Here is a 56,821-nt window from a genome sequence, read left to right on the forward strand (position 1 = left end):
GAACCCGGCAAGAACCGGGCTCGGAGGGCCGAATCTGGTGGACTGGGGTCATGGACGACGCGATCGTGGTGGGTGCCGGGCCCAATGGGCTGGTGGCAGCGAACCGGCTGGCCGATGCCGGCTGGTCGGTGCTGGTGATCGAGCAGCAGCCCGAGATCGGGGGCGCGGTGCGCCACGACAGCGCGGTGCATCCGGGCTTCGTCCACGACACCTTCAGCTCCTTCTATCCGCTCGCGGCGGCCTCGCCGGTCATGCGCGCCCTCGAGCTCGAGCGCTGGGGTCTGCGCTGGAGACATGCGCCGGCGGTTCTCGGGCACTGTTTCGACGACGGACGCTGGGCGACGCAGGTACGCGATCGGGAGGCGACCGCGCAGCGCTTCGACGACGAGCACCGTGGCGACGGCGACGCCTGGCTCCGGCTGTGCGATCTCTGGGACCGGGTGGGTGATGACCTGATCGGCACGCTGTTCACCTCCTTCCCGCCGGTACGGAACGGACTCGGTCTCCTGCGCCGGCTGCCGCGAGCCGGGGGCGTGGAGTCGGTGCGACTGCTGGCGATGCCGGTGACGCAGCTCGCCCGGACCTGTTTCGGCGGACGCGGCCCGGCTGCCGTCCTGGCGGGCAACGCCGCGCACGCCGATATCCCGCTGGACGCCCCGGGCTCGGGTCTCATGGGTGTCCTGATGACGATGCTGGGTCAGACGGTGGGCTACCCCGTGCCGTCCGGCGGCGCCGGAGAGCTGACGCGGGCGCTGGCGCGCAGGTTCGAGGCGTCGGGCGGCCGTATCGTTCGTGGGACGGCCGTGGCCGCCGTCGAGCTGCAGGGGCGGCGGGTCGCGGGCGTGCGATTGGCCGATGGGAGCAGGATCGCCGCCCGCCGGGTGCTGGCCGATGTCAGCGCTCCCGCCCTCTACGACCGGCTGCTCCCGCCCTCCTCGCTGCCGCCGCGCGTGCGCCGGGCCATGGCCACCTTCCAGTGGGACCCGGGCACGGTCAAGGTGGACTGGGCCCTCGACCGGGGCGTGCCGTGGAGCACGATGCCGGCAGAGGCGCCGGGCACGGTGCACGTCGCCGACTCCGCCGGGGAGATGACCGCCTCGGTCGCCCAGGTCGCCGCGGGGGTGCTGCCGGCGTCCCCGTTCCTGCTTGCCGGTCAGATGTCGACCACCGACCCCGACCGCTCACCCCGGGGCACCGAGTCCATGTGGGCCTACACGCACGTGCCGCAGCGGGTGCACGAGGACGCGGCCGGCGAGCTGACCGGACGGTGGGACCACGACGAGCTCGAACGGTTCGCTGACCGGATGCAAGCGCGGATCGAGGCCCGGGCACCCGGCTTCGGCACACGGGTCCTGGCGCGGCGCGTCCTCGGCCCGCGCGAACTCGAGGCACGCGATGCCAATCTCGTCGGGGGAGCGATCGGCGGCGGCACCCAGCAGCTGCATCAACAGCTCGTCTTCCGGCCGATCCCCGGTCTGGCCAGGCCCGAGACCTTCGTGCGTGGGCTCTACCTGGCGTCGAGCTCGGCGCATCCGGGCGGGGGCGTCCACGGCGCACCGGGGGACAACGCGGCGAGGGCGGCGCTCTTTCACGCCCGTCTCGGGCGGTGAGCTGTCAACCATCCGGTGGCGCTGCACTCGGTAGCGGCGGGGTCGGTGGTTGAGCGTGCACCGTTTTCTCGTCACGCGCGGCATCGGTCGCCGCTGAACCACCAGCCGCTGTCGTGTGGTTGGTGGTCCACCGTCATCCGGTGCTGTGCTGGGGCGGTGATCTGTCGACCAGCGGTGGTTGACCACTCACCGCCCTGAGCGTCGCCCAGTTGTCCCGCGCGCCATGTCGCGTATCTCTCACCAGGGGTTGACCGATCGACCCTCCGGCGCGCTACCGTCGAGGGAGAAGCTTCGTCGAGGAGTCTGTATGACGAATCCGGTATCCGCCCGGCCCACCATCCCTGACTGGTATCCCGATCCGCGGTCCGAGGCGCCCTTGCGTTACTGGGACGGTGAGTCCTGGACGACGCATGTGGCACCGCTCGATCTCGGCCGTCAGCTGGCCGAGGCGAAGACCCACCGCCCTTGGTACAAGAAGAAGCGCATCCTCGGCCCCGTCGGTGTCGTGGCGGTCGTCGCCGTCTTTGCCGTGCTCGGCCAGATCCCGGCAGACTCGTCGACCTCCTCGGCGCCTCTGTCGGTCGTGCACTCCGGCTAGCGCATGTGCTGAGCCCCTAGGGCAGTACCGACATCGCGAGCCGGCCGAGGCTCTCGGCGTCGTAGCCGCCGTATCCGTGCAGCAGTCGCGACCATTCGCGGGGGACGGCGGAGGCGCCCCATCGGGCGCCCACGAGACCGCCCGTGATGGCGGCGACGGTATCGGTGTCGTGGCCGCTGCGCACGGCCGCCATCAGCGCGATCGTCAGCTGGACCGCGCCGTCCCCGGGAGCCGAGCTGATCGCCGCCCACGCCGTCTGGAGCGCCGTCACGGTGTAGCCGTTGGGGGCGAATCGACGCGGGTCAGCGCCTGTCGCCGCATCGAGGCGATCGCGCCAGATGTCCCGGTGGTCCTCGTCGATCAGATCGAGACCGGAGAGCACGTCGAGCCCACCACCGGTCAGGGCCCGGCGTACCGCCTCGGTCCACAGCACGCACGACTCGACGCAGTCCGGATGCGGGTGGGTCAATTCGGCGAACCGGCGTGCCAGCCGGGCCACGGCCCGGCGGTCGGAGGGGCGGGCGAGGGCGATGACCGCGGTCCGCATGAGCGCTCCGTTGCCGGCCGCCTCGGGCTCGGCCCGCCACGTCGCCTGCGCCGCCTCGTAGACGGCGGCGGCGGTGGGGGCCGATGCGCTGTCGAGGACGCGACGGGTCTGACGGCCCGCATCGGGCGCGGTCTTGACCCAGTCGACGAAGGAGCCGGCGGCGGCATCGAGAGCGCGGTCCTCGGCTCCGGGATGATCGCGCAGCGCCTCCGCGACGCACACGGACATCGCCGTGTCGTCGGAGTACTCACCCGGCTCCCGCTCGGCCGGTCCGCCGCCGACCATCTGCGGGACGACATTCTCCGGCAGGGGCGGACCGAACTCGTAGGGGACGCCGAGCGCGTCGCCGCACGCCTGGGCGATGAGGAGCCCCTGGGCACGATCGGCCAGCGAGGTCACTCGACCGTCATCTCACCCATGAGGTTCCAGTCGGTGGCCTCGATCTGCTCGCTGATGATCTGCGGGGTGCGCACGAGGGCCGGGGGGAGATCGCGCATGGCCTGGGCGAAGTGCTCGGACTGCACGTGCTCACTTCCGGCGTCGCCGTCGGCGAAGGCTTCGAGCAGGACGAAGACGTTCGGGTCCTCGACGCTGCGAGACCAGTCGAACCACAGGTTCCCGGGCTCGGCGCGGGTGGCCTCGGTGAAGGGGGTGACATGCTCGATCCAGCGCTCGGACCACTCGGGCTTCACGGTGAACTTGACGGCGATGAAGATCATCCCTCCAGTGTGCCGTCCGGCGCGGCTGCCCGCCGTTCTCGGGACCGGGTGGCGGGTGTGATGTGTCCGATCGCCGGAGGTCTTGCCCTGCATGGGGGGTCACGGTCTAGGCTAGGCAAGCCTTACCTGCTCATCCTGAAAGTCGAGTCTTCATGCGTTCTTCGCGTCTTCTGGCGATCACCGGCCTCTCGGCCGCCCTCGTCCTCGCCGCCTGCGGCGAGTCCTCACAGGACGACACCTCCGGAGGCGGGGGATCCGGTGACTTCCCCGTCACCATCGAGCACGCCTTCGGCGAGACGACCATCGAGTCCGAGCCCGAGCGGGTCGCCACTGTCGCCTGGTCGAACCACGAGGTGCCCTTGGCGCTCGGCATCGTCCCGGTGGGCATGTCCGAGGCCGTCTGGGGCGATGACGACGGCGACGGCGTGCTGCCCTGGGTCGAGGACCGGCTCGAGGAGCTGGACGCCGATACGCCAGAGCTGTTCGACGAGACCGAGGGCATCGACTTCGAGGCCGTCGCCGACACGCAGCCGGACGTCATCCTCGCCGCCTATTCGGGCATGTCCGAGGAGGACTACGAGACGCTCAGCAAGATCGCTCCCGTCGTCGCGTACCCCGACACGCCCTGGGCCACCGGCTGGCGCGAGACGATCGAGATGAACAGCAAGGCGCTGGGCCGCGAGGACGAGGGCAAGGAACTCGTCGCCGAGCTCGAGCAGCAGATCGCCGACGGCGTCGCCGAGCGCCCCCAGCTCGACGGCAAGACGGCCGTGTTCAGCTATCTCGAGCCCACCGACCTCAGCGAGATCGGCTACTACACGACGCACGACCCGCGCGCGCAGTTCTTCGCCGACCTCGGTCTCGACACCCCGTCGATCGTCGAAGAGGGTTCCGGTTCCAGTGAGGAGTTCTACCTCACGCAGAGCGCCGAGGAGGCCGATGCCTTCGACGACGCCGATATCTTCATCACCTACGGCGACGAGGCACTACGTCAGACGCTGCGCGATGATCCGCTGATCTCCCAGATCCCGGCGATCGCGAACGACGCCATCGTCATGTTCGAGGACAACACGCCGCTGGCGGCGGCGGGGAACCCCTCGGCGCTCTCTATCCCGTGGGGCCTCGACCAGTACCTCGATCTGCTGGCCGAAGCCGCCGACAAGGCGCAGTGAGCGCCACCCTCCTGACGCGCCCGGGACCGGACGACGCGATGATGCGTCGCCCGGTCCCGGTGCGTCTGCTCGTCCTGCTCGCCGGCGTGGCCGTGCTCGTCCTGGCCGCTGCGCTGTCGGTCGCCTTCGGCACCAGGATCGTCGCCTGGCAGGACATCGTCAGCGCCTTCACCACGAGCGCGGACGGCATCGCGGAAGCGGCGGTACGCCAACGCGTGCCCCGCACGGTGCTCGCGATGCTCGTGGGAGCCTCGCTCGGCGTGGCGGGAGCCGTGTTGCAGGGCCTGACACGCAATCCGCTCGCCGATCCGATGATCCTCGGCATCACGCCGGGTGCCTCGCTGGCCGTCGTCTCGGGCATCGCCTTCTTCGGCCTCAGCACAGCCACGGGCTATATCTGGGTCGCCATCGTGGGAGCCGCGTTAGCCTCGGCCTTCGTCTACACCATCGGTTCGCTCGGCCGCGGGGGACCGACGCCGCTGAAGCTCGCCCTGTCCGGCGCCGCGACCACCGCTGCGTTCACCTCGCTCATCAGCGCGATCCTGCTGCCCCGCATCGATGTCATGAACGTCTTCCGGTTCTGGCAGGTCGGCGGTGTCGGCGGCGCGTCCTACAGCAGGATCGGGCAGGTGCTGCCGTTCCTCGTCGTGGGTGCGCTGCTCTGCCTGGTGTGCGTCCGCGGCCTGAACACACTGGCGCTCGGCGACGATCTCGCACGTGGGCTCGGCGAGCGGGTCATGGTCACCCGGATCGTCGCCTTCCTCGGTGCTGTGACGCTGTGTGGCGCCGCGACGGCGGTGGCCGGGCCGATCGCCTTCGTCGGGCTCGTGGTGCCGCACGTCTGCCGGCTGCTCGTCGGCGTGGACCATCGCTGGCTGCTCGCCTCGGCTGGCCTGCTGGGCGCCATTCTGCTGACGGTCGCCGACGTGGTCGGCCGGATCGTCGCCCGCCCGTCGGAGATCGACGTCGGCATCGTGACGGCGATCATCGGCGCCCCGTTCTTCATCTATGTCGTCCGCCGGCAGAAGGTGCGCGCGCTGTGAGCGTCGGGGCCATCGCCGCGGGCAGGTCACGGCGCCTGGCGAAACGCCGGACCGTCATCGGGGCTCTCGTCGTGGCGGTCATCGGCATGTACGCGGTCACGTTGATGGTGGGCCAGACCTTCTACTCTCCCGGCGATGTCGCGCGGGTCATCGCCGGGCAGACCGTGCCCGGCGCCTCGTTCACCGTGGGCGAGCTACGGCTCCCGCGGGCGACCCTCGCGATCCTGACCGGCATCGCCTTCGCCCTCGGCGGTGCCACCTTCCAGACGATGTTGCGCAACCCGTTGGCCAGCCCCGACATCATCGGCATCTCGCACGGGGCGAGCGCGGCGGCGGTCTTCGCGATCACGGTGCTGACGGTCTCCGGCGCGGCCGTCTCCTTCGTGGCGATCGTGGCCTCGCTCGCGACGGCGATGGCGATCTACGTGCTGTCCTTCCGAGACGGTGTCGTCGGGACCCGGCTCATCCTCATCGGCATCGGTATCGCCGCGATGTTGCAGAGCGTCGTGTCCTATCTCCTCATCCGGGCGTCGACCTGGGACCTGCAGGTGGCGATGCGGTGGATCACCGGGAGCATCAACGGCGCCAGCTGGTCGTTAGCGCTGCCGCTGGTGTGCGCGGTGGTGGTGCTGGGCGGGATCCTGCTCGCGCACTCGCGTCAGCTCGAGCTGCTCCAACTGGGCGACGAGTCCGCCTCGGCCCTCGGCGTGCGGGTCGAGCGCACCCGCCTCGTGGTCATCGTGGCCGCGGTCGGCCTGATCGCCTTCGCCACCGCCGCCGCCGGCCCCATCGCCTTCGTGGCGTTCCTGTCAGGACCGATCGCCGCGCGGCTGGTCGGGCCGACGGGTTCGGTGCTGGTGCCCGCGGCGCTGGTCGGGGCCCTCCTGGTGCTGACCGCCGATCTCCTCGGTCAGTTCGCCTTCGGCACGCGCTACCCCGTCGGGGTCATCACCGGCGTCCTGGGCGCCCCCTATCTCGTCTATCTGCTGATCCGCACCAATCGCGCGGGAGGTTCGCTATGACCGACGCACATACCCTGCATACCGAGCAGCTGAGCCTGGGGTACGGGGATCGGGTGGTGGTCGACTCGCTCGATCTGACGATCCCCACGGGACGGATCACGACGATCGTCGGAGCGAACGCCTGCGGCAAATCGACCCTGCTGCGGGCGATGGCGAGGCTGCTCGCTCCCCGGAACGGGCGTGTCGTGCTGGACGGCAAGGACCTGCATCGGCTGCCGACCAAGGAGGTCGCGCGGACACTCGGGCTGTTGCCGCAGTCGCCCATCGCGCCTGAGGGCATCGCGGTGGCCGATCTCGTGGGCCGTGGGCGGCATCCCCATCAGAAGGTGTTCGCACGGTGGAGCCGCGAGGACGAGGCGGCGGTGCTGTCGGCGCTCGAGGCGACCGGGACCACCGAGCTCGCCGATCGCTCGGTCGACGAGCTGTCCGGAGGGCAGCGCCAGCGGGTGTGGATCGCGATGGCGCTCGCGCAGCAGACGGATCTGCTGCTCCTCGACGAGCCCACGACCTTCCTCGACGTGACCCATCAGATCGAGGTGCTGGATCTGCTGACCGATCTCAATCGGCAGCGCGGCACCACCATCGTCATGGTCCTGCACGATCTCAATCTGGCCGCTCGGTACGCCGATCACCTCATCGCGGTCGCCGGGGGTGCGCTGCACGCCGCGGGTTCGCCTGCCGATGTGTTGACGGCCGCGACGGTGCGGGAGGTCTTCGGGCTGGAGAGCGAGGTGGTGGCCGATCCGACCTCGGGCAAGCCGATGATGCTGCCGATCGGGCGGTACCACGCCAGGCAGGTCCAGCCCGCGACCGCGACCGCGACTGAGGCGAGCGGCTGACGAAGGGTGTGACTCCGTGGTTGTCCCGGCAGCCGCGGAAGCACATCCTCCGTGTGTGCCGAGCGTCTAGCTGATGGAGAGCATCGCGGTCAGATGCTCCCAACGGGCCGCGGCGACCGGCTCACGACGACCGGGCTGCGCGATCGCGAGCACGCAACGGCCGGTGCGGTCGTACAGCTCAAGCGTGGCCGAGCCGTGGCGTGGGCGCACCACCCACCCCTCATGCACGGTGGAGGTGTCGATACGGACTGTGCCGCCCTCGAGGTGGACGAAGAGGGTATCTGCCGCGCCGCGCAAGCCGGTGACGGCTCCGCCGACGGCCATCACGCAGCCGTCGGTGGGCACGGCGAGTGTCACGTGGAGGCGATCACGATGGAGGTGATCGAGGGCGTGCAGCGCGAGTGGCGCCGACAGCGCCGAGACCTCGTTCCGTCCCCCGAGCTGTTCCAGCGCACGTCGGCGCTGGACACCGGCGTCGTGCACGAGGGTGTCGAGATGCGCCTGGGTGTTGAGATCGAGCAAGGCCCCCGCGGCGCAGGGAGCGTCGCCGTGGGCTGACCAGGGGCTGGTGCCGAGAGTGGTTCCGCAGCGGGAGCGCCGGACGGCGGCAGGTCCACCGAGGGCGACTCGGTGCACCACGTCGCCGTGGTGGTTGACCACTCGAAGGGTGCGCTCCTGCTCGTCGAGGGCGAAGGCGTCGAGCACGCTGGGGCAGAGGCGCAGGACGACCTCGCCGGCGTGATGTTGGGGCCACGGTCCGCCCAGCGCGCCGATCCGCGCGTAGCGACCGGGGGCGCTGACTGCGGCGCCGGCGTTGGCGGTGGCGCACAGGGCGGTGTCGTCGAGAGCGCCGACCAGGGACCCGAAGACCGCGAGGTCGTCGTTCCACAGCTCGGCGGGGGAGACGGAGGCGGGCTCAGCGGTCATCGGCTCTCGATCGACGAAGGACGGTCAGGGCTACCCCGGGCCCCGCCGTGGCGTGGACGAGGCCCGGGGTCAGGCCACACGGCACTGTATGAGCCTGGACTGCCGCCGTCCGTGGGTCGACCGACGAGCGGCAGTACGACTAACTTAGGTCAGGCTTACCTGTCTCGTCAAGTGCTCGTCGTCAGGTGAATTGGAACAGCGCGATCGGCTCGCTCGTCGGAGCCGTCACCTCGGGATCGGATTCCACGGTGATGCCCGCCCCGACCGACTCCGTAGCGTCGCCGCGGAGCACCATCGAGGCATCGGACTCGTCATCGGGCATGACCCCGGCGGCATGCATCTCCCCGTCCGGGCTCTGGAGCCAGACCACATAGTGGTGGCCTTCGGGCGGCGGAGCCATGTCGCGTGTCTCGATCACGGCCCGCCCGATGCTGGCTGAGCGGACCACGGTGGCCTCGCTGCCATCGTCGAAGGACAGCGCGACACGATCGGCGTCCTGAGCCCGGTTGACCTGTTCGGCTACGGTCAGCTGCTCGGGGGAGGTGTCCCAGGGTTGGGTGACGCCCACCCCGATGACCGCGACGACGGCCGCGGCCGCGGCGATCACCCACCCCCACCGACGTGTGCGCCGCGATCGCTCGCTCACCAGCGGCGGATCGGGGCGGATCGTCCGGGCGAGGTCGAGCACGTCGCCGCGCAACGACGGCGGCGGTTCCTCGGCGGTCAACGCTCCCAGCTCGGCGGCTGCCGCTCGGAGGGAGGCGACCTCCTCACGGCATGCCGCGCAGTGCTCGAGATGGTTCTCGAACTGGGCGCGCTCGACCGCGTCGACCGCGTCGACCGCGTAGGCCCCGGAGAGGCTGTGGATGTCATCGGGCATCGTCATCGTTCTACTCCCAACGCGTCGCGCAGTCGAATCAGACCGTCGCGGATACGGGTCTTGGCCGTACCGAGGGGGATGTCCAGGAGGGCGGCGACCTCCGTGTGGGTGTAGCCGCCGAAGAAGGCCAGATCGACTGCCTCGCGCTGCGTGGTGGTGAGCTGATCGAGGGCCGATCGGACGCGGGTCGCCTCGAGACGGTCCACGACGAGCTCGCTGGTCGCATCGTGCTCGACCTCGTGGTGGCCATGTCCGTAGGCGATATCGCGGCGGTTGGCTGCGGAGGCCGAGCGGACGCGATCGACGGCGCGGCGGTGCGCGATGGTGAACATCCAGGAGATCGCGCTCGCACGTGAAGGATCGAAGTGGGCCGCGTGGCGCCAGAGCTCGAGGTAGACCTCCTGGGTCACCTCCTCCGCGTGGGAGGGATCGCGCACCACACGTCGGACGAGTCCGAAGACGCGAGAGGCGGTGAGGTCGTAGAGCTCTGCGAAGGCTCCCTCGTCACTGCGCGCGCAGCGGGCGAGGAGCCCCGGTAGCCGATCCGTGCCCTCCGGCTCGGGGCCGGAGGGCACGGGTGTCAGGTGAGTCACGGTACTGAGTCTTCCCGATGGTCAGGGCATCAGCACGCTGTCGACGACATACACCTTGGCGTTCGCTGTGGGCACATTGCCGCAGATCACGCTCGCGTCGCCGACCGTGAAGTCCTCGTCGGAGCCTTCGACGGTGATGGTGTCGCCCGCCAAGGTCTCGTGCTCGCCGGCGATCTCATCGGGACCGAGCTCCCCGGCCACCACGTGGTGGGTCAGCACGGTCGTCAACTGATCGGTGTCGGCGAGCAGCGCGTCGAGCTGATCCTGCGGGATCTTCTCGAAGGCGTCATCGGTCGGGGCGAAGACGGTCAGCGACTCCTCGGAGTTCAGGGTGTCGACGAGACCGGCCTCCGTGACCGCCGAGACGAGCGTCGTCAGCAGCGGGTTGCTGCTGGCTGCTGTGGCGACGGGCTCCTCGGCCATGCCTTCGAGCGATCCGGCGCCGTCGGATGGGATCGCGGAGCATCCGGGGCCGAAGGCGCCCATCATGTCCATGTCGCTATCGCCCATGTCGTCGGCGCCCGAGGACTCCTCGCTGGTGGTGGGCTCGGATGCCGCGGGCTCGTCGGAGTCGTCCGACCCGCTGCACGCGGCGAGTCCGAGCGTCAGGGTGAGGGCCGCAGAGGCGAGGCCGGCGCGGCGAACGATCGTGCTCTTCATGGTGGTGCCTTTCCTCGGTGACGTTCTGTGTGACGTTCATCGGTGATTCGGCGTGGGCGGCGATCCGGATGGGTCGTCTTCAGGATTTCCGCTGCCGGGGGCGGTGGATCATCCCGCACTGGGTCAGGCGCCCTCCTGCGGGATAGCTCACCGACGAAGGCCGGTGGCTCGCGCGGACGACGGAGGATGTGCTTCGGTGGTCGCGCTAGCAACCGCAGAAGCACATCCTTCGTCCGCAGCAGGATCGGTACAGGGCCTTGAGGTCGTCAGCCGACCCGGACCACGATGTCGTGGATACCGCTCGACCCGTTCGGGAACGGGCTCGCGCGGTCCGCCGTCTGCACCTCGCCGTCATCGGTGATGCAGCGCGCCTGCACCGTGTGGCGACCCGAGGTCGCCTTCCACGGCAGATACCACTGGCGCCAGTAGTCCACGCCGGCATCCGGCCCGAGCTCGGCGTCGGTCCAGTCGCCGTCGTCGACGCGCACCTGAACGCCCTCGACGCCTCGATGCTGCGCCCAGGCGACACCGGCGATCACCAGATCACCCGGATCGAGCTCCGTGAGACCCCGCGGCGTGTCGATGCGGGTCGAGATCTTGATCGGACCGTCGATATCCCAGTCGCGCTCGGTCCAGTACGCCCGATCCTCGGCATAGGTGGTCAGGGTCAGCCGCTCCACCCACTTCGTGGCGCCGACATAGCCGTAGAGTCCCGGGGTGATGAGCCGCGCCGGAAAGCCGTGCTCACGCGGCAGCGGCTCGCCGTCCATGGCGATCGCGACCATCGCATCACGGCCATCGGTCGCGACATCCAGCGGCGTGCTGATGGTGAAGCCGTCGACAGCGGTGCTCAGGATCTGGTCGGCTTCCGAACCGACGCGAGCACGCTCCAACAGATCCGCCAGCGGCACGCCCAGCCAGCGAGTCGCTCCCACATAGCCGCCGCCGACCTCGTTCGAGACGCAGGTCATCGTGATGTCCCGCTCGATCATGTCCATCGCGAGCAGCTCGTCCCACGTGATCGTGTAGGGATTCGCGACATCGCCGTCGATGGTCAAGGTCCAGTCATCGACATCGACCACCGGCACGCTCAGGTTGACATCGACGCGATAGAAGTCCCCCGTCGGAGTGCGGAACGGGCTGATCCCCTCGATATCGAGCCCGTCGGCGAGCGGGGGAAGGGGGTCGGCGGGCCGCGGCAGCACGATGTTCCCCAGACGTCTGCCGCCGCGGATGATCGCCTCCCCGGCAGCACCGGCGAGGGCCGCTGCGACGAGAGCAGCCCCACCGCCCACCAGAAGCCGGCGGCGGGTCGGACCGCCGGTCGCGGTCTCCGCAGCCGGGCGCGCCCGCAGGAGCCACCACAGCACCGCGAGTCCCGCGACACCGGTGGCGAGAGCGGGAAGCAGATCCGCGACCGTCGCGGCCGGACGTGTGAATGCCGCGACACCTGCCATGGCGACGAGAGCGATGAGAATCAGCGCACCGATGCTGAAGCGTCGTGCCGCGACGATGCCGCCGAGCGCCGCGAGCACGAGCGTGCCGAGCGCGACCGACCCGATGAGGATGATCTTGTCGGCGGTGCCGAAGGTGGCGACGGCCCATTCCTTCACCGGAGTGGGAGTCGCGTCGATCACCGTCGATCCGATGGCCAGGACCGGTGACGCGGCGGGAACCGTGAGGGCCGCGACCAGGTGGCCGATGCCGATACCGGCGGTCGCCGCGATGACGCCGACCGTCGCATCGCGCGGGAGATGATGTGCCGTCATACCCGGTACTTCGTTGCCGACGGCGAATCGGATGCGTCAGCGCCGCAGACGCACCAGCGCCGCCAGCTCGGCATCGCTCAGCTCGGTGAGCGCCGCCTCCCCGGAATCGACGACGGCATCGGCCAGGGCGCGCTTGGCTGAGATGAGCTCGGAGATCGACTGCTCGATGGTGCCCTCGGCGATGAGCCGGTGCACCTGGACGGTCTTGGTCTGACCGATGCGGTGGGCACGATCCGTGGCCTGATCCTCGACGGCGGGATTCCACCAACGGTCGTAGTGGATCACGTGGTCGGCGCGCGTCAGGTTCAGGCCGGTGCCGGCCGCCTTGAGCGAGAGGATGAAGACATCGAAATCGCCCTCCCCGAACCGACGGACCATCTCCTCGCGTGTGCGAACGGAGGTGCCGCCGTGCAGGTACGCGTGGTCGATGCCCTGCGCGGTCAGATGCCGTGACAACAGATGGCCCATCTGGGCGTACTGCGTGAAGACCAGTGACCGGCCGCCCTCGGCGAGGATCTCCTCGAGCAGGTCGTCGAAGACCTCCAGCTTGCCCGACCGACGCTCGAGCTCGCCCTCGGCCTGCCGCAGGAACTGGGCCGGATGGTTGCAGATCTGCTTGAGCTGCGTCAGCAGCTTGACCACCAGGCCGCGGCGCTGGATGCCACGGCTCTCCTCGATCTCCGCCATCGTGCGACGGACGACGGCCTCGTACAGGCCGATCTGCTCGCGGGTGAGCTGCACATGATGGTCGGTCTCGATCTTGGGCGGGAGCTCGGGCGCGATGCCCGGATCGCTCTTGCGACGCCGCAGCACGAAGGGGCGGATGAGGGTGGAGAGCCGGCCGGCCGTCGCATCGTCGCGGTCGCGCTCGATCGGACGCGACCAGTCGCGACGGAACTGCTCGCGATTGCCGAGGAGCCCGGGGGTCGTCCAGTCGAGGATCGCCCACAGCTCGGAGAGAGCGTTCTCGACCGGGGTGCCGGTGAGCGCCATCCGGGCATCGGCCTCGATGCGCCGCAAAGCCTGGGCGACACCCGAGCCGGCGTTCTTGACGTGCTGGGCCTCGTCGGCCACGACCATGCTCCAGTCGTGCTCGGCGAGCGCGTCCACGCTCTGCCGCATCGTCGCGTAGGTGGTCACCACGAAGCCGTCCTTGGCCTCGTGCAGGCTACGCCCTGGTCCGTGGAATCGGTGGACGTTCTCGCCTGGTGCGAACCGCGCGATCTCTCGCTCCCACGTCGCCAGGACCGAGGCGGGACAGACCACGAGGGTCGGTGCGGCCGCCGCGCGGTGCAGGTGCAGCGAGATGAGGGTGATGGTCTTGCCGAGGCCCATGTCGTCGGCGAGGATGCCGCCGAGCCCGAGATCGACCAGCTGGTTCATCCAGCGCAGGCCGTCCAGCTGGTAGCTGCGCAGCTCGCCATCGAGCTCCTCGGGCTGGGAGATGTCGCTCGAGCGTTCGCCGAGGCTCGCGAGACGGTCGCGCACGTCCTCGAGCCAGCCGATGGTGTCGACGCGGACATGTCGTCCGTCGATCTGGAGCTCACCGGTGAGCGCGGCCTGCAGAGCCTCGGAGGCGTCGAGCTCCTGGCCTTCGCCGCGCAGGAGCTCGTCGATGCGGCGCGGCTCGATGAAGACCCAGCGGTCGCGGAGCCGGACCAGCCCGCTGTGGCTCACGGCGAGCTCGTCGAGCTCGGCCTGAGTGAGCCGCTCGCCGCCGACGCTCACGCTCCAGTCGAAGCGGAAGAGCTGGTCGCGGCCGAAGGCGCGCGGCCGGTCGCCGAAACCGTCGACACGGCTGACGACCGGTGTGGCGGTGACATCGCGGACGAGCTCGCTCGGCCAGGTGACCTCGACCCGGTTGGCCATGAGCGAGGTCACCAGGGTCGCCGCGGCGAGAGCGCCGAGCTCGTCGGCAGTCAGCGCGATGCTGGCCGGAGCCGCGTCGCCACCGGGCAGCAGACGCGCGGCGGGCGGCCAGCTCGCACCCAACCGTTCGAGCATGGCACGCAGCGCGGTGCGGGACCCCTCGCCGAAGTGGTGGTCCTCGCGGGCGAACACCTCATGGGCGGAGGCCTCGCCCCAGGTGCGGTCGGTCGGGCGGACACGCAAGGAGGCGGTGGCGATCGTGTCCTCGCCGCGTTCGAAGGCGACGACCAGGCGGTACGCGAAGGTGCGTGGGGGCTCGATCCGCGGGCGCGGCTGCTCCGGCTCGTGCCCGTGTCGACGCTGCGGGGTGGTGGCCACCGCGGGGGCGTCGACCGCGAGTGCGGCGAGGAACGCGTCGATCAGCGCATGGGCTTCGCGCGCGGGCATGTCGAGCTGCTCGGCGGCGGCCCGCAACTGCTGCTGGTCGCCATCGGACGGCTGCGCGAGCGAGCCCGACGCCATGAGGCGCAGCGCGATGATCGCCGGTCCTGCCCAGGCGCGCACGGATGCATGAGCGTTCATCGCCCGAATTCCGCCTGACAGCGGGCCGATGGCCTCATTGGCCGTGGCCTCGATCGGGCCCTGCGGAGCGTCGAAGACGAAGCGCGAGAGGGCAGGGTCCTCGTGCGCCACGAAGCGCACGGGATGCCGCAGCACGATCATCAGCTGCGTGGGGGTCGGCATCCCTCCATTGTCGGGCATGGGCCCAAGACTCCCGCCGCGAGGTCGATGTGATCTCACATGTGGCCGGTCTCCACGAACCGCTGGTGCCAGCTGAGGGCCTCGTCCAGGAGATGCGGCGTGTGACGGGCCTGGGGTCGGGCCGCCTTGGCACGCCCGATGTAGTCGCGGAGCGCCTCGCGATACGACGGATGCGCGCAGCATTCGATGATGCGGTCGGCGCGATCGGCGGGGGAGAGGCCGCGCAGGTCGGCCAGTCCCTGCTCGGTCACGATGACGTGGACATCGTGTTCGGTGTGGTCGACGTGGCTGGCCATCGGGACGATGGTGGAGATGGCGCCGTCTTTGGCCGTCGAGGGCGAGAGGAAGAAGTTCAGGTAGGCGTTGCGGGTGAAGTCCCCGCTGCCGCCGATGCCGTTCATGATCGCCGAGCCCATCACATGGGTCGAGTTCACATGACCGTAGATGTCGGCCTCGATCATCCCGTTCATCGCGATGACGCCGAGGCGCCGGATGAGTTCGGGGTGATTGGAGATCTCCTCGCTGCGCAACAGGATGCGGCCCTTGTAAGCGTCGATGCGGTCCATGAAGCGGGCGACGCCCTCGTCGGAGAGTCCGAAGGAGGTGGCGGACGCGGCGCGCAGGGTCCCGGAGTCGAGCAGGTCGAGCATGGCGTCCTGGAGCACCTCGGTGAAGGCCGTGAGTCCGGTGAACTCGCTGTCGTCCAGTCCCGCGAGGACGGCATTCGCGACATTTCCGACGCCGGACTGCAGCGGGAGCAGCTCCGGGGGCATGCGCCCGGCTCGGACCTCGTGCCGCAGGAAGTCCAGGAGATGATCCGCGATCGCCCGCGACTCCTCCCCGGGCGGGCTGAAGGGGGAGTTGCGGTCCGGGGCGTCGGTCTCCACGACGGCGACGACCCGCTCGGGATCGACCCTCAGATAGGGCTCGCCGATGCGTTCCATCGGCCCGGTGAGCTGCAGCGGACGACGATGCGGCGGCAGGGCGGTGCCGTAGTAGACATCGTGGAAGCCCTCGAACTCACGGGGCTGCCAGCGGTTGACCTCGAGCACGATCCGGTCGGCCTGGTCGAGCCAGGTCTTGTTGTTGCCCACCGAGCTGCTGGGCACCAGCAGACCGTCCGGCAGCGCGGCGGTCACCTCGACTACGGCGACATTCAGCCGACCGTAGAACCCGAACCACATCTGCTGCGCGGTATGGCTCAGATGCGCATCGACGTAGTCGACCTCGCCGGTGTTGATGAGATCGCGCAGGGTGGGATCGGAGTTGTAGGGCAACCGGGTGGAGATGCCGTGGGCGCGGGCGAGGACGCCGTCGGCGTCCGGGGCCGTCGACGCACCCGTCCACAGGCCGATCCGGAAGTCCTCGCCACGCTCATGCGCGGCCCGGATCCGCGCGGCGAGCGCCACCGGAACGGCCTTCGGATAGCCCGCTCCGGTGAAGCCGCTCATGCCGACGTTGTCGCCCGGACCGATGTGGGTGGCGGCTTCGTGGGCGGTCGTCAAGCGGGAACGGAGAACGGGGCAGGACACGCGCGTCATGTGACGATCGTGCCCTGCCCCGTGGGTCAGCGCGTTCCAGGGTGACGGAATGCCGGCCGGATCACTCCGGTGTCGCCGCCTGCTGTTCGGCGATCTGGCGCCGCACGTCGTCCATGTCCAGGTCCTTGACCGCGGTGACGACCTGGTCGAGAGCCTCGGCCGGCAGCGCGCCGGGCTGGGAGAAGACCAGGATGCCGTCGCGGAAGGCCATGAGGGTCGGGATGGAGCTGATCTGCGCCGCGGCGGCGAGTTCCTGCTCGGCCTCGGTGTCGATCTTGCCGAACGTGATGTCGGGGTGCTGCTCGCTCGCGGCCTCGAAGACCGGGGCGAACTGCTTGCACGGACCGCACCACGAGGCCCACCAGTCGACGAGCGTGATGCCCTCGCCGGTGACGGTCGACTCGAAGGTCTCCTTGGTCAGGTCGATGGTGCTCATAGATACCTCTCGTCGGAAGCGTTCATGGGTACAACGTCGGGGCTCGGCACAACATTCCCCGTCGGTCGCGTCGGTGGGGGACGGATGATGATGCATCGCGGTTGCTATGACGACCCGAAGGCATCGAGTTCCGTGCCGGTTCGAACCGATGATCATGCGTTACGGCGGTCATGACAGCCGTAACGCATCATCATCGGTCACCGGGGCCTCAGTGTGTCACCGCCGGGCGGGCATCATCGACCTATGGGTGAGCACATCGAGGAATATCGGCTGTCAGCGGCGGGCGAGCACCGGAGGATGAGGGTTTCCGGCGTGGTCACCGCGTCGTCCCTCGTGATCGCCCTCGCCGCGTGCAGCGCCGGCGAGGAGGACGACCCGGCACCGTCGCCGGCGCCGACCACCGCCAGCGAGAGCACGGCGTCCACCACGGTGCCGCCGACCGTCGACGCCGCGATCGCCACGGGGGTGAACGTCCCTTGGGGGATGGTCTTCGACGAGGACGGCACGGCCCTGGTGGCGCAGCGGGACGATGCGTCGATCCTCGCGGTGGAGCCCGACGGCACGGTGACCGATCTCGGTGTCGTGGAGGGCGTGCAGCCCGGTGGCGAAGGGGGACTGCTCGGTCTGGCGCTGTCACCGGACGGTTCGACGCTCTACGCCTATCTCACCTCGGCCGAGGACAATCGGGTGGTCTCGATGGCGGTGGAGGACGATTCGCTCGGTCCTGCGGAGCCGGTGCTGACCGGCATCGGCAAGGCGAACAATCACAACGGCGGCGCCCTGCTGTACGACCCCGCCGACGATGTCCTGTTCGTCGCGACCGGTGACGCGTTGCAGCCCGACCTCGCTCAGGACTCCTCGGCGCTGGAGGGCAAGATCCTGCGGGTGACCCCCGATGGCGAGCCCGCCCCCGGCAATCCGTTCGACAACGAGGTCTGGTCGATCGGGCATCGCAATGTCCAGGGACTGGCCTTCGATGACGACGGACGGCTGTGGTCGAGCGAGTTCGGCGACAAGGGCGCCGACGAGCTGAATCTCATCGAGGCCGGGGGCAACTACGGCTGGCCGGTCGTCGAGGGGGAGAGCGACGACGAGCGGTTCGCGGCGCCGAAGGTCACCTGGCCGACGGACGAGGCGTCGCCCTCGGGGCTGGCGATCGTGGACGACACCGCCTATCTCGGGGCCCTGCGCGGTCAGCGACTCTGGACGGTGCCGCTGGACGGCGAGCAGACGGGGGAGCCGGAGGCGCATCTCGTCGAGGAGTACGGGCGGATCCGCGCCGTCGCCGCGGCCCCGGACGGGTCGCTGTGGATCGGGACGAGCAATACCGACGGTCGAGCCGACCCGGCAGGCGACGACGATCGTCTGCTCCGGCTCACCGTGACACAGCAGTAGGGGAGGTCGTGGGCGCTTGCGCCCGAAAGAACCTGAGGCTATCCTCATGTTCTGGCGATGCCAGGTGGCCCCCACTCACTCCCTCGATGGGCCACATGTGCCGCCGTAGCGTCACGGCGTCGGCTCCCTCCTGGCGTCGCCCGGCGCTGAAGACGCCCCCGTCCTTCGCGGACGGGGGCGTCGTCGTCACCAGGACGCGACAGCGCCCCCGTCCGTCGCGGACGGGGGCGCTGTGCTGCTCACTCAGCGAGGGCGGCAAGCCGCCTCGGGTCGAGTCAGCTGATGCTCACTCAGAGAGGGCGGATATTCGCGGCCTGGAGGCCCTTCTGACCCTGCTCGACGTCGAACTCGACCTTCTGGTCCTCGTTCAGCGAGCGGTAGCCCGACGACTGGATCGCCGTGTAGTGAGCGAAGACGTCCTCGCTGCCGTCGTCGGGGGCGATGAATCCGAAGCCCTTTTCAGCGTTGAACCACTTGACGGTTCCCGTTGCCATGGTGTTCTCCTCATTAACTTTCTTGGCGAAGGCCGCCTCCGGCTGGAGGCGACGGTCGCGACGCACATCCAACCTCGAGAGGAACCACACCCCGAATCAGGACGGGTACTGCATTCATCTGGTCCAACGTCGTGCAACTGGCTCCTACCTTATGCCACGGGTGGTGCCGGTGGATACCGCGACCGGCCGACAGCTGTGAACATCTGATGAAATCAGTGCCGATAGCCCGATAGAACTAGTTCGCTATAACTATTTCTCCAGGAAGTCAAGACTGCCGTTCGGGGTGTGGACGGTCGTAGCGTGACCGGAGGCGCGGTGACTCACAAGGCCGGCGCGCTGGTGGAGCCGGCGACAGGAGTCGGCCCCTGATCCGGGAGATCCACCACCCATCGGGGGGATCCTCATGAGGAGGAATTGTGAAACGCATCATGACGAGCCTGGTCGGGCTCGGACTCGTGGCGACCGGCTCACTGGTCGCCGCCGCACCGACGAGCGCTGACCCGGCTCCACCGGCCTCTCCGGGCCAGGACGGCGCCGCGCCGCGCACCGACGACTTCCCGCATCCGCTGGAGGACAAGCGCCGCGAGCTGCGTGAGGCGGCCGTCTCCCAGGTGATCGACGGCGAGCTCACGCCGGAGCAGCGCGAGGGCGGTGCGGTCGCCAAGGTCGGCCAGGCGCCGTCCCCGGCGCAGGCGGCCGCCGAGGCGAACGGCCATCCGCAGACGCAGCAGCGGCTGGCGCGAGCGAGTGGCGAACAGGACCAGTACGTCGAACTGGAGCAGGAGCGCGCCGACAAGGTCTTCGTCATCCTCGCGGAGTTCGATGACGAGCGTCACCCGGACTACCCCGATCAGGACACGGATCCCGACACACCTGGCCCGGAGCGCTTCGACGGGCCGCTGCACAATCAGATCCCCGAACCGGGACCGAATGACAACTCCACCGTCTGGCAGGAGGACTTCAGCCCCGAGCACTACGACGACATGTACTTCGCCACCGGCCAGAAGACCGAGTCGGTCAAGACCTACTACGAGACGCAGTCATCCGGGCGATACACCGTGGACGGGCAGGTGTCCGACTGGGTCAAGGTCCCGTACAACCAGGCCCGTTACGGCCGCGAGGACGCCGGCGCCTGGAATCTCGTGCAGGACGCTGTCAACCAGTGGGTCGAGGATCAGAAGGCCCAGGGCCGCAGCGACGAGGACATCGCCAAGACGCTGTCCGAGTACGACCAGTGGGACCGCTACGACTACGACGGTGACGGCGTCTTCGACGAGCCGGACGGCTATATCGATCACTTCCAGATCGTCCACGCCGGCGGTGGCGAGGAGGACGGCGATCCGACCTACGGCGAGGACGCGATCTGGTCGCACCGCTGGTATGCGTTCGGCACCGATGCCGGTCTGACAGGGCCGGCGGACAATCCCCTCGGCGGTGCTGAGATCGGCGACACCGGCGTCTGGGTCGGCGACTACACCGTCCAGCCGGAGAACGGCGGACTCTCGGTCTTCGTGCACGAGTACGGCCACGATCTCGGCCTGCCGGACGGCTACGACACGACAGGTGCCGGCGACAACAGCAACGAGTTCTGGACGCTCATGGCTCAGAGCCGCTTGAACGCGAAGGGAGAGCCCCTCGGCACACGCCCGGGCGACCTCGGCGCCTGGGAGAAGCTCCAGCTGGGCTGGCTGGACTACGAGGCGCAGACGCACACCGAGAAGCGAACACTCGAACTCGGGCCCCAGGAGTACAACAGCGACAAGCCGCAGGGTGCCGTGGTGGTCCTGCCGAAGAAGGAGATCGTCAACGACAACGGGGCGCCGGCCTCGGGAGAGAAGCAGTTCTTCTCTGGCGCCGGAGACGATCTGTCGAACACGATGACGACCGAGCTGGACCTCGGCGAGGCTTCCGGGACGCAGTTGACGGCGAAGGCCCGGTTCTCGATCGAGGAAGGTTACGACTACGCCTACCTGCAGGCATCGGCGGATGGCACGTCCTGGACCGACCTGGACGCCACCATCGGAGGTGAGCCGATCGGCGCCGATGCGTCAGGTCGTCCGGCGATCGACGGGGAACAGGAGGACTGGGCCGATCTGGTGGTGCCGCTCGACGCGTTCGACGGTCAGCAGATCTCCTTCCGGGTGCTGTACCGCACAGACGGCGGCCTGACGATGCCGGGCCTCTTCCTCGACGACATCGTGGTGTCGGCGGGTGACACGGAGATCCTGAGCGATGACGCGGAGACCGATTCGGGGGCGTGGACCTTCGACGGCTTCTCGATCGTGGGCGAGACCACGACGACCCAGGCGAGCAACTACTACGTCATGGGCCATCGTTCGTACACCGGCTACGACCAGTACCTGAAGACGGGGCCGTACAACTTCGGCTTCATGGACACCAAGCCGGACTGGGTCGAGCACTACGCCTACCAGACGGGGCTGCTCGTCTCCTACTGGGACACCTCGCAGGCCGATAACAATGTCAGCCAGCACCCGGGTGAGGGCCGCAATCTGATCGTCGACGCCAACCCGCGACCGATGATCAATATCGTCACCGGTGAGCCGTGGCGCGCCAGGATCCAGATGTACGATGCGCCCTTCTCGACGCGGAAGTCCGACTCGATGACCCTGCACACCGACGGTCAGCCCAGTTATATCCGGGGACAGGCGGCCAAGCCGGTGTTCGACGACACGAAGCAGTACTTCTTCGAGGAGCTGCCGAATCACGGGGTCAAGCTTCCCGCCACGGGCTTCAAGGCCCGGGTGCTGGAGGAGAACGGCACCTCGTTGAAGGTCAGGTTCAACTGACCCACCAGACCGAAGGGGGCGCGCATCCGGGGGACAGCGCGCCCCCTTCGCCATGTCTCGGGGCGGGGGAGGTGAACTCGCTCCGTAACGGCTATGCCTTCGTGTCACGGCTCCGTTGCCACGTGCTCGCAGGGTTCGCCGTGCCTCCGACCTCGGTGGTCGAGTAGCCAAAGGCCGTTCGCGGCCGACGCGATGGAGCTAGCGCAGGAGGGGCGTAGCCGCGTTGGAGCGAGGCCACGCTCGGGGAGGTGATCTCGTGACGCCGCTTCCGCGGGCTACTCGACCCGGTGCCGACCCGGCACCTTGACGCGTCAGCGGCGGAGGTGCAGTTCCTCGTCGATCGCGCCCGGGGCGCCGCCGAACTCGTCGGCGACCTCGGACGCGATCTCGTCCTCGGATTCGATGATCTCGTGGCCGTCCTCGTCGAGTCCGGCATCGGCCGCGGCGATGATCCGATGGGCGCTGGCCAGGACGCCGATCGCGAGGACGACGGCTACGGCACCGACCGCGAAGGGCACGTGCACGCTGAAGGCCGCCGCGAGGTGGCCGGCGGCGAACGGGGCGAGGCCGCCGCCGATGAAACGCACGAAACCGTAGGCCGCCGACGCCACGGGGCGTTCGACGGGCGAGACCAGCATGACCGCCTGGGTCACGAGCGTGTTGATGATGCCGATGAAGATGCCGGAGGCGACCACGCAGGCAATCATGACCGGTGCCGTCGTGGTGAAGGCCGCCATGAGGGCGAGGTCGACAGCGAACAGCGCGAAGGCCGCGTACAGCGTCGGCGCGGTGCCGAAGGCCGCCTGCAGGCGCGGTGCGCCAACGACCGAGAAGAAGGCGACCAGCAGTCCCCAGCCGAAGAACACCCAGCCGAGCTCCATGATGCCGAGCTCGAGCGGGAACGGGGCGTAGCCGAGCATCGTGAAGAAGCCCCAGTTGTAGAGCAGGGCGGCGATGCTGACGGTGAGCAACCCACGGTGCGAGAGCGCCTTGATGGGGGCGAGCAGCGACGTGGTGTGATGGGGACGAGGCGTGGCCGGCAGCAGGAACACGATGGCGATGAGCGCGATCGTCATCAGTCCGGCGACGCCGTAGAAGGGTCCGCGCCAGCTGATGCTGCCGAGGGAGCCGCCGACGAGGGGGCCGGCGGCGATGCCCAGGCCCAGGGCGGCCTCGTACAGGATGATGGCGCCGGCGAATCCGCCCCGGGCGCTGGAGACGATCGCCGACAGCGAGGTCGCGATGAAGAGGGCGTTGCCGAGCCCCCAGCCGGCGCGGAAGGCCACGATGCCGTCGATCGACGATGCCGATCCGGCGAGGGCGGAGAAGACCACGATGATGATCAGCCCGGTGATGAGCGTCTTCTTGGCGCCGAGGCGGCTGGAGACGGCATTGGTGACGAGCATCGCGAAGGCGGTGACGACCAGATAGCTGGTGAAGAGCAGCGTCACCTGGCTCTCGGTCGCGTCGAGCTGGCTCTTGAGCGCCGGGAGGATCGGGTCGACCAGGCCGATGCCCATGAAGGACACGACGCAGGCGAAGGCGACGGCATACACGGCCCGGGGCTGCCGGAACATATCGGTGAAGGAATGGTCAGTGGAAGTCATAGGTCCTGACGAAGTTCTCGAGTGCGGGGAGTGCGGCGGCGATCGAGGCCCGGTCGTCGTCGGAGAGTCGATCGAGCGCCTCGCCGATCAACTTGTCGTACTGGGCGAGGCGCTCGTGGAGGGTCGCGCGTCCTTGCTCGGTGATGCTGATGCGGGTCGCCCGCGCGTCCTCGGCGTCCGCGTGGCGCGTCACCAGGCCCGCGTTCTCCAGGCGGCGCACGAGCGCCGTCATGGCGGGCTGGCTCACGGCCTCGCGCTCGGCGAGGGCGGTGATCCTCTCCGGACCGTGGTCGTCGAGACGCGCCAGGCTGCTGGCTGCGGCTCGACTGAGTGAGCCGCGGGGTGTCCGGCGCACGATGGCATGGGCCACCTGGCGTAGAACGATCTCGCTGCCGGCGTTTCGCATAACGTCATTATATCATGTAGTTATATATATGAGCCGAACGAGGCCCCCGCCACGACGACGGGGGCCTCGACGGTGCGGACCTCAGCCGGCGACGACACCTCCGGTGAGGCGGCGGAAGGCATAGGTGATGAACAGCCCGCCGATCGGGGCGGTGAACAGCACGCCGATGAAACACGCGATCACACCGACGCCCGCGATGATGCCACCCAGCAGCACGCCGACCAGCGCCATGCCGAAGTTGGTCTGGTAGACGCCGAAACTGGCCTTGATCGACTCCCATGGGGAGAGGCCGCGGTCGGCCATCATGTAGGTCGCATAGGCCGCGCCGAAGACGAAGATCAGCCCCGGGATGATGCACAGGACGAGACCGACCATCGTCAGCACCCAGGTCAGCAGGCCGAGCAGGATGGCCGGACCGAGGAGATCGGTCTTGAACAGATCGCCGATATCGGCACGGCGCCCGTCGGCGATCGCCAGGAACATGCGCACCAGGTTCAGCGAGAGCGGCGCGACGATGATCGCCGTCAGTAAGCCGCCCACGATATTCCAGACACCGGTGGCGGCGCTGAAGCGCAGAGCATCACCCGTCGTCATCGTCGAGGAGTCCTGGCCCAGGGTGGGCAGGGTGGTGGCCCCGCTGATCGCACCGGAGATCGCGGTGATGATCAGCACGCTGATGACCAGAGGGCCGAGATTCTGCTTGAACCGCTCCCACGCCCAGGAGAACGCGGCCCCGACCTCGTAACTGCCGGACGGGGGCGGGTAGCCCGCGGCCGGGTCATGGGGCGGGTAACCACCGCCGGGAGGCAGCGGGTAGCCGCCGGGTGGTGCCTCTGGCGGCTGGTCCCCGGGGCGCTCCGCGCCGGGATCGTCGGGCGGCGGATAGTGGCCGGACATGCGCTCGTCCTCTCGGTCGATCGTTGCTCTACCACAATCTAGAACAGATCAGACCGTGATGTCATCCGAGCCCGAAGGGCGCGTCAGAACTCCTCGTGGGTGGCCGGGTCGCCGCCGATGCGCCCGTCGCGATCGAGCGCGGAGATCCGCTGCAGGTCCTCGTTGTCGAGCTCGAAGGAGAAGATCGCCAGGTTCCCGGCGAATCGCTCGGGTGTCGCCGACTTGGGGATGGGCGCGGCGCCGATCTGCACGTGCCAGCGCAGGACGACCTGGCCGGCATCGACATCGTGTTTCGCCGCGATCTCGGTGATCGTGGGGTTCTCCAACAGGTCCGAGCCCCGTCCGAGCGGGCTCCACGACTGGGTCACGATGCCCAGGCGCGCGTCGATCTCCCGCTGCTGGGACTGCGGGAAGTAGGGGTGCAGCTCGATCTGGTTGACCGCCGGGGTCACGCCGGTCTCGGCGATGATCCGGTCGAGATGCTCGGACTGGAAGTTCGAGACGCCGATCGACCGGGTGAGACCCTGCTCGCGCAGCTCGATCATGGCCTTCCAGGTGTCGACATAGCGGTCGAGCCGCGGCAGCGGCCAGTGGATGAGATAGAGATCGACGTAGTCCAGCCCGAGACGCTCCAGCGAGCCCTCCAGCGATGCGATCGTCGAGTCATATCCCTGGTCGTCCCCGGGCACCTTGGTGGTGACGAAGAGCTCCTCGCGCGGCACGGACGACGCGGTGATGCCTTGTCCGACGGACTCCTCGTTCTCGTACCGCTTGGCGGTGTCCAGCAGCCGGTAGCCGACGTCGATGGCGGCATCGAAGATTCCCGGATCGTGGATCGAGTAGGTGCCGAAGCCCAGCTGCGGCATCCGGTGTCCGTCGTTCAGCTCGAGTACGGGAGAGAGGGTCATGTCTCCACGGTACTTCGCTATCTGAGCGCTGCTGCGGTACATTCAGGCCGAGCAATTCTGAGAAGGCGCTAAGAGAAGATAAGAAGAGGTACCACTGTGGATCTGAAGAACGTGAGCCCGTTCAGCCTGGGCGCACTCGGTGCGGGCATCGTGGCCTTCATCCTGTCACTGTTCGATAGCTATGTGACGGTGTCGGCCGGGGGATTCGGCTCCGCGGGGACCAACGCGTGGACGAGCTTCGCCACTCTCGGCATGCTGCTGGTCATCGCCGCGACCGCGCTGATCGCCGTCCGGGTGTTCGCGGGTCAGGTCCTGCCGCCGGTGGCGCCTTGGTTCCTCGTCGGCGCCGTACTGGCCGGTGTGGGCACCTTCCTGCTCATCCTGCGCGCCTTGACCGGCGGTGGCAGCGTGCCGGCGGGCCTGGACGTCAACATCGGCCCCGGATGGTCGGGCTGGCTGCTGTTCGTGGCCGGTATCGTCCTGACGGTGTGCGCCGTGCTCGACTCGCGCGCCACGGGCGAGAAGCTCCCCGACTTCAGCGGTCAGAAGCCCGCCGACGGCAACTGAGCTGAGTCCGTCCGACGGCACACACACCGCCCTTCGCCGGTCAGCCGGTGGAGGGCGGTCGTGTGTCCAGGGCGGGGCGGTGAGTGGTCAACCACGTCCATTGCCAGGCCATCTCACCGTGCGCGCTTGCGTGAGCGGTGACCTAGGCACCTCTCACCCGCGTCGAGAGGTGCCTAGGTCACCGTCCATCACGGCCGAGAGGTGTCTATCTCACCGCTCACGTGCGGGACGCGCCTCAGCCCGCGAAAGAACCAGCTGCGTCACTCAGCCGGTGAAGGGCGGTCGTGTGTCCAGGGCGACCGAGCGGCGGCCGGCCCAGCGCCAGATCCGTGCGACGGCGTCCCGGTCGTCCTCGGTGACCAGGTTGCCCATGACGCGCAGCGCGATCGTCATGAGCACGTGACTGCGCATGCCGATCGGCCCGAGTGCGGGCAGCAGCCCGGGCACCGTGATGAGTCCGGCGAGCCTCCGGGCGATGGAGAACGCCTCGCCGTAGCGCGAGGTGAGCAGAGCCGGCCACGTGGTGTGCGGGTCATCGCCGAGGACGAGTATCTCGGCGGCCTCGCGGCCGGTCTCCAGGCCGTAGTCGATGCCCTCACCGTTGAGGGGGTTGACGCAGCCGGCCGCGTCGCCGACGAGCATCCAGTTCGGTCCGGCGACCCCTGAGACCGCACCGCCCATCGGCAGCAGCGCCGAGGTCGGCAGCCGTAGCTCGGCGCCGAGATCCCATTCCTGGCGACGGAGCCCCGCGTAGTACTCCATCAACGGGCGGATCTGCAGACTCGTCGGACGCTTGGACGTCGCGAGCGCTCCGACACCGAGATTCACCTCGCCGTCGCCCAACGGGAAGATCCACCCGTAACCGGGAAGGAGTTCGTGGTCCTCGCCGCGTAGCTCGAGATGTGAGGAGATCCAGGGGTCGTCGGAGTGACCGGACTTGACGTAGCTGCGTCCGGCGATGCCATAGGCCGTCTCCCGGTGCCACTCCCGGCCGAGAACGCGGCCGAGCGGTGAGCGCACGCCGTCGGCGACGATGACACGACGGCAGGCCACGGTGTGCTCGGTCTTGTCCGGGCCGACCCGGAAGACGACGCCGTCGACAGCGCCGGTTGACCAGGTCACATCCACCGCGCGGGCGTTCTCCAGGGGGCGGGCACCGGCGTCCACCGCGGCACGGAAGATGCGATCGTCCAGCTCGGTGCGTGGGACGGCGGACCCGTGGTCGGGTAGCGAGCCTCCCGGCCACGGGAGGAGGAGCTGCTGACCGAAGCCGTTGGCGCGCAGGCCCCGGTTGACGGTGTGCCCGCGGACCCAGTCGCCGAGACCCAGCCGGTCGAGCTCGGCGATCGCGCGAGGCGTCAGGCCGTCGCCGCAGGTCTTGTCGCGGGGGAAGCTGGCGGCGTCGGCGAGCACGACATCGAGTCCCAGGCGCGCGGCCCAGGCCGCCGCCGCGGATCCGGCCGGTCCGGCGCCGACGACGAGCACATCGGTGGAAGCGGGCAGCGTCATGGCCTCATTCTCCCATCCGCCGCCAGCCCCCGCGTGGGCGGTGAGGAGGCGTCCGTATCTCCGATCGGATGGACGGTTGTCTCACCGCCCGCCGGCTCAGTAGGTCGGCTCGCGGCGCTTCAGTTGGCCGATCACGGTCAGCGTGAGGGGCAGCACGATGATCTCGACCAGCACCTTGAAGACCACGCCGACGATGAAGTAGTTGAGGAAGACGCCGAAGGAGGTGATGCCGATGGCGGTGGCGGCGATGGCGCAGAAGATCAGGGTATCGGCGGTCTCACCGACTCCCGTCGAGGCGATCAGGCGGGCGACGAGCCCGCGCTCGGCGGTGCGCTGCTTCAACTTCACGAGCACCCAGGCGTTGAGGAACTGACCGACGAGGTACCCCGCGAGGCTCGCGACGACGATCTGTCCGACCGGTCCTGCGACTGCCTCGAAGGCTGCCTGGTTCTCATAGAAGGAGGCGGCGGGCGCGTGTTGGACGAGCCAGAAGGTCACGGCCGTGAGGATCGCCATCGCGAAACCGACGATGATCGCCCGGCGGGCGGCCTTGAAGCCGTAGACCTCGCTGATGACGTCGCCGAGGATGTACGCGACCGGGAACAGGATCGCGCCGCCGTCGGTGACGATGGGCCACAGCTGGACGGCGCCGATCGAGAACTCGCCCGAGCCGATCTCGATGCCCTTCGTGGCGGCGATATTCGAGACCACGAGCACCACGCAGAACATGGCGATCGCGATATCGAAATAGGAGGAACCGCGCGAGGCGAAGCGCACGGCAGGTTGTGGCGAGGTTGCCTGCGGGGTCATGCCGCCGCCTGCCAGGAAGACCGACGATGGGCAGGTATCGGCATGACGTACCTGATGATTCGCTCGCTGCGCTCGCTCATGATGGAATCGATCCTCTCACGGCCTGAACCGGGATCTGCTCCCGATTCGTCAACCACAGGACCCCTCCGTTGACGAATCGGGAGCACATCTCGGTTCAGGGTCCGTAGAACCGGCCGAGGGTGTCGGCTTTGAAGGCGTGATAGGTACCGTCATCGATCGAGGCGCGGATGTCGTCGACGAGCTTGACCATGAAGCGCTCGTTGTGGATCGTGCACAGGGTCGCGCTGAGCATCTCATTGGTCTTGAAGAGGTGGTGCAGGTACGCCTTGGTGTAGTGCGCGCAGGTGTAGCAGTCGCAGGCATCGTCGATGGGGGAGAAGTCGCGGCGGGAGGCGGCCACATTGAGGTTGTAGCGACCACGGCGGGTGTAGACCCGCGAGGAGCGGGCGACACGTGACGGCGTGACGCAGTCGAAGGTGTCCGCGCCGTTCTCGATCCCCTCGAAGAAGTCGTCGGGCTCGCCGATGCCGAGCAGGTGGCGAGGCTTGTCCTCGGGCAGCTCGTCGACGACCCAGCGGCAGATCGTGCCGAGATTCTCCTTCTCGATCGCACCGCCGATGCCGAAGCCGTCGAAGGGCAGGCCGGCCAGGTCACGGGCGGCCTTGCGGCGCAGATCCTCGTACTGCGCGCCCTGGACGACCCCGAAGAGCGCCTGATAGGGCTTGTCGGCGCGTTCGCGGGTGAGGCGTTCGTGCTCGGCGACGCACCGCTCGGCCCACGCCTGGGTTCGCGCGAGCGCCTCTTCCTGATAGCCGCGGGTGTTCATGAGCGTCGTCAGCTCGTCGAAGGCGAAGATGATGTCCGCGCCGAGCTGGTGCTGGATGCGCATCGAGATCTCGGGGGTGAACCGGTGCCGGGAGCCGTCCAGATGGCTCTTGAAGGTCACGCCGTCCTCGTCGACGTGGGCGAGGCGCTCCTTGCCCTTGGCGATCACGTCGTCGCGCTCCACGCGGGTGCTGTCCATCGACAGGGTCTTCTTGAAGCCGACCCCCAGACTCATCACCTGGAAGCCTCCCGAGTCGGTGAAGGTCGGCCCGGGCCAGTTCATGAACCGCCCGAGCCCGCCGGCCTCGTCGACGATATCGGCGCCGGGCTGGAGGTAGAGATGGTAGGCATTGGCGAGCAGTGCCTGCGCGCCCAGCTCGGCCATGGTCTCGGGGAGCACCGACTTGACGGTCGCGCGGGTGCCGACGGGGATGAACGCGGGTGTGCGGATCCGGCCGTGCGGGGTGGTGATGACGCCCGAACGGCCCGGGGCGTCCTCGATGCGGTGGTCGATGCTGAACACCGGCTCATTCTGCCAGCCGATGCGCGGATCCCCGGCCGTCCCCATCGCGCCGAGTGGTGCGATCCCGTCCGCGAGTGGTACATATGCGCCCTGGATCTCGCGTTTCGAGGGCGAATCTTTCCCCCAAGCTCTCTGCTTCGCTCCGAGCAGGGAGGTGCCCCCACCACTCGCGGACCAGGGGACGGGGCGGGGAGCGGCGGAGCGGCGAGCGCTGGTGGGTCACCAGGGCCGTCCGGCGCCGCCGAGGGCGCCGAGCCAGCAGATGTAGCCGCAGACCGCGGCCACCACGATGAACAGCGCGTTCCAGACGACCGATGGCAGAACGGTCAGCCGGGCCAGTACGGCGGCATCACTGGACACATCGCGTCCACGCCGCCGGCTCACGGCCAGCTCGATCGTGGCGCGCAGACCGCCGAGCACGAGGAACCAGGCCACCGCGTAGCCCACTAGGCGAGCCCACTCCGGGTCGTCGACGCGGGTCTGCAACAGCCAGACGCCGCCTCCGCAGACCAGCAGCACGAGGAGCCCGAACCAGTTCCGGATGACCAGCACCATCGCGGCCAGCACACCCAGGACGGCCCACCAGGCCCACACCTCGCGCTCGGCGAGGACCAGCAGCATCATCGACACGCCGATCAGCGGTGGAGCGGTGTAGCCGGCGAAGGCCGTCACGATCATGCCCGGCCCGTGGGGGCGACCGATCGACTCGGTGATGCCGGAGGTGTCGCGATGGAGCCTGATCGCACGGACCTTACGTCCGGTAGCCAGGGCTACCGCGGCGTGGCCGGCCTCGTGCACCAACGTGACGACGTGACGTGTCATCCGCCACGCCGGTGGCACGAGGACGGCCAACACAGCGACCGCCGCGCCGATCCACACCGGATCGGGCACGGACTCAGTCGCTCGGACGATCGACGAGCTCGACGCGGGTCGCGTCGCGGTCGCTGGCCCCCATCGCCGCCGCCATGCGGTGATGCGCGGCCCCCTCGCGATGGCGGCTCTGGCGGTCGAGGGTCAGGCCGAGGGCCGTCTGCGCCCACGCGCTCGTCGGCTCCAGCTCGACGAGACGCCGGAAGGCGTCCTCGGCAGGCTTGAGCAGGGCGGCGGCGAACTGGGCGCGTCCGTACAGCTCCCATGCGGCCGCATTGCCGGGCTCCGCCTCCAGCACAGGCGCGAGCACTCGCCCCGCCTCGCGCGGGAAGCGCGAGTCGAGCAGTTCCTCGGCCAGCCGGAAGGCCTCGAGAAGGTCCATCGCCGCGATCATGTCGTCGGTCAACGTGGGCTTCATGTAGATGGTCACAGCGCCTCCTTCGGTCGCACCGGTCCCAACGTCATTCGGCGGGCGCTGATTCCCCGCCCTCATTGGGCTGTGCCGGCTGCGTGGGGGCCTCGGTGGTGGGAGCCGCGGTCGTCGGCGCGGTGGCGGACGGAGCCTGCGTCGTCGGAGCGCTCTCGGTGGGCGCAGTGGACGTCGGATCCGCGGACGGATCCGTGTCGTCCTGTCCCGGCTCCGGGGTGCGCTCGCCACCACCGCCGGAGGAGCTGACCGGCACGATGGTGGGATTCGAGGAATTGCCGTAGGACTTGCCCGTGGACACCTCGTAGACCCCGATGATGACGACGGCGGCGAGCAGCGCCGCTCCGCTCGCGAGGGCGATCGAGCGCCAGTTGAGGCGCTGCAGCCGCTCCTTCCAGGAGGCCGAGTCCGTCTGTGCGGTCACGACCTCGCTGCCGTGCTCGCCCGCGGCCGAGTCATCGCTCGCGCTCTCGACCACGCTGCCCTGTTCGGTCAGCAACGTCTTACTGCGCTGGACACCGCGCTCCAGGCTCGAACGGTAGAGCGCGGTAGCGATACCGGCGACGATGCTGCCGACCGCGGCGCCGATGAGCGTCCCGGCGACTCCGAGCCAGGAGGCCATCCAGGCGGACGTCATCGCGGCGAGCGCACCGGCCACGAGCTGCAGACCGGAGAGATCGGCAAGGGGTCCTGTGCGAGGCATGCTCTCGATGCTACCGAGCGGTACCGCTGGAGCTAAGTGACGCCGATGACACTCCCGGGGCGCCCTCGTGGTGTCGGCCGAGTTCTGTCGGCGATGCTCGTTATCGTCGAGACATGCGATTCGTGGCCACTGCCGACTGGCAGCTCGGCATGCCCGGATCGTTCCTGCCCGATGAGGCCCGCGCGCGGTTCGCGCAGGCCCGGATCGACGTAGTGCGGCGCATCGGCGAGGTCGCGGCGGAGCAGCAGGCGGATTTCGTCGTGGTGGCCGGGGACGTCTTCGACTCCAATCAGCTGCACCGTTCGGTGGTGGCGCGGGCCTTCGACGCCCTCGCTGACTGGTCGGTGCCGGTCTATCTCCTGCCCGGCAACCACGACTGCCTCGACGCCGCCTCGATCTATCGCTCCGCGGAGTTCACCGGAGCGGTCCCCGACGGTGTCCAGGTGCTGGACGCGCCCGGCGTCTATCCGGTGACCTCGGAGGTGGAGCTGGTGGCGGCGCCGTGGTTCGGCAAGCGACCGCTCACCGACCTGGTCGCCGACGTGCTCGCCGACCTCCCCGAGTCCTCCGGCCGTCGCCGGGTGCTCGTCGGTCACGGGGGTCTGCTCGGCATCGACCGCGACGACCCGGCCGCGATCGATCTCTCGACCCTGACAGGAGCGCTGGCCGACCGCCGCATCGATGTCGCCATCCTGGGAGACCGCCACTCCACCACCGAGGCCGCCGATCGTCTCTGGTATCCCGGGGCCCCGGAGGTGACGCGGCATCGCGAGACGGACCCGGGCCAGGTGCTGGTGGTGGATCTGGACGAGCGCACCGGCGGTGTCGAGGTCACGCCGGTACGGGTCGGCAGGTGGACCTTCCTCACCCACGGGGCGCCGCTGAACGGCGATGCTGACCTCGACGACCTGGAGCGCGACCTGGACCGCGTGCCGGACAAGCACCTCACCGTCGTGCGGTTGACGCTGACCGGCACGTTGACGATCCCGCAGCGCGCGAGACTGGACGATCTGCTGGAGCGTGCGGCCGACCGATTCGCCCACATCTTCGTCTGGCAGCGGCGCAGCGAGTTGGCCGTTCGCGGCGAGGCGGCCGATTTCGGGGAGCTGGGGCTCACGGGCTTCGCCGCGGAAGCCGTGGCCGAGCTCACCGAGGAGCTGAGCGGCCCGGAGGCCGAGGAGGCGGCGGACGCCCTCGGACTCCTCTACCGGCTCACCGGTGCCGCGGAGATGAGCCGATGAGGCTGCTCCGCATGCGGCTCGAGCACTTCGCCGGCATCGACGGGCCCTTGGACGTCGACTTCGCCGAGCAGGGGATCACCCTCATCGAGGGCCCCAACGAGACCGGCAAGTCCTCGATCGTGGACGCTCTACGACTCGTCCGCGATTTCAAGGCCTCCTCGCAGGCCGCTGAGGTGCGCGCCGTGCGGCCCACCCACGTCCAGGCCGATCCTTCCGTCGAGATCGAGTTGCGCACCGGGCCCTACCACCTCACGTATGCCAAGGCCTTCGCCCGGAAGGGCACCACGCAGCTGACCGTGCATGCGCCCGTGGCTGAGAGCCTCACCGGCGATGCCGCCCACGATCGCGCCACGGCGATCTTCGCCGAGACCACCGACCTCGCGCTGTGGTCGGCGCTGCAGGCGACCCAGGGGGAGCCGCTCGCGCAACCGGTGCTCGCCGCGCTGGTGCCCCTGCACAGCGCCTTGGCGTCCATCGGCGGCGAGGATGCCGCGGGCGGCCACGATGAGCTGATGCAACGGGTCGAGGCCGAGTACCTGACCTATTACACCCCGACCGGCCGGCCGACGGGCGAGCACGCCAAGCTGGCCGGGGAGCTGGCCGAAGCCGAGGCCCGGGCGAGCGAGGCGGAGGGCGCCCTCGCCGACATCGCCCGCCTCGCCGAGAGCCATGAGCGTCTCGTTCTGCGCCGCGAGGAGCTGACCGGCTCCATCGTCACGCAGCGCAAGGAGGTCACCACGCTCGCCGAGCGGTGTGCCGAGCTGGACCAGCTGCGCCAGGAGCTGCACGAGGCTCAGCGCATCGCCGAGGGGGCTGGCCAGACACTGGCCATCCGGCAGGAGGCCGCCGAGCGCCGAGCCCAGCTCGTCGCCGAGCTCGACGAGGCCGATCGAGCCCGCCGCGAGGCCGAGCTCGAACAGGCCGAGGCCGCGACCGCGGTGGAGGAGCACGAGGCACAGGCGGGGCCGGAGGACCCAGACACCGCCATCGACGCCGCCAGGACGGAGCTGGATCGAGCGACGGTCGAGCAGGAGCGTGCTCGCGCCCAGCAGGAGCTGGAGCAGGCGCTGCGGCGTCTCGGCGAGGCGCGCGCGGCGCACACGGCTCGGGAGGAAGCCCGCGCTGCTCTCCGCGACAATGCCGTCGACGAGGAGGCCGTCCAGCGCCTCCAGGACGACCACCTGCGCTGGCAGACGGCGGCCGCTCGCAGCGCTGCCGCTGCTCCGACGGTGACCCTCGAGCGATTGGGCGATCAGCCCGTGCTGCTCGACGGGCAGGAGAGCGAGGTCCACGAGCATCCTGTGGTCCGGCCGGTCGTCGTCGAGGTTCCGGGTGCCGCGCGGGTCACGATCAGCCCGCCTGCGCCGCTGGCCGACGAGGTCGCCGAGGGTGATCGTCTGCGCCGTGAGTACCACCGTGCCTGTGAGGCTCTGGGGGTCGCCGACCTGGAGGAGGCACGAACCCTCGCACGGCTGCGCTCGGAGCAGGAGCGGATCCTGGCCGACAGTACGGCCGAGCTGCGGCGGGCGCTCGGTGAGGATGAATCGCTGGCCCAGCTGGAGGAGCGGGTCGAGCACTGCAGGGAACGCGTCGGCGCGGGTGAGCCACCCGACCCGGAGACCGCGGCCCAGCGGCACCGGACCGCCGCAGACGCCTATCAGCGCGTGGTGAACGCGGCCGAGGAGTCGCGGGCCGAGCGCCGCCGAGCCTTCGAGATCGGTCAGCAGCTGCGCGAGCGGCTGGTGCGCGCCGGCACCGCTGCCGAGCACGTGTGCGCCCGCGCCGAACGTGCCGCCGCCACTCTGGCCGCCGACCGGGCCCAGGCCGATGACGCGACCGTCACTGCCGCGGTCGAGGAGGCTCGAGAGGCCTCGACCCGGGCGATCGCCGCGGTAGCACGGGTCGAGGGCGTGCTCAGCGAGCGCGGCGCCGACGAACTCGCCTCGGAGGTCGATGCCCGCACCGACGCCCTGGAGACCGCCGAGCGTCGACTACGCGAGCTGGACAATGAGATCATCGCCGTGGAGGCCACCCTGGAGGTCCGTGGCGGCGAAGGTCTGCAGGACGCAGCCAACCGCGCCGCCGAGGCGGCCGCCGATCTGCGTCGGCGCTGGATATCGGTCGACACCCGTGCTCGCGCCGCGCGTCGCCTGCAGCAGACCCTGACCGATCATGCCCACCGCGCACGCCGCCGCTATGTCGGACCTTTCCGCACTGCCATCGCCGAGCTCGGGCGGACCGTCTTCGGCTCCGGCTTCGATGTCGAGATCGGCGAGGATCTGAGCATCCTGACCCGCACTCTCGACGGCCGGACGGTCCCCTTCGTCTCCCTGTCCGGGGGTGCCAAGGAACAGCTCGGCGTCCTCGGACGGGTCGCCACGGCCCGGCTGGTGGGCGGCGACGACGGTGCGCCGGTGATCCTCGATGACATCCTCGGCTATGCCGATCCGCTGCGCCGCCAGCGCGTGCTGGCGATGCTGCGTCAGGTCGCGCGCGAGGGTCAGGTGCAGATCATCGTGCTCACCTGCGAGCCGAGCCGCTTCGATCTCCTGGTCCCCGACGTCTCCCGACGCCTGGAGTAGAGGGTCGGGGAGTCACTGCGCCAGTGGCGTGCACTGGCCGACGGCGTTGCGGCCGACCTGATTGCCGTACCCGAAAACGCCGGGCTTCACGCCGACACAGGTGAGGCTCCGGTCGATCCGATTGCGCACCACGAAGAGGTCGTTGGCTCCGCTGCCGGAGGCGTCGTCGGTGCCCGTGAAGGTCAGACCCGTCAGGGTGACATTGCCGGCGATGGTGTTGAAGTTGATGCCGAGCCAGTCGGTGGTCACGCCGGTCATCGTGAGGTCTCCGCCGATGGTGGAGTTCTTGACCGTCCAGGGCACGGGCGAGCCGCCGCCGGTCACGGTGACGTTCTGGTCGACATCGATGCCGTTGAGCATGACCGCGAAGGGAGCGTTGAGCATGACCGCGAAGGGAGCGTTGAGCGTGACATTGCCGCCGACCGCGATATCGGAGCGTCCCTGCGGATTCTCCGCGCACGGATGGGCGGAGTTCCCCGTGTCCGCCGGCGACTGGCAGCCGAGACCGACGAAGGAGCCCTTCGCCGCGGTCACATTGCCCTTCACAGTGACGGTGGCCGGGGCGCTTTGGGCATCCAGTGCCGCGCCGGCGAGGACCGTCACATTGCCCGAGACCCGCACCATGGCGTCGGCCGCCACACGGCAGTCGCCCTTCACCGTGAGGCTCGAGTACGAGCCCGAGGCGATGGCGCCGCCGGAGCAGACATAGGGCGCCGGACTGGGCGCGGCCGTCGCTGCTGGGAGGGCGATGAAGGTGAGGGAGCCGGCGGCTGCCACGGTCCCGAGGATTCTCTGCCAGGTGTTCATGGTCCTGCCCTTTCAGCTCCGCCGAACGGCACGATTCGTCAGGGGACGAGCAGGGGGCGGTGATCTGAAAGGGAACGTACTCCGACCCGCTCGGCGCGACAATCGTCACACCGAGCGGGGGAATCAGGGGAGGGGACCCCGTTGGGGGCGGCCAGGGGGACGAGTCGGGTGACAGAACCCGTTGTGGGTCAGGCCAGGGCTTGCTCGATATCGGCGAGGAGGTCGCGTTGGTCCTCGATGCCGACCGACAGCCGCACGAGGTCGTCGGGAACCTCCAGCGCCGATCCGGCGGTCGAGGCATGGGTCATGGCCCCGGGATGTTCGATGAGCGACTCGATACCGCCGAGGCTCTCGGCCAGCGTGAAGATCCGCGTCCGCGAGCAGAAGTCCAGCGCCGCCGCACGGCCACCGGCGAGCCGGACCGAGATCATGCCGCCGTAGCGACGCATCTGCCGCTGTGCCGCCTCGTGCCCCGGATGATCAGGGAGCCCGGGGTAGAGCACCTGGCTCACGGCGGCGTGTCCGAGCAGCAGATCGACGATCGTCTCGGCGTTGTCGCAGTGCCGATCCATCCGCAAGGCGAGCGTCTTGGCGCCACGCATCGTCAGATAGGCGTCGAACGGCCCCGGCACGCCGCCGGCACCGTTCTGCAGGAAGGCGAAACCGGAGTCCAGCTCCTCGTCGTCGGTGACCAGCGCGCCACCGACGACATCGGAGTGACCGCCGATGTACTTGGTGGTCGAGTGCAGCACGATATCCGCGCCCAGGGAGAGCGGCTGCTGCAGATAGGGGGAGGCGAAGGTGTTGTCCACCACGAGCCGGATGCCGGCGGATCGGGTGATCTCGGCGATCGCCGAGATGTCGCCGATGTTGAGCAGCGGATTGGTGGGCGTCTCGATCCAGACCGCCTTGGTGTCCGTCGTGATGGCAGCGCGCACGGCGTCGACGTCGTTGACGGCCACGGGGGTGTAGGTGACGCCCCACTGCGTGAAGACCTTGTCGATCAACCGGAAGGTGCCGCCGTACGCGTCATCGGGGATGACCAGGTGGTCACCGGGCTTCAACAGCGTTCGCAGGGCGGTGTCGGTGGCGGCCATACCGGAGCTGAATCCACGCCCGTATCGCCCGTTCTCCAGGGAAGCGAGGTTCGCCTCGAGCGCCGCACGGGTGGGATTGCCCGTGCGGGCGTACTCGTACCCGCCGCGCATGCCGCCGACCCCGTCCTGGGCGAAGGTCGAGCTGGCATAGATCGGCACATTGACGGCGCCGTTCTCGGCATTCGGCTCATAGCCGGCGTGGATCGCCCGGGTCGTGAAGCCGTGCCCGGTGTTGTTGGTTCCCTCGTTGCGTTCGCTCATACGTGTGCTCCCAACAGGTCGAGGCGGGTGAGGACGCCGAGAGGGGTGCCCTCGTCGATGACGAGCAGCGCGTCCCGCTCGCTCAGGGCGGACAGCCCGGCGGTGAGGTCCTCGCCGGCACCGATGAGGGGCAGCGAGGGCTCCATGTGATCGGCGACCGCATCGGTCAGCTGGGCGCGACCCTCGAAGACGGCGCTGACGAGCTCGCGCTCGCTCACGCTGCCGGCGACCTCGCCGATGACGATCGGCGGCTCCGGTCCGACCACGGGCATCTGGGAGACGCCGTACTCGCGCATGATCTCGATCGCATCGCGCACGGTCTCCGAGGGATGCGTGTGGACGAGGGCGGGGATGCTTCCGGACTTGCGACGCAGGATGTCGCCGATCGACGTCTGCGTGCTCTCCCCGCTCAGCGGCGTGCGCAGGAAGCCGTAGGAGGCCATCCAGTCGTCATTGAAGATCTTGGTGAGGTAGCCACGGCCGCCGTCGGGCAGCAGCACGACCACGATGTCGTCGGGGTCGGCCTTCTCGGCGACGCGGATCGCCGCGACGACCGCCATGCCGCAGGAGCCGCCGACGAGCAGGCCTTCTTCGCGGGCCAGGCGGCGGGTCATCTCGAAGGAGTCGGCGTCGGAGACCGCGATGATCTCATCGGGCACCGAGGGATCGTAGGCCGTGGGCCAGAAATCCTCGCCCACGCCTTCCACGAGATAGGGACGGCCCGTGCCGCCGGAGTACACCGAGCCGACGGGATCGGCACCGATGACCTTGATGGCCGGGTTCTGTTCCTTCAGATAGCGTCCGGCGCCGCTGATCGTGCCGCCTGTGCCGACTCCGGCGACGAAGTGGGTGACGCGGCCGTCGGTGTCGTCCCAGATCTCCGGGCCGGTGGTCTCGTAGTGCGAGGCCGGGCCGGCCGGATTCGAGTACTGATCGGGCTTCCAGGCACCCTCGGTCTCGCGGACCAGCCGATCGGAGACCGAGTAGTAGGAGTCGGGGTGCTCGGGTGGCACCGCGGTGGGGCAGACGACGACCTCCGCGCCGTATGCGCGAAGGACATTGCGCTTGTCCTCGCTCACCTTGTCGGGGCAGACGAACACGCAGTGATAGCCGCGTTGCTGCGCGACGAGGGCGAGCCCGACTCCGGTGTTGCCCGAGGTGGGCTCGACGATCGTGCCACCCGGCTGCAGCGCCCCGCTCGCCTCGGCCTCGTCGACCATCTTGACGGCGATCCGGTCCTTGGCGCTCCCGCCCGGGTTCAGGTACTCGATCTTGGCGGCGATGGTGGCGCCACCGGTGGGGGAGACGGAGTTGAGTCGGACCAGGGGAGTGCCCCCGATGAGGTCGACGACGTGGTCTGCGATGGGCATACCACCATTGTGTCAGCCTCGTGGTCCGTCCGGTCCGGGGTCAGGACCGCAGCGGCCGTCCGTACTCGTCGGTCGGACGGCCGACGAGGATGAGGATGCCGTCGATGAACGGCCACAGCGCCCCGATGCCACAGGTGACGAGGGTGACGACGAGCTGGATCACACCCAGGCTCACATCGCCCATGTACATCCGGCCGATGCCGAGCGGGACGAGGATCTGCAGCAGTCCGGCGATGATCTTGGACCGCTCCGAGTAAGGGGCGCCCGTCGAGGGCTCACGCCCGTACGGTGCGTCCGGTGACGGCCCCCACCAGCCCGGTCCGCCGGGACCGGGCTGGTGGGGAGGAGGTGGATAGGACATCAGACGACCGCTCCATCGCCCCGGCCGTTGTCGATCGCCGAGTACGGGTCGACGGCACGCTTCTGCGCGTCCTTCTCGGGATTGAAGGGGAACCGCTCCTCCAACAGCACCGCGAGTGAGGTGGCCGTGAAGATCGTCGACAGCACGCCCAAAGACAGGCCGATGATGATCGCCAAGGAGAAGTCGGTGAGCGAGTCACCGCCGATCGCGGCCAGCGCCCCGAGGATGAACAACGCGCTCAGGGTGGTGTTGATCGTACGGGGGATGGTTTGCAGCACCGCGTCGTTGACGAGTTGTCGCAGATTCGGCTGGGCTCTCAGGCCGGTGTTCTCGCGGATGCGGTCGAAGACGACGATGGTGTCGTTGACCACCAGTCCGATGATCGACAGGATCGCGGCGAGGAAGACGCTGTCGATCGTCTTGCCCCACCAGGCGAAGATGCCCACCACCATGAGCACGACGGAGGCCATGGAGATCTGCGCGGCGAGGGCCCAGGTCCAGCGGAACCGCCAGCCCAGGTAGACCAGCTGGGCGGCCACCGCGATCGCGAAGGCGAGCAGCGCCTTGTTGCGCAGTTCGGTGCCGAGGCTCGGGCCGACCTGTTCGTCGCGGATCTGTTCGACGTCCCCGCCGACGGAGACGACGGCGTCGCGGATCTGGCCGACCTGCTCGTCGTCGACATCCTCCGTGCGGACCGTGATGTTCTCACCGCCGCCGTCGCTGGAGGACTCCTGCACGACTGCGTTCGGGAAGCCGGCATCGCTGACGGCTTCGCGCACGGTCTCGGCGTCGACCGTCTGTGTCGTGGAGTACTCGATGATGCGACCGCCGGTGAAGTCGACGCCGAGGTTCAGCCCCTTGCCGAAGACGCCGACGAGCGCCACCATCGCGATGCCCGCCGTGACGACGATCCAGACGCCGGCGCGCTTGACGATGAAGGGGCCACGCTCGTTGATGAACGCGCGAACCCGGCCGGTTCCGGCGATGCCGCTGATTCGCGGACGGTTGGTCACGAAGCGCCGCCGGACGGCCCATTCGGCGAGGACGCGTGCCACCACGAGGGCGGAGATCATCGAGGCGAGGACACCGATCGTCAGCGTCACACCGAAGCCGCGGACGGAGCCGGTCGCCAGGAAGAACAGCAGCATCGCGGCGAGGATGGTGGTGATATTGGAGTCGATGATCGCCGACCAGGCCTTGTTGAAGCCCGTGGTGAGCGCCGGACTGAGGCCGGCCTTGGGGTGTTCCTCGTACTCCTCCCGCGCTCGTTCGTAGACGAGGACATTCGCGTCGATCGCCAGGCCGATGGCGAGCACGAAGCCTGCCAGCCCGGGCAGGGTCAGGGTGGCACCGAGCCACACGAGGATGCCGTAGGCGATGAGTGTGTAGGTGCCCAGCGCGAGGGTGGCCATGAAGCCGACGAGGCGATACACGAAGACGATGAACAGTGCGGTCAGGGCGAGGCCGATGATCGCGGCAGTGACCGAGGCGTCGATCGCGGCGGCGCCGAGGGTCGGGCCGATGGTGCGCTGCTCGATGGTGTCGACCGGGACGGGCAGAGCGCCGCCCTTGATCAGCACGGCGAGGTCGTCAGCCTCGGACTGGGAGAAGTCACCGGTGATGCTCGTGCTGCTGCCGCCCCCGGACTGGCACAGGCTGGGTTGGATCTGCGGGGCCGAGATGATGCCGTCGTCCAGGACGATGGCGATACGCTGACCGCCGGCGGTGTTGGCACACGCGGACTGCACGAGTTGGCCCCACGGCCCGCGGCCCTCGCCGCTGAAGTCGACATTCACGACCCACTGACCGATGCCGCCCTCGGGCTGTGCGGCGGTAGCGTCGCTGATGCCGTTGCCGTCGAAGGCGACCGGGCTCAGCAACAGCTCCTGGCCTGATTCGTCGGGCAGAACCGTCTGTCCTTCCTCCGGCTCGATGCCCTCGGTGGCGGGGGAGACGACCTCGCGGAATTCCAAGGTCGCGGTCTGGCCGATGACCTCGGCGGCCTGCTCGGGGTCTTGGACGCCTGGAAGCTCAACGATGATGCGGTTCTCGCCGGAGCGGGCGAGGGTGGGCTCGGAGACGCCCAGGGCGTCGACACGGCCGCGGATGACCTCCAGGGCCCGGTCGGTGGCGTCGCTGTCGGCATCGACGCGGTCGGTGGATTGGGCCTCGAGGACGATCTGCGTGCCACCACGCAGATCGAGGCCGAGATTCGGCGGGAAGTGCCACGCCGAGAATCCGGCGAGGACGACGACGAAGAACGCGGCGACGGCGCGCCAGCGTGACGGGGTCATGGTCATGGAGGGCTTTCAGATGGGCGGGGCAGGACGGCGCGGGTTCAACAGAACGCCGGAGGTGCTCGTCCGGCCCTGGCCCGTACCCGTCGTGCGACCTCGGCGCTGTGTTCCCCCCGCGACAGCAATGCCGTCGTCACCATGAGGAGCACGACCGCCGTCAGCACGGCCAACGGCAGATGGTCGGTCATGGCGGGAGCGTGATCGTCGGCGACGGTGGCCTGAGGCAGTGTCGCCCTGCTCGTCGTCGCCGTCCGGTCACCGGTCGCCACGGACGCGGCGGTGCCGCTGGTGCTCCGGGTCGGTGCGCCGGACTGGGTCAGCGCGGTGGCGCCCAGCAGTGCCACGAGGATCGCCGCGCAGCTCGCGATGATCCCCCAGACGGCGGGGCGGTTGTGACGCACTCGGCGAGTGTAACGGCCGGTGAGCCCGCGCGGGGGCGCGCCGGGCGGATCCGCGTGGTCGGTCGCTAGCGTGGAGTCATGACCGCAGGGATTCTGGGAACCAGTGGGATCGATGTCAGCGTCGTGGGGCTCGGCTGCAATGCCTTCGGCGCCCGCATCGACGCCGAGCGCACGCAGCAGGTGGTCGACGCCTGCTTCGAACAGGGCGTGACCTTCTTCGACACGGCCGATGTCTATGGCCTCGGCCAGAGCGAGGAGCTGCTGGGGCGGGCGCTGGGCAGCCGTCGCGATGACGTGGTGGTGGCGACCAAGTTCGGCATGGACCTGCAGGGTCTCAACGGCGACGATGGCGGATCGAGGGGCCGGCCGGAGTATGTGCGGCGGGCCTGTGAGGCGAGCCTGCGGCGACTCGGGACCGACGTGATCGACCTGTACCAGCTCCACACCCCGGATCCGTCGACGCCGATCGAGGAGACGCTCGGCGCGCTGGACGATCTCGTCCGCGAGGGCAAGGTGCGGGCGATCGGCTGCTCGAACTTCCAGGCGTGGCAGCTGGTGGACGCGCACTGGGTGTCGCGGACGCGCGATCTGGCCTCGTTCGCCACGGCGCAGAACGAGTACTCCCTCTACAACCGGACGGCGGAGGTGGAGCTCACGCCCGCCTGCGCCGAGCTGGGCGTGGGGCTGCTGCCCTATTTCCCGCTCGCTTACGGGCTGCTGACCGGTAAGTACCGCCGTGACACTCCGCCCGACGAGGGCACCCGGCTCGCCGAGGAGAACCAGCGCCGTCGTTATGACGCCGCTGACTGGGACACGATCGAGGCGCTCCAGAGCTTCGCCGATGCGCGGGGGATCTCGCTGCTCGACGTCGCGATCGGTGGCCTCGCCGCACAGCCGCAGGTGGCGAGTGTGATCGCGGGAGCGACCCGGCCCGAGCAGATCGCCGCCAATGTAGCGGCCGGTCGGTGGGCACCGAGCGACGCCGATCGCGAGGAGCTCGACCAGATCGGCCGTCCCCGGCACAGCTACACCACCTTCGCCCCCTGAAGGGACTGATGATGATGCGTTGTGGTCGTCATAGCGACCTCAATGCATCGACTTTCGAGTGGGCTCGGAACTGATGATGATGCGTTGCGGCTGCCATAGCGACCCCAATGCATCATCATCAGTCCCCGGACGACGCACAAATCCCAGCGGAGCTGGGGAGAGAAGATGGTGCGCCGGGTTGGGAAGCGCCTCACGGCGCGTGGCCGCTCGTAGCGGCTTATGTTGGGACCCGGGGCTTGCCGCAACCCGGCGCAGTCACCAGCGTATCGGCCATGGGGCCATGATCAAGCGCAGCGGACGTGGTCCATCGCACGCGATTCCCGCGGTCGTCTACTGCAGGGCACCGGCGCGCTCGAGTTCGGCTGCGTGGCGCAGATCGCGTGCGGTCTCCACCAGACGTGCCCCGCTGAGCGCGTCGCCGTCCTCGCACTGTCCGCGCCCCACACCCACGATGTGCGCGAAGGCCGCGGCACGGTCGAGGGTGATGTCCAGATGCTCGCCGACGATGCCGCGCACGACGATGTCGACCAGCCGGACGACCTCTTCGGGGCTCGGCGGCTCCACGACCCCGGCCAGCACCTCCTGGACCGGCGCGTAGGTCTTGCCGATCGCGAACTCGTGCGCCGCCCGCACGGGTTCGCGATGTACCCAGGTGCGCAGGACGTAGAGCCGCCAGAGCGCACCGGCGAGGGAGTCGGGCGATGCGAGGGACCACAGCTCGGCGATCGTGCCGATGCCCTCGGAATCAGCCAGGTGGAGCACTCGCTCGACCAGATCGGCATCCTCGTGGTCGCGCGGGCCACGGACGAGGAGGTGCGCCACGCGGTGTCCTGCCGCGGTGACCTCGGCGGGATCGGGGCGATCATCGGGTTGCGCCTCGAACAGACCGGCGCCCGGCAACGCCGGCTTATCGAAGTCCGCCATCGATGTCCTCCCTTCGGCAGGGGGACGACATTAGCCAACCGGTCAAGGCGGAATCGGAACGCCGCGACTCCGCGCCGATCTCGACGCCTGACGAGGCGTCGAGAGAGGGCAGCGTGCCGGGAGCCACCCGGACAGCCTAGTTCCCGGACATGGCGGCGGCGACAGGCGCGGCGACGATGCCCACCTGCCACGAGCGCGCTCCTTGCTCCAGGAGAGCGTCGCCGACGGACACCGCGTCGATGTGCGCGGGCGGGTCCCAGGCGAGTTGACGGATGAGTCCGGGGGAGATGAGGTTCTCGCTGGGCAGGTCGTGCTGTTCGGCGAGCTCGGTCACCACCGGCTTGGCCCGGGCGAGGCGTTCGGCCGCCTCGGGCCGCTTCTCGGCCCAGGCGCGCGGCGGTGGAGGACCGTCGTGGCGCTGTGAACTCGTCGGCAGATCCTTCTCGTCGAGTGCGAGGGCCTCCTCGACGGCGGCGTGCCAGTCGTCGAAGAAGCGACGGGGGCCGCGCCCGCGCATGGCTCGCGTCTCGCGCAGCGCCGTACGAGAGGTGGGGGCCTCGGCAGCGATCTCCAGGATCGCCGAGTCGGGCAGGATGCGCCCGGGGGTGACATCGCGTGCCGCGGCGATGCGGTCGCGGGTGTACCAGAGGGAACGGACGATGGCGAGCGACCGGCGGCCGCGCGCCTTGTGGAGGCCCGACGTACGGCGCCACGGCTCGCTGCGCTCGGGAGGTCCCGTGAACGCGAGCAGCGACTCGAACTCCTCTTGCGCCCAGGCGACCTTGCCGGTGCGTTCGAGGTCCGCCTCCACCATCGCGCGCAGCTCGACGAGGACCTCGACGTCGAGGGCGGCGTATTCCAGCCACGGCTCGGGCAGCGGGCGCGTGGACCAGTCGGCGGCGGAGAACTCCTTGGCGAGGCTCATCTGCAGATAGTGCTCGACGAGACCGGCGAGTCCGACCCGCGGCAGGTTGAGCAGCCGCCCCGCCAGCTCGGTGTCGAAGAGTGCGGAGGGACGCAGTCCCACCTCCGCGAGGCAGGGGAGGTCCTGGGTGGCGGCGTGCAGGATCCATTCGGCATCGCCGAAGGCTTCGTCGAGGGAGGTCAGATCGTCGAAGGCGGTCGGGTCGACGAGGAAGGTGCCGGCGCCCTCGCGGCGGATCTGCACGAGGTAGGCCCGTTGGGAGTAGCGGTAGCCGGAGGCGCGCTCGGCGTCGAGCGCGACCGGTCCGTAAGCCAGGGACAGTTCTGCCACGGCGCGGGCCAGTTCGTCATCGTCGTCGATCACGTGGCCGAGCGGCTCACGCAGGCCCAGTCGCGGCAGAGCGGGCTCGGCCACGGTCTCAGGGACGTCGTCGGTCACCTGTGAGACCCCCGTCGGTCATGGGCGGTACGGCGCAGGGGGATGACCCCCGGTGTCAGCGGTGGAAGCCCGGCGAGCTCGGCCAGCAGGTGCATCCAGGCCTGTGCGTGACATCCGGCGTCGGTGTCGGGATCGGGGGACCAGGAGGCGCGGACCTCGACCTGGGCCGAGCTGCCGTCCTCGGCCATCTGGCCGAAGCTGTCGGTGCGCACGACGGTGACGCTGCCGCTCGCGGCGTGGTAGCCGGCGCCCCCGGCGTCGAGGGCGTCGGTCAGCCAGCTCCAGCCGACCTCGGTCAGCATCGGGTCCGAGGCCATCTCCGGCTCGATATCGGCCTTGGCGAAGGTCACACAGCGGAAGCTACCCTCCCAGGCCTCGTGGCCCGCGGGATCGTACAGGCAGATGAAGCGGCCGGTGGCGACATCGTCCCCGGCGACCGCGAGATCGCCGCTGATCGCATAGGCGTATGGCGCGATGCGCTGCGGCGGAGGCATCACATGGATGGTCAGCTCCGGGCGGGCATCGACGCGCATGATCTGCTCGACCGCCCGCGTGAATGCTGCGGGCGTGCCGTCGACCTCGGTTCGCGCAGCCACACCGGTGATCCTAGGTGGAAAGAGGCCGACCTCGGGTCTTCGACACGCGGCGACACCTGACAGACTCGATACCGTGACCACCTCGATGCCCGTCAGTCCGTTCCTGCAAGCCTGCCGGGGTGAGCGTCCCGCGCACACGCCCGTGTGGTTCATGCGTCAGGCGGGCCGCTCGTTGCCGGAGTATCGAGCGGTCCGTGCCGAGGTGCCGATGCTCGAATCGTGCTTCCGCACCGATCTGGTCGTGGAGATCACGATGCAGCCGGTGCGTCGCTACGGAGTCGACGCCGCGATCTTCTTCTCCGACATCGTGGTGCCGCTCAAGGCGATCGGGGTGGATCTGGACATCGTCCCGGGGACCGGTCCCGTGGTCGCCGAGCCGATTCGTTCGGCGGAGCAGCTCACCGCGCTGCGCGATCTGGAGCCCGACGATGTCGGCACCATCACCGCTGCGGTCGAGGCGCTCGTCGACGAGCTCGGGGACACGCCCCTCATCGGCTTCGCCGGTGCCCCCTTCACCTTGGCCTCCTATCTCATCGAGGGCGGTCCGTCGCGCGATCACCGGCGCACCAAGCAGCTCATGTACAGCGACCCGGACCTGTGGCACGCGCTCCTCGGACGCATCGCGCGGATCGGCGGGCAGTTCCTGCGCCTGCAGGTGCAGCACGGGGCCCGGGCGATCCAGCTCTTCGACTCGTGGGCGGGAGCGTTGTCGTTGGAGGAGTACCAGACCTTCGTGCAGCCCCACTCGGCCGCGGTGCTCGCGGAGGTCGCCGATCTCGGCGTGCCGCGCATCCACTTCGGGGTCGGCACGGGCGAGCTGCTCGGCGCCATGGGCGAGGCGGGCGCCGATGTCGTCGGTGTCGACTGGCGGGTGCCGCTCGACGCGGCGACGCGGCGCATCGGTCCTGAACGCGCCGTGCAGGGCAACCTCGATCCCACGGTGGTCTTCGCACCGACCGAGGTCGTGCACGAGCGTGCGGCCCGGGTCATCGCGGCCGGCAAGGCCGCGCCGGGTCATATCTTCAATCTGGGCCACGGCGTGCTGCCGGACACCGATCCGGACGCACTCGCGCGGCTGGTCGACTTCGTGCACGAGTATCCGGTCGGCTGATGCGCGTCGGTGTCGTCGGGGCGGGGATCGCAGGGCTGACCTGTGCTCACGCGCTGCGCGAGGCGGGCGCCGAGGTCGTGGTCTGGGAGGCCGGCGACCGTGTGGGCGGCAAGCTGCGGCTCGAGGACATCGGGGGTCTGACCCTGGACCAGGGTGCCGAGTCGATGCTGGCCCGTCGTCCCGAGGGTCTGGAGCTGGTCGGGCGTCTCGGCCTCGGTGATCGGTTGGTGCATCCCGAGCCGGCGCCCGCGACGCTGTGGACCCGCGGTGCCCTGCGGCCGATGCCGCCGACCGTGATGGGGATTCCCTCGGATCTCGAGGCGCTGGAGGCGTCCGGGGTCCTGGAGGGGGCGGTGGAGCGCCACGACGTGCCCGTGCCCGGGGAGGACGTGCCCGTGGCCGACTTCGTCGCCCAGCGGGCCGGACGCGAGGTCGTCGACCGGCTCGTGGAGCCTCTTCTCGGGGGCGTCTACGCGGGGCACGCCGACCGGTTGTCGTTGCGGGCCACGGCGCCGATGATCGGCGCCCTCGGGTCCGACCCGATCGGCGCCGCGATCGCGCGCCGTGCCGAACAGCTCGCCGCCGGCCCCGCGGAGCCCGTGCTCGCCGGACTCGACGGCGGCATGGGGAGTCTGCCGGTGGCGCTCGCCGAAGACCTCGACATCCGGCTGAACTCCACCGTCCGCGGAGTGCGGCGAGAGAACGACGGGGGCTGGACGCTCGTGGTCGGTCCGACGACTCGCGCCGTGCGCGAGCGGTGCGACGCACTGGTGCTGGCCGTCCCGGCGCCAGCCGCGTCGCGCCTGCTCGGCGACATCGCGCCGGCTGCCTCCTTCGCTCTCGCTGGCATCGACTACGCCTCGATGGCGCTCGTCACCCTCGTGCTCGACGGCGCGGAGCTGCCCGAGGGATCGGGTTTTCTCGTGCCCCCTGTCGACGGGCGATCGATCAAGGCGGCGACCTTCGCCACCAACAAGTGGGCGTGGCTGGCGCGCGACGCCCAGGGAGCGAGCATCGTGCGCACCTCTCTGGGACGTGCGGGCGACGCCACGGCACTGCAGCGCTCCGATGACGAGCTCGTGACACTCGCGATCGCCGATCTAGAGTCCGCGCTCGCCGGAGTCGGCACGCTCGGCACCGTCGCCGCCTCGCGCGTTCAGCGGTGGGGAGGGGGGCTTCCGCAGTACGACGTGGGCCATCAGGAGCTGGTGGCGCGGATCGAGGCCGATATCGCCTCGGTGCCCGGCCTCGCCGTCTGCGGAGCGGCCTATCACGGGGTCGGCATCCCGGCGGTGATCGCCACCGCCCACCAGGCTGCCCGCGCCATCACGACGGAAGGGACAATGGACATATGAGCGTGCCGAATCAGGGGAAGCTGGCCAAGGAGATCAACGAGACGATCCGGTACACCATGTGGTCGGTGTTTCGCCTGGATCGTCCGCTGGGCTCGGATGACCGCGGGGCCGAGGCCGTGGAGGTCGAGGAGCTCGTGGCACGGCTCGCTGGGGACGATGTCGTGGTGCGAGGCGCCTATGACGTCAGCGGCATGCGTGCGGACGCCGATCTGATGATCTGGTGGCATGCGCCGACGGCCGAAGCACTGCAGGTGGCGTACAACTCCTTCCGGCGCACGGCCCTCGGCTCGCGGATGGTCCCCGTGTGGTCGCAGACGGCGCTGCACCGGCCGGCCGAGTTCAATCGTTCGCACATCCCGGCCTTCATGGCCGAGGAGGAGGTGCGCGACTGGGTCTGCGTGTATCCCTTCGTGCGATCCTATGAGTGGTACCTGTTACCCGAGGACGAGCGCCGCGACATGCTGCGCGAGCACGGCATGCAGGCCCGGCCCTACCCGGATGTACGCGCCAACACGGTGGCGTCCTTCGCGCTCGGTGACTATGAGTGGATGCTGGCCTTCGAGGCCGACGAGCTGCACCGCATCGTCGACCTGATGCGAGAGCTCCGCGCGAGCCGGGCGCGTCGTCACGTGCGCGAGGAGACGCCCTTCTACACCGGCCGCAAGCGCACCTGGACCGAGCTCACCGACCTCTGGCCCTGAGTCCCCCTGCGTGAGCGGTGAGCCACGCACCCCTCAAGCCCGCTTTCGTCTGGGCGGTGGATTATCCCGCACTCGAACGGTCGAAGTGCGGGATAGCTCACCGCCCGCGGAGGGGAACCGGTCAGTCGGCCTGGAGGTCGAGGGCGATGCCGTTGATGCAGTAGCGCTGGTCGGTCGGGGTGTCGTAGCCCTCGCCGCCGAAGACATGGCCCAGGTGCGATCCGCAGTTGGCGCAGCGGACCTCGGTGCGCAGCATGCCCATCGAACGGTCCTCGATGTACTCGACGCGATCCTCGGCGAGGGGCGCGTAGAAGGCGGGCCAGCCGCAGTGGGCGTCGAACTTGGTCTCGCTGCGGAACAGCTCGCTCCCGCAGGCGCGGCAACGGTAGATGCCGACCGTCGGATCGGTCTCATAGGAGCTGGAGAAAGGCCGTTCGGTGCCGCCCTGGCGCAGCACGTGGAACTCGGCGGCGCTGAGCTCCTCGCGCCACTGGTCGTCGGACTTCGCGACCTCGTAGTCGCGGCTCGCGTCGGGTGCGGACATGGGGATCAGATCTCCGTCTGTGCTTCGAAGGGCAGGTGCTCGAGCAGGTGCAAGGTGGGGACGTCGAGGGAGCGTCGGGCCCGTGAGGTCCAGTCCAGTTTGAGGAACTCGCGGACGAGGTGCGGCTCGGTGAGGATGATGACCTCGTCGGCCGAGGTCTCGGTCACCAGCTCCTTGAGCGCGTCGATCGGGTCGAGATCGGTGAGGCGGGCGGTCACCTGCTGACCGCGATCGCGCAACAGCCGGGCGCTTTCGTCGAGCTCGGCCTCGCCGGCCTGGTGGAGCTCCTGATCGACGACCGCCATGGTGTCCGGTTCGGTCATGGGCACGAACTGCCCACCGCCGAGGGCGCTCATCGACGATCCGAGGACCGCCGCCGAGCTCTCGATGGGCAGCAGGAGATGGTAGGTGACATCGTCATCGACGCCCTCCTGCAACGACACGATCTGGTTCGCGTCCAGTTCGATCAGCTGACGTTCGATCAACAGCACCACGTTGTACATATACCGATCCTAGTCGGCGGTGGTCGTCTCCTGCTCACGAGCGCGGAAGTCCTTCGGTTCGAGCAGCAGCGATGCGAGGACACCGCCGATCAGCGACCAGAACGGTGCCGAGATGTTGAAGACCGTGACGCCGCTCATGGCGATGATGAGGGCGAAGAAGGCTCCCAGCTGGAAACGGCTCGCCGAGAAGCTCTCCTGGAAGGACCGCACCAGCACGCCGATCATCGCCAGACCGGCGACGGTGGCGATCAGCTCCGGCGGCAGGATCGTCACTAGCGCGACCGTGACCCCGGCGAAGACTCCGAACAGCCCGAAGAGGGTGCCGTTGACGACCGATGCGGCATACCGGCCCGAACGGTCCTCGCCTGCCTGGTCCGAGGAGCAGATCGCCGTCATCGGACCGGCGATATTGGCATTGTGGCCGCCGAAGACCGGGGCGAGCAGACCACCGATGCCGCTGATGATGGTCATGACGTTGAAAGGCGGCCGGTACTTCTCTGCCATGAGGACACCCATCGATTGGGCGTTCTCCGCCCCGATGACCAGCAGTGCGAGGGGGATCGCCACAGCGAACATCGCACCGAGATCGAAGGACGGCGCGATCAGCACAGGTGTGCTGAACCCGACTCCGCCGTCGAGGGTGCCGAAGTCGCCGAGAATGGCCGTGACGAGCACCCCGAGGGCCAGCGCGCCGACCACGCCAGGGACCCTCGGAAGGAAGCGGCTCAGGAGCACATAGCCGACGAGCGTCGCCCCAACGATGACCGGGGCGGCGACGGCGGAGTTGACGATGTCGATACCGAAGCGGATCAGCGCGCCGGCGATCATCGCCATGACGATGGGGAACGGTATCCAGTCGGCGAGTTTGCGCACCAGTCCGCTCATGCCGATCACCAAAACGATCAGACCGGCCATGAGGAATGCGCCGACCATCTCCGCGAAGCTGAAGTTCGGCAGAGCGGCCACGACCAGAGCGGCTCCCGGAATGGAGAAGGCCCCGCTGATGGGCTGCTGGTAGTAGAGGGCCAGCACGATGGAGATCAAGCCGCCGAAGAAGTAGATCCCGAAGATCCACGAGGCGATGACCTCGGCGCTGAGACCGGCGGCGCCGGCTCCACTGATGACGATCAGTGCGGGACCGGTGCAGCCGAAAATGGTCGCGATGACACCGGCGCCGATGGTCGCCGGGTTGAGATGGCGAGGAAGATCGCGCAGACCTGAGCGGAAGCCGGGGCCTCGCTCCATGAGTGGTCGTTTCGTCTCCGGCTCGACCCTGCCGGTGTTATCGGATGTGACCATGATGACTCATCTCTGTTGACGGCCTCTTCGCTGGGCCGCGGTGCTCAGGTGACGATCGGAGTAGGGGAGTTCGCGCCGGTCGTGACTGCTAGGTCGTAGTCGCCTGCGACGAGCTTGCGGCGCAAGATCTTGCCCACGGGGGACTTGGGGATCGCCTCGATGACGATGACCCGCTTGGGACGTTTGTAGGGGGAGAGCGGCGCCTCGCTGCGGACCCAGTCCTTGACGCGAGCGGCCACGGTCTCGGGATCCTCGTCGTCTCGTGTGGGAACGATGAAGGCGGTGACGGCCTGGCCCCACTTCTCGTCGGGGAGGCCGACGACGCTGACCTCCGCTATATCGTGATGGCGGACGAGGATGTCCTCGACCTCGACCGGATGCACGTTCTCGCCACCGGTGACGATCATGTCGTCGACCCGGCCCTCGACCCACAGATCGCCGTCCTCGTCGACCCGGCCGATATCGCCGGTGTGGTACCAGCCGTGGCGGATCGACTTCGCATCCGCATCGGGCCGCTGCCAATAGCCGGAGAAGGCCTCATCGGAGCGCAGGTCCACAGCGATCTCACCCTCCTGGCCTGGCGGCAGCGGCTCGTGGACCTCGTCGCTGGACGGGTCGACGACACGCCAGCGGCCGAACACACCGGGACGGCCCGCCGCGCCGGGCTTGGCCGCGGCGTCGTCGGCGATGGAGAAGGTGTAGACCTCGCTGGAGCCGTAGTGGTTGATGAACACCTCGGGCTGGAGGTGTTCGACCAGCTGCTCACACAGCGAGGAGGTCATCGGCGCGCCGGCGAAGGCCAGCTTGCGGACACTGCGTGCCACCCGTTCCATGTCGCCGCCGCCGTTGACCACGGACCAGAAGGCCGTGGGCACCAGGTAGAGCGCCGTGACCGACTCCTGTTCGATGAGGTCGACCGCCTCATCGGGGCGGAACACGGGCTGGACGACGAAGGTCCCACCGACCACGATCATCGACAGCAGCGAGCGCAGGCCCATCGTGTGATACATCGGCATGGCACCGAGCGTGATCTCGCCGGGCTGGTAGCGGGCTTGGACGACGTGGGCGACGGAGGCGGCATGCTCATTGCGCTGCGTGCGGGGGACTCCCTTGGGGCGCCCGGTGGTTCCGCTGGTGTAGAGCATCACGCTGAGGTCATCGGGTCCGACCTCGATGCCGGGGGTGGAGATGTCCGCCGCGAGGACGGACTCCTCGAAGTCGAGGCTGTCCGCGATAGCGCAGTCGCCGACGGTGAGCACTGCCGGTCGGGCCGGGGCCTCGGCGAGCACGGTGCGGGCCAGGTCCGCCGCCACCGTGTCCACGACAACCACCTTGGGGGCGGAGTCGGTCAGACAGTGCGTCAGCTCGGGCACGCCGAGCCGGATGTTGTAGGGCGTCGACATGACGCCGAGCTTCTGGAGGGCCAGATGGGTCGACGCCATCTCCTCGCTGTTGGAGAGGAAGAGCCCCACGCGATCGCCGCGTTCCACGCCGAGCGAGGTCATCAGATTCGCGATCTGATTGGTGCGCCGGTCGAGCTCGCGGTAGGTCAGTCGTCGCTGGCCGGCGAAGGCGAGCCGTTCGGGGAAACGTTCGGCCGTCCAGGTGAGGGTCGTGCCGAGGTCCATGATCAGTTCCTTCCGAGGACCCGGCGCACCAGCGTCCGGATCCGGGATCGAATGAGGGTGAACATGATAGAGAGCGCGCTCGCGGGGGCTGCCTCGACGGGAGCCTCGCCCCGGGAGGCGGCGTCGATATTGGCCGCGAACTGGTGGAACATGTCGGTGCTGACGTCGTTGACGAGGCCGCGCCCGAATTGGGCGATGCGGCCGACCATGTGCAGTTCGGCGACCGCGCGCAGATCGGTGCCGCCGTCCTGTCGAGACTCCGCCGTGAGGTCGACGACCGCGGCCACGTCTCCGGACGAGGCATCGGCGGCCTGGCCGATGACCTTCACCCGGTGGGTGGTCTCGTCGCGTTCGAGGATCTTGACATCGCCGAGGAAGGCGAGGCGGACGGGTCCCAGGCTGACGCGCATGCGGCCCTTGTACTGGTCGTCGCCGAAGTCGGCGATGATCTCGGCTCCCGGCAGGCAGGTCGCCAAGGTCTGAGTGTCCTCGATGATCTCCCAGATGTCCTCGATGGGAGCCTCGGCGCGGGTGTCGACGACCACGATCGCCGTCGGCTCGCCGGAGGGGACGGCGATATCGGCCGGACCCGAGGCCGCCTCGGCCGATTCCAGCTGGGCGGGCGTCCCGGGGCCGCCGAGGCTCGCGCGGGGGAGCCTCGGTTCTGCGTGGCCGCAGTTCCTGGGGCCCGGTACGCCCTGCGGGAACTGCTCGGCGATATCGGCGACCGCGTCGACGATATTGCGGTAACCGGTGCAGCGGCACAGGACGCCGGAGAGCCGGTCGGGGAGTTCTTCGGCCTCGATACCGGGTTCGGAGCTGAGCAGGTCGTAGGCACTCATGATCTGACCCGGTGTGCAGAAGCCGCATTGCAACGCGTGATGCGCGCCGAAGGACTCCTGGAGCGGATGGAGGTCGGTGGGTGTTCCCATGCCCTCGACCGTCACGATCTCCGAGCCGTCCACCTGGCAGGCGAGGATCAGGCAGGAGCGTGCGGCGTCGCCGTCGACCATGACCGTGCACAGGCCGCAGACGCCGTGTTCGCAACCGAGGTGCGTGCCGGTGAGGCCGAGGTGATCGCGCAGGGCGTCCGCGAGCGTCACCCGGGGAGCGACGTGCACGGTGGCGGGGCGGCCGTTGACGGTGAGGTCGACCCGGAGCAGCTCATCGGCCTCGCACCGGGTGACCGCGGAGTCCGTGTTCTCGCGACGTCGTCGCCAGCGGTCGACGACCGAGGCCGCCTGATCGAGGAGCAGGGTCATCGGGATTGTCCTTTCCTGCTGTCGTGGAAGGCGGCGACGAGTTCGCGACCGCCCAGAACGCGGACCAGGCGGCGGCGGTATCCCGCGCTCGCGTGCTTGTCGCCGCCGGTGGTGACGAGTTCGCGGGCCGCGTCGGTGAGAGCTTCGGCGACCGCTGCGGGGGCGTCGGTATCGGCCGCCGTGCGCAGCGGCTCGGCGACGATCTCGGTGACATCGAGGAGCCGGGGACGATCCGCCACCCCGAAGGCGCCGAGCAGCGCCTGCACGACCCGGTCACCCTCGGTCTGCACCATCGTGGTGATGCCGACGAGGGCGAAGTCGCCGTGTCGGCGGGCCATCTCGGCGAAGCCGAAACCCTGACCGCGGCGGGCGCGGGGCACGGTGACATATCGCAGCACCTCGCCGGGTTCCAGGGCGGTGGTCATGGCGCCCCGGAAGAACTCCTCGGCGAGTAGTTCACGGTCACCCGCCGGTCCGGTGATCCCGAGCCGGGCGCCCAGCGTCAGCATCACGGCCGGCAGTTCCGAGGCGGGATCGGCGTGGGCGAGTGAGCCGCACACCGTGCCCCGGCTGCGGATCTCCCGGTGCCCGATCCAGGGCAAGGCCCGCGACAGCAGGGGCACCCGCAGATCCGGGTGACGCTCCACGGCGCGCTGACGTACGGCTGTCCCGATCCGCACCACGTGCGCGCCGACCTCGATGTGCTGCCAGGCCGGGACCCGTGAGATGTCCACGAGGGTCGGCGGGCGGCCGAGGCGCATCGCCAGCACCGGCATCAGCGACTGACCGCCGGCGATGATCTTGGCCTCTCCCTGTGCGAGTGAGAGTTCGGCGAGCACCCCCTCCGGCGAGGTCGGGCGCACATAGGAGAACGGGGCAGCCTTCATGTCAGCGGTCCCGGAACTGCGGCGTGCGCTTCTCGCCGAAGGCGGCCACGCCCTCGGCGAAGTCCTCGGTGGCGCGCAGCATCGAGTACGCCTTGCGCTCCAGCTCCACACCGGTCGCGAGGGGTCCGTCCACGCCGCGGTCGAGGACTTCCTTGGCGGTGCGCAAGGACACTGCCGAGAAGCCCAGCAGCGTGGTCACGACGCGCTCGACCTCGCTCTCCAGGCCGTCGCGGTCCTCCGGTGCGCTGGCGACGAGGCCCCAGTCGAGGGCCTGCTGTGCGCTGAAGCGTTCACCGGTGAGGATGTGGTACTTGGCACGCGAGAGGCCGATGAGGCGCGAGAGCCGCTGGGTGCCTCCCGAGCCGGGCATCATGCCCAGCTTCATCTCCGGCAGCGCGAAGGAGGAGCGCTGCGTGGCCAGGCGGATATCGGTGGAGAGGACGAGCTCGAGGCCGACGCCGAAGCAGTAGCCGTCGATCGCGGCGATCACGGGCTTCTGCGAGCGCGAGGCCGCGGTGATGTCGTGGCCGAGATCGGTGAGGTCGAAGGGAGCGACCTCCATGAACCCGGCGATATCGCCGCCGGAGGTGAAGTGCTCGCCGTCGCCGCGGATCACGACGACGCGGATGTCCCGGTCGGCGTCGATCTCGGCGAAACGCTCGGCCATCAGGGCGCGCATCTCCATCGTCACGACATTGAGACGTCCGTGGTCGAGCGTCAGATTCGCCACGCGGCCGTCGTGGCTGCGCTCGAGGTGGATGGTGCCTCCGGTGGTGGGCATGCTGGTCCTTTCAGTCGTTGAGATGCAGCAGATCGTGCAGGACATTCGGGTGGAGCGGCAGCGAGTCGATCCGGACCCCCCGGTGGCGCAAGGCATCCTCGACCGCATTGGCGAAGGCGACCGGGAAGCTCATGCTCGCGCCCTCGCCGGCTCCCTTCGCGCCGAGCCGCGTCATCGGTGACGGGGTCTCGATATGCGCCATCGTGAGGGGGAACATCGACTCCGCCGTAGTGGGGATCAGGTAGTCCATGAAGGTCGACACCGGCTGGCCGGCATCGGAGTAGGCCATCTCCTCGTACATGGCGCCTCCCAAGGCCTGGACCATCGCCCCGTGCACCTGCCCCTCGAACAGAGTCGGGTTCAGGATCGTCCCCGGATCGTGGATGCTGACCACATCGTCGATCGTGATGTCGAGGGTCTCCGGGTCGATCCGCACGCTGACGAGATCGGCGACGAAGCCGTAGCAGAGTGACGAGTTGACCTGATCGGTGCGCGAGGGCGCCTTCGCCTGCGGGGGAGTGAAGGCGACATTGACCTCGAGGGTGGCGTCCTCGCCCTCGGGCAGTCGGCCCGGATCCCAGTGGACCAGGCCGGCCGCGTGCTTGAACAGCACGGACGTGTCGGGGTCGTCGATGATCCGTACGCTG

At 69.2% G+C, this 56,821-nt stretch carries 53 protein-coding genes (1 of these 53 running past the window's edge); 15 read left to right on the plus strand and 38 right to left on the minus strand.

Translation table 11 applies throughout. The features are described from left to right. The first annotated feature begins 50 nt into the window (after positions 1–50). Complete coding sequence (locus FNM00_RS09490; protein ID WP_143913200.1) at positions 51–1,610, plus strand: phytoene desaturase family protein; 1,560 nt, start codon at positions 51–53, stop codon at positions 1,608–1,610. A gap of 307 nt (positions 1,611–1,917) precedes the next feature. After that, positions 1,918–2,208 carry a DUF2510 domain-containing protein gene (locus tag FNM00_RS09495; protein WP_185973076.1) on the plus strand — a complete coding sequence of 97 codons (291 nt, stop codon included), beginning with the start codon at positions 1,918–1,920 and terminating at the stop codon, positions 2,206–2,208. A gap of 16 nt (positions 2,209–2,224) precedes the next feature. On the opposite strand, the gene FNM00_RS09500 is transcribed toward FNM00_RS09495, so the two are convergent. Both FNM00_RS09500 and FNM00_RS09505 read right to left on the minus strand, forming a co-directional pair. Next, a complete protein-coding gene (locus FNM00_RS09500) occupies positions 2,225–3,154 on the minus strand; it encodes an ADP-ribosylglycohydrolase family protein (protein ID WP_143913202.1) in 930 nt (309 codons plus the stop codon). Further along, entirely contained in the window at positions 3,151–3,474 is a 324-nt protein-coding gene (locus FNM00_RS09505) for a putative quinol monooxygenase (RefSeq protein WP_143913203.1), read from the minus strand. Before FNM00_RS09505 ends, FNM00_RS09500 begins: the two co-directional genes overlap by 4 nt. A 152-nt stretch (positions 3,475–3,626) precedes the next feature. Here FNM00_RS09505 and FNM00_RS09510 point away from each other — a divergent pair, with 152 nt between their 5' ends. The 4 genes from FNM00_RS09510 to FNM00_RS09525 are packed head-to-tail and all read left to right on the plus strand — an operon-like array spanning position 3,627 to position 7,550. After that, the gene (locus FNM00_RS09510; RefSeq protein WP_143913204.1) at positions 3,627–4,646 is read left to right on the plus strand and encodes an iron-siderophore ABC transporter substrate-binding protein; all 1,020 of its coding nucleotides are present in this window, start codon (positions 3,627–3,629) and stop codon (positions 4,644–4,646) included. Then, positions 4,643–5,689, plus strand: a complete 1,047-nt coding sequence (locus tag FNM00_RS09515; protein WP_246065137.1) for a FecCD family ABC transporter permease — start codon at positions 4,643–4,645, stop codon at positions 5,687–5,689. Before FNM00_RS09510 ends, FNM00_RS09515 begins: the two co-directional genes overlap by 4 nt. Continuing rightward, a complete protein-coding gene (locus FNM00_RS09520; protein WP_246065138.1) occupies positions 5,686–6,711 on the plus strand; it encodes a FecCD family ABC transporter permease in 1,026 nt (341 codons plus the stop codon). Before FNM00_RS09515 ends, FNM00_RS09520 begins: the two co-directional genes overlap by 4 nt. Beyond that, positions 6,708–7,550, plus strand: coding sequence for an ABC transporter ATP-binding protein (locus tag FNM00_RS09525; RefSeq protein WP_143913205.1), 843 nt, complete (start codon positions 6,708–6,710; stop codon positions 7,548–7,550). Before FNM00_RS09520 ends, FNM00_RS09525 begins: the two co-directional genes overlap by 4 nt. A 66-nt stretch (positions 7,551–7,616) precedes the next feature. Here FNM00_RS09525 and FNM00_RS09530 read toward each other — a convergent pair whose 3' ends face one another. The 8 genes from FNM00_RS09530 to trxA form a co-directional block, all read right to left on the minus strand. After that, positions 7,617–8,477 (minus strand): ChuX/HutX family heme-like substrate-binding protein, encoded by an 861-nt coding sequence (locus FNM00_RS09530; protein WP_143913206.1) that lies wholly within the window; start codon positions 8,475–8,477, stop codon positions 7,617–7,619. 181 nt (positions 8,478–8,658) lie between these two features. Further along, positions 8,659–9,363: an anti-sigma factor gene (locus tag FNM00_RS09535; RefSeq protein ID WP_221933660.1), complete on the minus strand. Its 705-nt coding sequence runs from the start codon at positions 9,361–9,363 to the stop codon at positions 8,659–8,661. Further along, positions 9,360–9,950 carry an ECF RNA polymerase sigma factor SigK gene (sigK, locus tag FNM00_RS09540; RefSeq protein ID WP_143913207.1) on the minus strand — a complete coding sequence of 197 codons (591 nt, stop codon included), beginning with the start codon at positions 9,948–9,950 and terminating at the stop codon, positions 9,360–9,362. The genes FNM00_RS09535 and sigK overlap by 4 nt, the downstream gene beginning before the upstream one ends. 21 nt (positions 9,951–9,971) lie before the next feature. Continuing rightward, positions 9,972–10,610: a fasciclin domain-containing protein gene (locus tag FNM00_RS09545; protein ID WP_143913208.1), complete on the minus strand. Its 639-nt coding sequence runs from the start codon at positions 10,608–10,610 to the stop codon at positions 9,972–9,974. Between the two features lie 266 nt (positions 10,611–10,876). Further along, on the minus strand, positions 10,877–12,379 hold the full coding sequence (locus FNM00_RS09550) for a molybdopterin-dependent oxidoreductase (protein ID WP_143913209.1): 1,503 nt from the start codon (positions 12,377–12,379) through the stop codon (positions 10,877–10,879). A 36-nt stretch (positions 12,380–12,415) separates the two neighbouring features. Continuing rightward, positions 12,416–14,992, minus strand: coding sequence for a DEAD/DEAH box helicase (locus FNM00_RS09555; RefSeq protein WP_143913210.1), 2,577 nt, complete (start codon positions 14,990–14,992; stop codon positions 12,416–12,418). A 53-nt stretch (positions 14,993–15,045) separates the two neighbouring features. Continuing rightward, a complete protein-coding gene (gene scpC / locus FNM00_RS09560) occupies positions 15,046–16,551 on the minus strand; it encodes a succinyl-CoA:acetate CoA-transferase ScpC (RefSeq protein WP_143913211.1) in 1,506 nt (501 codons plus the stop codon). Between the two features lie 61 nt (positions 16,552–16,612). Further along, positions 16,613–16,987 carry a thioredoxin gene (trxA, locus tag FNM00_RS09565; protein ID WP_143913212.1) on the minus strand — a complete coding sequence of 125 codons (375 nt, stop codon included), beginning with the start codon at positions 16,985–16,987 and terminating at the stop codon, positions 16,613–16,615. Positions 16,988–17,230: 243 nt separating this feature from the next. Here trxA and FNM00_RS09570 point away from each other — a divergent pair, with 243 nt between their 5' ends. Next, the gene (locus FNM00_RS09570) at positions 17,231–18,382 is read left to right on the plus strand and encodes a PQQ-dependent sugar dehydrogenase (protein ID WP_246065139.1); all 1,152 of its coding nucleotides are present in this window, start codon (positions 17,231–17,233) and stop codon (positions 18,380–18,382) included. Between the two features lie 290 nt (positions 18,383–18,672). On the opposite strand, the gene FNM00_RS09575 is transcribed toward FNM00_RS09570, so the two are convergent. Continuing rightward, on the minus strand, positions 18,673–18,876 hold the full coding sequence (locus FNM00_RS09575; protein WP_143913213.1) for a cold-shock protein: 204 nt from the start codon (positions 18,874–18,876) through the stop codon (positions 18,673–18,675). Positions 18,877–19,292: 416 nt separating this feature from the next. On the opposite strand from FNM00_RS09575, the gene FNM00_RS09580 reads away from it, so the two are divergent. Then, on the plus strand, positions 19,293–21,683 hold the full coding sequence (locus FNM00_RS09580) for an immune inhibitor A domain-containing protein (RefSeq protein ID WP_221933661.1): 2,391 nt from the start codon (positions 19,293–19,295) through the stop codon (positions 21,681–21,683). 311 nt (positions 21,684–21,994) lie between these two features. Here FNM00_RS09580 and FNM00_RS09585 read toward each other — a convergent pair whose 3' ends face one another. The 4 genes from FNM00_RS09585 to FNM00_RS09600 form a co-directional block, all read right to left on the minus strand. Beyond that, complete coding sequence (locus FNM00_RS09585) at positions 21,995–23,290, minus strand: MFS transporter (RefSeq protein WP_143913214.1); 1,296 nt, start codon at positions 23,288–23,290, stop codon at positions 21,995–21,997. Continuing rightward, positions 23,277–23,696, minus strand: coding sequence for a MarR family winged helix-turn-helix transcriptional regulator (locus tag FNM00_RS09590; protein WP_143913215.1), 420 nt, complete (start codon positions 23,694–23,696; stop codon positions 23,277–23,279). Before FNM00_RS09590 ends, FNM00_RS09585 begins: the two co-directional genes overlap by 14 nt. Positions 23,697–23,777: 81 nt before the next feature. Then, positions 23,778–24,593: a hypothetical protein gene (locus FNM00_RS09595; RefSeq protein WP_143913216.1), complete on the minus strand. Its 816-nt coding sequence runs from the start codon at positions 24,591–24,593 to the stop codon at positions 23,778–23,780. An 83-nt stretch (positions 24,594–24,676) separates the two neighbouring features. Further along, positions 24,677–25,501 carry an aldo/keto reductase gene (locus FNM00_RS09600; protein ID WP_143913217.1) on the minus strand — a complete coding sequence of 275 codons (825 nt, stop codon included), beginning with the start codon at positions 25,499–25,501 and terminating at the stop codon, positions 24,677–24,679. 96 nt (positions 25,502–25,597) lie between these two features. Here FNM00_RS09600 and FNM00_RS09605 point away from each other — a divergent pair, with 96 nt between their 5' ends. Beyond that, positions 25,598–26,068: a hypothetical protein gene (locus FNM00_RS09605; RefSeq protein WP_143913218.1), complete on the plus strand. Its 471-nt coding sequence runs from the start codon at positions 25,598–25,600 to the stop codon at positions 26,066–26,068. 264 nt (positions 26,069–26,332) lie between these two features. Here FNM00_RS09605 and FNM00_RS09610 read toward each other — a convergent pair whose 3' ends face one another. The 6 genes from FNM00_RS09610 to FNM00_RS09635 form a co-directional block, all read right to left on the minus strand. After that, the gene (locus FNM00_RS09610) at positions 26,333–27,577 is read right to left on the minus strand and encodes a geranylgeranyl reductase family protein (RefSeq protein ID WP_143913219.1); all 1,245 of its coding nucleotides are present in this window, start codon (positions 27,575–27,577) and stop codon (positions 26,333–26,335) included. Positions 27,578–27,673: 96 nt separating this feature from the next. Next, positions 27,674–28,387 (minus strand): queuosine precursor transporter, encoded by a 714-nt coding sequence (locus FNM00_RS09615; RefSeq protein ID WP_143913220.1) that lies wholly within the window; start codon positions 28,385–28,387, stop codon positions 27,674–27,676. Positions 28,388–28,562: 175 nt separating this feature from the next. Next, positions 28,563–29,756 carry a tRNA guanosine(34) transglycosylase Tgt gene (gene tgt, locus FNM00_RS09620; protein ID WP_246065140.1) on the minus strand — a complete coding sequence of 398 codons (1,194 nt, stop codon included), beginning with the start codon at positions 29,754–29,756 and terminating at the stop codon, positions 28,563–28,565. Positions 29,757–29,975: 219 nt separating this feature from the next. After that, positions 29,976–30,647 (minus strand): M50 family metallopeptidase, encoded by a 672-nt coding sequence (locus FNM00_RS09625; RefSeq protein ID WP_185973078.1) that lies wholly within the window; start codon positions 30,645–30,647, stop codon positions 29,976–29,978. Between the two features lie 4 nt (positions 30,648–30,651). After that, positions 30,652–31,056, minus strand: coding sequence for a hypothetical protein (locus FNM00_RS09630; protein ID WP_221933662.1), 405 nt, complete (start codon positions 31,054–31,056; stop codon positions 30,652–30,654). 31 nt (positions 31,057–31,087) lie between these two features. Beyond that, a complete protein-coding gene (locus FNM00_RS09635; RefSeq protein ID WP_143913222.1) occupies positions 31,088–31,756 on the minus strand; it encodes a hypothetical protein in 669 nt (222 codons plus the stop codon). Between the two features lie 113 nt (positions 31,757–31,869). Between FNM00_RS09635 and FNM00_RS09640 the strand changes: the two genes are divergently transcribed. Both FNM00_RS09640 and FNM00_RS09645 read left to right on the plus strand, forming a co-directional pair. Further along, a complete protein-coding gene (locus FNM00_RS09640; protein WP_143913223.1) occupies positions 31,870–32,997 on the plus strand; it encodes a metallophosphoesterase family protein in 1,128 nt (375 codons plus the stop codon). Then, the gene (locus FNM00_RS09645; RefSeq protein ID WP_143913224.1) at positions 32,994–35,579 is read left to right on the plus strand and encodes an AAA family ATPase; all 2,586 of its coding nucleotides are present in this window, start codon (positions 32,994–32,996) and stop codon (positions 35,577–35,579) included. Before FNM00_RS09640 ends, FNM00_RS09645 begins: the two co-directional genes overlap by 4 nt. A gap of 12 nt (positions 35,580–35,591) precedes the next feature. Here the strand turns inward: FNM00_RS09645 and FNM00_RS09650 are convergent, their stop codons facing one another. The 6 genes from FNM00_RS09650 to FNM00_RS09675 form a co-directional block, all read right to left on the minus strand. Continuing rightward, on the minus strand, positions 35,592–36,386 hold the full coding sequence (locus tag FNM00_RS09650) for a hypothetical protein (protein WP_143913225.1): 795 nt from the start codon (positions 36,384–36,386) through the stop codon (positions 35,592–35,594). A gap of 188 nt (positions 36,387–36,574) precedes the next feature. Continuing rightward, positions 36,575–37,744: a cystathionine gamma-synthase gene (locus FNM00_RS09655; RefSeq protein ID WP_143913226.1), complete on the minus strand. Its 1,170-nt coding sequence runs from the start codon at positions 37,742–37,744 to the stop codon at positions 36,575–36,577. Continuing rightward, the gene (locus FNM00_RS09660) at positions 37,741–39,114 is read right to left on the minus strand and encodes a cystathionine beta-synthase (RefSeq protein ID WP_143913227.1); all 1,374 of its coding nucleotides are present in this window, start codon (positions 39,112–39,114) and stop codon (positions 37,741–37,743) included. The genes FNM00_RS09655 and FNM00_RS09660 overlap by 4 nt, the downstream gene beginning before the upstream one ends. 40 nt (positions 39,115–39,154) lie before the next feature. Continuing rightward, positions 39,155–39,475: a TM2 domain-containing protein gene (locus FNM00_RS09665; RefSeq protein WP_143913228.1), complete on the minus strand. Its 321-nt coding sequence runs from the start codon at positions 39,473–39,475 to the stop codon at positions 39,155–39,157. Further along, complete coding sequence (gene secD, locus FNM00_RS09670; RefSeq protein WP_143913229.1) at positions 39,475–41,775, minus strand: protein translocase subunit SecD; 2,301 nt, start codon at positions 41,773–41,775, stop codon at positions 39,475–39,477. Before secD ends, FNM00_RS09665 begins: the two co-directional genes overlap by 1 nt. A 38-nt stretch (positions 41,776–41,813) precedes the next feature. Continuing rightward, positions 41,814–42,173 (minus strand): hypothetical protein, encoded by a 360-nt coding sequence (locus FNM00_RS09675; protein ID WP_143913230.1) that lies wholly within the window; start codon positions 42,171–42,173, stop codon positions 41,814–41,816. A gap of 78 nt (positions 42,174–42,251) precedes the next feature. On the opposite strand from FNM00_RS09675, the gene FNM00_RS09680 reads away from it, so the two are divergent. Then, positions 42,252–43,220, plus strand: a complete 969-nt coding sequence (locus FNM00_RS09680; RefSeq protein WP_143913231.1) for an aldo/keto reductase — start codon at positions 42,252–42,254, stop codon at positions 43,218–43,220. A gap of 330 nt (positions 43,221–43,550) precedes the next feature. Here the strand turns inward: FNM00_RS09680 and FNM00_RS09685 are convergent, their stop codons facing one another. The 3 genes from FNM00_RS09685 to FNM00_RS09695 form a co-directional block, all read right to left on the minus strand. Then, positions 43,551–44,144 (minus strand): hypothetical protein, encoded by a 594-nt coding sequence (locus tag FNM00_RS09685; RefSeq protein WP_143913232.1) that lies wholly within the window; start codon positions 44,142–44,144, stop codon positions 43,551–43,553. Between the two features lie 136 nt (positions 44,145–44,280). Further along, positions 44,281–45,507: a ribonuclease D gene (locus tag FNM00_RS09690; protein ID WP_221933663.1), complete on the minus strand. Its 1,227-nt coding sequence runs from the start codon at positions 45,505–45,507 to the stop codon at positions 44,281–44,283. Further along, positions 45,504–46,103: a DUF3000 domain-containing protein gene (locus tag FNM00_RS09695; RefSeq protein WP_143913233.1), complete on the minus strand. Its 600-nt coding sequence runs from the start codon at positions 46,101–46,103 to the stop codon at positions 45,504–45,506. Before FNM00_RS09695 ends, FNM00_RS09690 begins: the two co-directional genes overlap by 4 nt. Before the next feature lie 85 nt (positions 46,104–46,188). Between FNM00_RS09695 and hemE the strand changes: the two genes are divergently transcribed. The 3 genes from hemE to hemQ are packed head-to-tail and all read left to right on the plus strand — an operon-like array spanning position 46,189 to position 49,270. Further along, positions 46,189–47,214 carry a uroporphyrinogen decarboxylase gene (hemE, locus tag FNM00_RS09700; RefSeq protein ID WP_143913278.1) on the plus strand — a complete coding sequence of 342 codons (1,026 nt, stop codon included), beginning with the start codon at positions 46,189–46,191 and terminating at the stop codon, positions 47,212–47,214. Next, the gene (hemG, locus tag FNM00_RS09705) at positions 47,214–48,569 is read left to right on the plus strand and encodes a protoporphyrinogen oxidase (protein WP_143913234.1); all 1,356 of its coding nucleotides are present in this window, start codon (positions 47,214–47,216) and stop codon (positions 48,567–48,569) included. The genes hemE and hemG overlap by 1 nt, the downstream gene beginning before the upstream one ends. After that, the gene (gene hemQ / locus FNM00_RS09710; protein ID WP_143913235.1) at positions 48,566–49,270 is read left to right on the plus strand and encodes a hydrogen peroxide-dependent heme synthase; all 705 of its coding nucleotides are present in this window, start codon (positions 48,566–48,568) and stop codon (positions 49,268–49,270) included. Before hemG ends, hemQ begins: the two co-directional genes overlap by 4 nt. A gap of 121 nt (positions 49,271–49,391) precedes the next feature. Here hemQ and msrB read toward each other — a convergent pair whose 3' ends face one another. The 8 genes in view from msrB to FNM00_RS09750 are tightly spaced (at most 44 nt apart) and all read right to left on the minus strand, a layout consistent with a single transcriptional unit that may run on beyond the window. Beyond that, entirely contained in the window at positions 49,392–49,814 is a 423-nt protein-coding gene (gene msrB / locus FNM00_RS09715; protein WP_143913236.1) for a peptide-methionine (R)-S-oxide reductase MsrB, read from the minus strand. 5 nt (positions 49,815–49,819) lie between these two features. Next, the gene (locus FNM00_RS09720) at positions 49,820–50,317 is read right to left on the minus strand and encodes a hypothetical protein (RefSeq protein WP_143913237.1); all 498 of its coding nucleotides are present in this window, start codon (positions 50,315–50,317) and stop codon (positions 49,820–49,822) included. Positions 50,318–50,326: 9 nt separating this feature from the next. Next, entirely contained in the window at positions 50,327–51,616 is a 1,290-nt protein-coding gene (locus FNM00_RS09725; protein WP_143913238.1) for a benzoate/H(+) symporter BenE family transporter, read from the minus strand. Between the two features lie 44 nt (positions 51,617–51,660). Then, a complete protein-coding gene (locus FNM00_RS09730) occupies positions 51,661–53,244 on the minus strand; it encodes a class I adenylate-forming enzyme family protein (RefSeq protein ID WP_143913239.1) in 1,584 nt (527 codons plus the stop codon). Between the two features lie 2 nt (positions 53,245–53,246). Then, a complete protein-coding gene (locus FNM00_RS09735; RefSeq protein WP_143913240.1) occupies positions 53,247–54,506 on the minus strand; it encodes a xanthine dehydrogenase family Fe-S subunit in 1,260 nt (419 codons plus the stop codon). After that, on the minus strand, positions 54,503–55,393 hold the full coding sequence (locus FNM00_RS09740) for an FAD binding domain-containing protein (RefSeq protein ID WP_143913241.1): 891 nt from the start codon (positions 55,391–55,393) through the stop codon (positions 54,503–54,505). The genes FNM00_RS09735 and FNM00_RS09740 overlap by 4 nt, the downstream gene beginning before the upstream one ends. 1 nt (position 55,394) lies before the next feature. Continuing rightward, positions 55,395–56,174: an enoyl-CoA hydratase/isomerase family protein gene (locus FNM00_RS09745; protein WP_143913242.1), complete on the minus strand. Its 780-nt coding sequence runs from the start codon at positions 56,172–56,174 to the stop codon at positions 55,395–55,397. Between the two features lie 10 nt (positions 56,175–56,184). Beyond that, positions 56,185–56,821, minus strand: partial view of a xanthine dehydrogenase family protein molybdopterin-binding subunit gene (locus tag FNM00_RS09750; RefSeq protein WP_143913279.1) — the 3' portion only. The gene runs 1,748 nt beyond the window's last position; only the last 637 of its 2,385 coding nucleotides appear in the window; its start codon lies beyond the right edge, outside the window; it ends in the stop codon at positions 56,185–56,187.

This window comes from Aeromicrobium piscarium (assembly GCF_007421815.1).
Taxonomy (GTDB): Bacteria; Actinomycetota; Actinomycetes; order Propionibacteriales; family Nocardioidaceae; genus Aeromicrobium; species Aeromicrobium piscarium.

Excerpts from the sequence above, each read along its gene's own strand:
- FNM00_RS09530 (WP_143913206.1), bottom strand. The coding sequence starts at position 8,477 with ATGACCGCTGAGCCCGCCTCCGTCTCCCCCGCCGAGCTGTGGAACGAC.
- FNM00_RS09735 (WP_143913240.1), bottom strand. The coding sequence starts at position 54,506 with ATGACCCTGCTCCTCGATCAGGCGGCCTCGGTCGTCGACCGCTGGCGA.
- FNM00_RS09730 (WP_143913239.1), bottom strand. The coding sequence starts at position 53,244 with ATGGACCTCGGCACGACCCTCACCTGGACGGCCGAACGTTTCCCCGAA.
- FNM00_RS09505 (WP_143913203.1), bottom strand. The coding sequence starts at position 3,474 with ATGATCTTCATCGCCGTCAAGTTCACCGTGAAGCCCGAGTGGTCCGAG.
- FNM00_RS09600 (WP_143913217.1), bottom strand. The coding sequence starts at position 25,501 with ATGACCCTCTCTCCCGTACTCGAGCTGAACGACGGACACCGGATGCCG.
- FNM00_RS09595 (WP_143913216.1), bottom strand. The coding sequence starts at position 24,593 with ATGTCCGGCCACTATCCGCCGCCCGACGATCCCGGCGCGGAGCGCCCC.
- FNM00_RS09740 (WP_143913241.1), bottom strand. The coding sequence starts at position 55,393 with ATGAAGGCTGCCCCGTTCTCCTATGTGCGCCCGACCTCGCCGGAGGGG.
- FNM00_RS09650 (WP_143913225.1), bottom strand. The coding sequence starts at position 36,386 with ATGAACACCTGGCAGAGAATCCTCGGGACCGTGGCAGCCGCCGGCTCC.
- FNM00_RS09570 (WP_246065139.1), top strand. The coding sequence starts at position 17,231 with ATGGGTGAGCACATCGAGGAATATCGGCTGTCAGCGGCGGGCGAGCAC.
- FNM00_RS09575 (WP_143913213.1), bottom strand. The coding sequence starts at position 18,876 with ATGGCAACGGGAACCGTCAAGTGGTTCAACGCTGAAAAGGGCTTCGGA.
- FNM00_RS09640 (WP_143913223.1), top strand. The coding sequence starts at position 31,870 with ATGCGATTCGTGGCCACTGCCGACTGGCAGCTCGGCATGCCCGGATCG.
- trxA (WP_143913212.1), bottom strand. The coding sequence starts at position 16,987 with ATGAGCACCATCGACCTGACCAAGGAGACCTTCGAGTCGACCGTCACC.
- hemG (WP_143913234.1), top strand. The coding sequence starts at position 47,214 with ATGCGCGTCGGTGTCGTCGGGGCGGGGATCGCAGGGCTGACCTGTGCT.
- FNM00_RS09555 (WP_143913210.1), bottom strand. The coding sequence starts at position 14,992 with ATGCCGACCCCCACGCAGCTGATGATCGTGCTGCGGCATCCCGTGCGC.
- FNM00_RS09645 (WP_143913224.1), top strand. The coding sequence starts at position 32,994 with ATGAGGCTGCTCCGCATGCGGCTCGAGCACTTCGCCGGCATCGACGGG.
- FNM00_RS09535 (WP_221933660.1), bottom strand. The coding sequence starts at position 9,363 with ATGACGATGCCCGATGACATCCACAGCCTCTCCGGGGCCTACGCGGTC.
- FNM00_RS09665 (WP_143913228.1), bottom strand. The coding sequence starts at position 39,475 with ATGTCCTATCCACCTCCTCCCCACCAGCCCGGTCCCGGCGGACCGGGC.
- FNM00_RS09525 (WP_143913205.1), top strand. The coding sequence starts at position 6,708 with ATGACCGACGCACATACCCTGCATACCGAGCAGCTGAGCCTGGGGTAC.
- scpC (WP_143913211.1), bottom strand. The coding sequence starts at position 16,551 with ATGACGCGCGTGTCCTGCCCCGTTCTCCGTTCCCGCTTGACGACCGCC.
- msrB (WP_143913236.1), bottom strand. The coding sequence starts at position 49,814 with ATGTCCGCACCCGACGCGAGCCGCGACTACGAGGTCGCGAAGTCCGAC.
- FNM00_RS09680 (WP_143913231.1), top strand. The coding sequence starts at position 42,252 with ATGACCGCAGGGATTCTGGGAACCAGTGGGATCGATGTCAGCGTCGTG.
- FNM00_RS09725 (WP_143913238.1), bottom strand. The coding sequence starts at position 51,616 with ATGGTCACATCCGATAACACCGGCAGGGTCGAGCCGGAGACGAAACGA.
- FNM00_RS09510 (WP_143913204.1), top strand. The coding sequence starts at position 3,627 with ATGCGTTCTTCGCGTCTTCTGGCGATCACCGGCCTCTCGGCCGCCCTC.
- FNM00_RS09545 (WP_143913208.1), bottom strand. The coding sequence starts at position 10,610 with ATGAAGAGCACGATCGTTCGCCGCGCCGGCCTCGCCTCTGCGGCCCTC.
- FNM00_RS09495 (WP_185973076.1), top strand. The coding sequence starts at position 1,918 with ATGACGAATCCGGTATCCGCCCGGCCCACCATCCCTGACTGGTATCCC.
- FNM00_RS09655 (WP_143913226.1), bottom strand. The coding sequence starts at position 37,744 with ATGAGCGAACGCAACGAGGGAACCAACAACACCGGGCACGGCTTCACG.
- FNM00_RS09615 (WP_143913220.1), bottom strand. The coding sequence starts at position 28,387 with ATGACCCCGCAGGCAACCTCGCCACAACCTGCCGTGCGCTTCGCCTCG.
- FNM00_RS09550 (WP_143913209.1), bottom strand. The coding sequence starts at position 12,379 with ATGACGGCACATCATCTCCCGCGCGATGCGACGGTCGGCGTCATCGCG.
- FNM00_RS09490 (WP_143913200.1), top strand. The coding sequence starts at position 51 with ATGGACGACGCGATCGTGGTGGGTGCCGGGCCCAATGGGCTGGTGGCA.
- FNM00_RS09585 (WP_143913214.1), bottom strand. The coding sequence starts at position 23,290 with ATGACTTCCACTGACCATTCCTTCACCGATATGTTCCGGCAGCCCCGG.
- FNM00_RS09635 (WP_143913222.1), bottom strand. The coding sequence starts at position 31,756 with ATGCCTCGCACAGGACCCCTTGCCGATCTCTCCGGTCTGCAGCTCGTG.
- FNM00_RS09660 (WP_143913227.1), bottom strand. The coding sequence starts at position 39,114 with ATGCCCATCGCAGACCACGTCGTCGACCTCATCGGGGGCACTCCCCTG.
- FNM00_RS09685 (WP_143913232.1), bottom strand. The coding sequence starts at position 44,144 with ATGGCGGACTTCGATAAGCCGGCGTTGCCGGGCGCCGGTCTGTTCGAG.
- hemE (WP_143913278.1), top strand. The coding sequence starts at position 46,189 with ATGCCCGTCAGTCCGTTCCTGCAAGCCTGCCGGGGTGAGCGTCCCGCG.
- FNM00_RS09590 (WP_143913215.1), bottom strand. The coding sequence starts at position 23,696 with ATGCGAAACGCCGGCAGCGAGATCGTTCTACGCCAGGTGGCCCATGCC.
- FNM00_RS09745 (WP_143913242.1), bottom strand. The coding sequence starts at position 56,174 with ATGCCCACCACCGGAGGCACCATCCACCTCGAGCGCAGCCACGACGGC.
- secD (WP_143913229.1), bottom strand. The coding sequence starts at position 41,775 with ATGACCATGACCCCGTCACGCTGGCGCGCCGTCGCCGCGTTCTTCGTC.
- FNM00_RS09720 (WP_143913237.1), bottom strand. The coding sequence starts at position 50,317 with ATGTACAACGTGGTGCTGTTGATCGAACGTCAGCTGATCGAACTGGAC.
- FNM00_RS09610 (WP_143913219.1), bottom strand. The coding sequence starts at position 27,577 with ATGACGCTGCCCGCTTCCACCGATGTGCTCGTCGTCGGCGCCGGACCG.
- hemQ (WP_143913235.1), top strand. The coding sequence starts at position 48,566 with ATGAGCGTGCCGAATCAGGGGAAGCTGGCCAAGGAGATCAACGAGACG.